This is a genomic window from Alishewanella longhuensis, assembly GCF_014653435.1.
Taxonomy (GTDB): domain Bacteria; phylum Pseudomonadota; class Gammaproteobacteria; order Enterobacterales; family Alteromonadaceae; genus Alishewanella; species Alishewanella longhuensis.
On sequence record NZ_BNAO01000002.1, the window covers coordinates 5166 to 62836 of the forward strand.

45 protein-coding genes and 1 pseudogene (1 of these 46 only partly in view) are annotated in these 57671 nt (G+C 47.0%); 19 read left to right on the plus strand and 27 right to left on the minus strand.

Annotated features, from left to right (window positions below; genetic code table 11):
* The first annotated feature begins 195 nt into the window (after window positions 1-195).
* Window positions 196-990, plus strand: a complete 795-nt coding sequence (gene nagB, locus IE163_RS04020) for a glucosamine-6-phosphate deaminase (RefSeq protein WP_189430496.1) — start codon at window positions 196-198, stop codon at window positions 988-990.
* Window positions 991-1175: 185 nt separating this feature from the next.
* Here nagB and IE163_RS04025 read toward each other — a convergent pair whose 3' ends face one another.
* Genes IE163_RS04025 through nagK form a run of 3 tightly spaced genes read right to left on the minus strand, consistent with a single transcriptional unit; the run spans window position 1176 to window position 4588 of the window.
* On the minus strand, window positions 1176-2504 hold the full coding sequence (locus IE163_RS04025; protein ID WP_229833464.1) for a sugar MFS transporter: 1329 nt from the start codon (window positions 2502-2504) through the stop codon (window positions 1176-1178).
* A gap of 33 nt (window positions 2505-2537) precedes the next feature.
* The gene (gene nagA / locus IE163_RS04030; RefSeq protein WP_189430498.1) at window positions 2538-3656 is read right to left on the minus strand and encodes an N-acetylglucosamine-6-phosphate deacetylase; all 1119 of its coding nucleotides are present in this window, start codon (window positions 3654-3656) and stop codon (window positions 2538-2540) included.
* Entirely contained in the window at window positions 3656-4588 is a 933-nt protein-coding gene (gene nagK / locus IE163_RS04035; protein WP_189430500.1) for an N-acetylglucosamine kinase, read from the minus strand. Before nagK ends, nagA begins: the two co-directional genes overlap by 1 nt.
* Before the next feature lie 217 nt (window positions 4589-4805).
* Between nagK and IE163_RS04040 the strand changes: the two genes are divergently transcribed.
* Window positions 4806-7397, plus strand: a complete 2592-nt coding sequence (locus IE163_RS04040) for a family 20 glycosylhydrolase (protein WP_189430502.1) — start codon at window positions 4806-4808, stop codon at window positions 7395-7397.
* A gap of 22 nt (window positions 7398-7419) precedes the next feature.
* On the opposite strand, the gene IE163_RS04045 is transcribed toward IE163_RS04040, so the two are convergent.
* Window positions 7420-8439 carry a cupin-like domain-containing protein gene (locus IE163_RS04045; protein WP_189430504.1) on the minus strand — a complete coding sequence of 340 codons (1020 nt, stop codon included), beginning with the start codon at window positions 8437-8439 and terminating at the stop codon, window positions 7420-7422.
* 66 nt (window positions 8440-8505) lie between these two features.
* Window positions 8506-11181, minus strand: a complete 2676-nt coding sequence (locus IE163_RS04050; RefSeq protein WP_189430506.1) for a TonB-dependent receptor — start codon at window positions 11179-11181, stop codon at window positions 8506-8508.
* A 441-nt stretch (window positions 11182-11622) separates the two neighbouring features.
* Between IE163_RS04050 and IE163_RS04055 the strand changes: the two genes are divergently transcribed.
* Window positions 11623-12645 (plus strand): LacI family DNA-binding transcriptional regulator, encoded by a 1023-nt coding sequence (locus IE163_RS04055; RefSeq protein WP_189430508.1) that lies wholly within the window; start codon window positions 11623-11625, stop codon window positions 12643-12645.
* An 8-nt stretch (window positions 12646-12653) separates the two neighbouring features.
* Here the strand turns inward: IE163_RS04055 and IE163_RS04060 are convergent, their stop codons facing one another.
* The 3 genes and pseudogenes from IE163_RS04060 to IE163_RS04070 form a co-directional block, all read right to left on the minus strand.
* The gene (locus IE163_RS04060; RefSeq protein ID WP_189431621.1) at window positions 12654-13955 is read right to left on the minus strand and encodes a ribonuclease J; all 1302 of its coding nucleotides are present in this window, start codon (window positions 13953-13955) and stop codon (window positions 12654-12656) included.
* A 172-nt stretch (window positions 13956-14127) separates the two neighbouring features.
* Window positions 14128-14709 carry a cytochrome b gene (locus tag IE163_RS04065; RefSeq protein WP_229833423.1) on the minus strand — a complete coding sequence of 194 codons (582 nt, stop codon included), beginning with the start codon at window positions 14707-14709 and terminating at the stop codon, window positions 14128-14130.
* A gap of 93 nt (window positions 14710-14802) precedes the next feature.
* Window positions 14803-15615: pseudogene (locus tag IE163_RS04070) on the minus strand (family 43 glycosylhydrolase); the annotation flags it as partial.
* A 340-nt stretch (window positions 15616-15955) separates the two neighbouring features.
* Between IE163_RS04070 and IE163_RS04075 the strand changes: the two are divergent.
* Entirely contained in the window at window positions 15956-17911 is a 1956-nt protein-coding gene (locus tag IE163_RS04075; protein ID WP_189430512.1) for a methyl-accepting chemotaxis protein, read from the plus strand.
* Window positions 17912-17987: 76 nt separating this feature from the next.
* Here IE163_RS04075 and IE163_RS04080 read toward each other — a convergent pair whose 3' ends face one another.
* Entirely contained in the window at window positions 17988-18626 is a 639-nt protein-coding gene (locus IE163_RS04080; RefSeq protein ID WP_189430514.1) for an NAD(P)-dependent oxidoreductase, read from the minus strand.
* 117 nt (window positions 18627-18743) lie between these two features.
* Here IE163_RS04080 and IE163_RS04085 point away from each other — a divergent pair, with 117 nt between their 5' ends.
* Window positions 18744-19658 (plus strand): LysR family transcriptional regulator, encoded by a 915-nt coding sequence (locus IE163_RS04085; protein ID WP_189430515.1) that lies wholly within the window; start codon window positions 18744-18746, stop codon window positions 19656-19658.
* A gap of 224 nt (window positions 19659-19882) precedes the next feature.
* Here IE163_RS04085 and IE163_RS04090 read toward each other — a convergent pair whose 3' ends face one another.
* Together IE163_RS04090 and IE163_RS04095 are read right to left on the minus strand one after the other, a co-directional pair.
* Window positions 19883-20167 carry a type II toxin-antitoxin system RelE family toxin gene (locus tag IE163_RS04090; protein WP_189430517.1) on the minus strand — a complete coding sequence of 95 codons (285 nt, stop codon included), beginning with the start codon at window positions 20165-20167 and terminating at the stop codon, window positions 19883-19885.
* The gene (locus IE163_RS04095; protein WP_189430518.1) at window positions 20157-20408 is read right to left on the minus strand and encodes a type II toxin-antitoxin system Phd/YefM family antitoxin; all 252 of its coding nucleotides are present in this window, start codon (window positions 20406-20408) and stop codon (window positions 20157-20159) included. Before IE163_RS04095 ends, IE163_RS04090 begins: the two co-directional genes overlap by 11 nt.
* 284 nt (window positions 20409-20692) lie before the next feature.
* Between IE163_RS04095 and IE163_RS04100 the strand changes: the two genes are divergently transcribed.
* The 3 genes from IE163_RS04100 (at window position 20693) to IE163_RS04110 (ending at window position 22180) form a co-directional block, all read left to right on the plus strand.
* Entirely contained in the window at window positions 20693-21142 is a 450-nt protein-coding gene (locus IE163_RS04100; RefSeq protein ID WP_189430520.1) for a GNAT family N-acetyltransferase, read from the plus strand.
* Window positions 21143-21315: 173 nt separating this feature from the next.
* Window positions 21316-21732, plus strand: a complete 417-nt coding sequence (locus IE163_RS04105; protein WP_189430522.1) for a VOC family protein — start codon at window positions 21316-21318, stop codon at window positions 21730-21732.
* Between the two features lie 109 nt (window positions 21733-21841).
* Window positions 21842-22180 (plus strand): tRNA-binding protein, encoded by a 339-nt coding sequence (locus tag IE163_RS04110; protein WP_189430524.1) that lies wholly within the window; start codon window positions 21842-21844, stop codon window positions 22178-22180.
* A gap of 24 nt (window positions 22181-22204) precedes the next feature.
* Here the strand turns inward: IE163_RS04110 and IE163_RS04115 are convergent, their stop codons facing one another.
* Complete coding sequence (locus IE163_RS04115; protein WP_189430526.1) at window positions 22205-23119, minus strand: hypothetical protein; 915 nt, start codon at window positions 23117-23119, stop codon at window positions 22205-22207.
* Window positions 23120-23308: 189 nt separating this feature from the next.
* On the opposite strand from IE163_RS04115, the gene dinF reads away from it, so the two are divergent.
* The gene (gene dinF / locus IE163_RS04120) at window positions 23309-24637 is read left to right on the plus strand and encodes an MATE family efflux transporter DinF (protein ID WP_189430528.1); all 1329 of its coding nucleotides are present in this window, start codon (window positions 23309-23311) and stop codon (window positions 24635-24637) included.
* Window positions 24638-24692: 55 nt separating this feature from the next.
* On the opposite strand, the gene IE163_RS04125 is transcribed toward dinF, so the two are convergent.
* From IE163_RS04125 to IE163_RS04150, 6 genes are all read right to left on the minus strand, one after another.
* Window positions 24693-27821, minus strand: coding sequence for an efflux RND transporter permease subunit (locus IE163_RS04125; RefSeq protein WP_189430530.1), 3129 nt, complete (start codon window positions 27819-27821; stop codon window positions 24693-24695).
* A gap of 10 nt (window positions 27822-27831) precedes the next feature.
* On the minus strand, window positions 27832-28845 hold the full coding sequence (locus IE163_RS04130) for an efflux RND transporter periplasmic adaptor subunit (RefSeq protein WP_189430532.1): 1014 nt from the start codon (window positions 28843-28845) through the stop codon (window positions 27832-27834).
* On the minus strand, window positions 28842-30194 hold the full coding sequence (locus tag IE163_RS04135; protein WP_189430534.1) for a TolC family protein: 1353 nt from the start codon (window positions 30192-30194) through the stop codon (window positions 28842-28844). The genes IE163_RS04130 and IE163_RS04135 overlap by 4 nt, the downstream gene beginning before the upstream one ends.
* Window positions 30195-30239: 45 nt before the next feature.
* Complete coding sequence (locus tag IE163_RS04140; protein ID WP_189430536.1) at window positions 30240-30674, minus strand: hypothetical protein; 435 nt, start codon at window positions 30672-30674, stop codon at window positions 30240-30242.
* A gap of 32 nt (window positions 30675-30706) precedes the next feature.
* Window positions 30707-33250 (minus strand): zinc-dependent metalloprotease, encoded by a 2544-nt coding sequence (locus IE163_RS04145; RefSeq protein ID WP_189430538.1) that lies wholly within the window; start codon window positions 33248-33250, stop codon window positions 30707-30709.
* 243 nt (window positions 33251-33493) lie between these two features.
* On the minus strand, window positions 33494-35590 hold the full coding sequence (locus IE163_RS04150) for a bifunctional 2',3'-cyclic-nucleotide 2'-phosphodiesterase/3'-nucleotidase (RefSeq protein WP_189430540.1): 2097 nt from the start codon (window positions 35588-35590) through the stop codon (window positions 33494-33496).
* 318 nt (window positions 35591-35908) lie between these two features.
* Here IE163_RS04150 and IE163_RS04155 point away from each other — a divergent pair, with 318 nt between their 5' ends.
* A complete protein-coding gene (locus tag IE163_RS04155) occupies window positions 35909-36805 on the plus strand; it encodes a LysR family transcriptional regulator (RefSeq protein WP_189430542.1) in 897 nt (298 codons plus the stop codon).
* An 81-nt stretch (window positions 36806-36886) separates the two neighbouring features.
* On the opposite strand, the gene IE163_RS04160 is transcribed toward IE163_RS04155, so the two are convergent.
* The 4 genes from IE163_RS04160 to IE163_RS04175 all read right to left on the minus strand — a co-directional run bounded on the left by IE163_RS04160 (window position 36887) and on the right by IE163_RS04175 (window position 42015).
* Window positions 36887-38827: an alpha/beta hydrolase family protein gene (locus IE163_RS04160; protein ID WP_189430544.1), complete on the minus strand. Its 1941-nt coding sequence runs from the start codon at window positions 38825-38827 to the stop codon at window positions 36887-36889.
* A gap of 169 nt (window positions 38828-38996) precedes the next feature.
* On the minus strand, window positions 38997-39998 hold the full coding sequence (locus tag IE163_RS04165) for a Kelch repeat-containing protein (protein ID WP_189430546.1): 1002 nt from the start codon (window positions 39996-39998) through the stop codon (window positions 38997-38999).
* A 123-nt stretch (window positions 39999-40121) separates the two neighbouring features.
* Window positions 40122-40910, minus strand: coding sequence for a DUF817 domain-containing protein (locus IE163_RS04170; protein ID WP_189430548.1), 789 nt, complete (start codon window positions 40908-40910; stop codon window positions 40122-40124).
* Between the two features lie 55 nt (window positions 40911-40965).
* Entirely contained in the window at window positions 40966-42015 is a 1050-nt protein-coding gene (locus IE163_RS04175; protein WP_189430550.1) for a hypothetical protein, read from the minus strand.
* Between the two features lie 260 nt (window positions 42016-42275).
* Here IE163_RS04175 and IE163_RS04180 point away from each other — a divergent pair, with 260 nt between their 5' ends.
* The 5 genes from IE163_RS04180 to IE163_RS04200 all read left to right on the plus strand — a co-directional run bounded on the left by IE163_RS04180 (window position 42276) and on the right by IE163_RS04200 (window position 49755).
* On the plus strand, window positions 42276-43073 hold the full coding sequence (locus IE163_RS04180) for a class I SAM-dependent DNA methyltransferase (RefSeq protein ID WP_189431625.1): 798 nt from the start codon (window positions 42276-42278) through the stop codon (window positions 43071-43073).
* A 289-nt stretch (window positions 43074-43362) separates the two neighbouring features.
* Window positions 43363-45468, plus strand: coding sequence for a methyl-accepting chemotaxis protein (locus IE163_RS04185; protein WP_189430552.1), 2106 nt, complete (start codon window positions 43363-43365; stop codon window positions 45466-45468).
* A gap of 82 nt (window positions 45469-45550) precedes the next feature.
* The gene (locus IE163_RS04190) at window positions 45551-46039 is read left to right on the plus strand and encodes a fasciclin domain-containing protein (protein ID WP_189430554.1); all 489 of its coding nucleotides are present in this window, start codon (window positions 45551-45553) and stop codon (window positions 46037-46039) included.
* A 390-nt stretch (window positions 46040-46429) separates the two neighbouring features.
* Window positions 46430-48055 carry a methyl-accepting chemotaxis protein gene (locus IE163_RS04195; RefSeq protein WP_189430556.1) on the plus strand — a complete coding sequence of 542 codons (1626 nt, stop codon included), beginning with the start codon at window positions 46430-46432 and terminating at the stop codon, window positions 48053-48055.
* 38 nt (window positions 48056-48093) lie between these two features.
* Window positions 48094-49755: a PAS domain-containing sensor histidine kinase gene (locus tag IE163_RS04200; protein ID WP_189430560.1), complete on the plus strand. Its 1662-nt coding sequence runs from the start codon at window positions 48094-48096 to the stop codon at window positions 49753-49755.
* A gap of 15 nt (window positions 49756-49770) precedes the next feature.
* On the opposite strand, the gene IE163_RS04205 is transcribed toward IE163_RS04200, so the two are convergent.
* Together IE163_RS04205 and IE163_RS04210 are read right to left on the minus strand one after the other, a co-directional pair.
* Window positions 49771-50151, minus strand: coding sequence for a hypothetical protein (locus IE163_RS04205; RefSeq protein ID WP_189430563.1), 381 nt, complete (start codon window positions 50149-50151; stop codon window positions 49771-49773).
* Window positions 50152-50321: 170 nt separating this feature from the next.
* Window positions 50322-50639, minus strand: coding sequence for a DMT family transporter (locus IE163_RS04210; RefSeq protein ID WP_189430566.1), 318 nt, complete (start codon window positions 50637-50639; stop codon window positions 50322-50324).
* Between the two features lie 105 nt (window positions 50640-50744).
* Between IE163_RS04210 and IE163_RS04215 the strand changes: the two genes are divergently transcribed.
* Entirely contained in the window at window positions 50745-51638 is an 894-nt protein-coding gene (locus IE163_RS04215; RefSeq protein ID WP_189430567.1) for a LysR family transcriptional regulator, read from the plus strand.
* Between the two features lie 51 nt (window positions 51639-51689).
* Here IE163_RS04215 and IE163_RS04220 read toward each other — a convergent pair whose 3' ends face one another.
* Window positions 51690-52301, minus strand: coding sequence for a LysE family translocator (locus IE163_RS04220; RefSeq protein ID WP_189430569.1), 612 nt, complete (start codon window positions 52299-52301; stop codon window positions 51690-51692).
* A 162-nt stretch (window positions 52302-52463) separates the two neighbouring features.
* Between IE163_RS04220 and folM the strand changes: the two genes are divergently transcribed.
* Window positions 52464-53219 carry a dihydromonapterin reductase gene (gene folM, locus IE163_RS04225; protein ID WP_189430571.1) on the plus strand — a complete coding sequence of 252 codons (756 nt, stop codon included), beginning with the start codon at window positions 52464-52466 and terminating at the stop codon, window positions 53217-53219.
* A gap of 82 nt (window positions 53220-53301) precedes the next feature.
* On the opposite strand, the gene IE163_RS04230 is transcribed toward folM, so the two are convergent.
* Window positions 53302-54528, minus strand: coding sequence for an MFS transporter (locus IE163_RS04230; RefSeq protein ID WP_189430573.1), 1227 nt, complete (start codon window positions 54526-54528; stop codon window positions 53302-53304).
* Window positions 54529-54722: 194 nt separating this feature from the next.
* On the opposite strand from IE163_RS04230, the gene IE163_RS04235 reads away from it, so the two are divergent.
* Entirely contained in the window at window positions 54723-57029 is a 2307-nt protein-coding gene (locus tag IE163_RS04235) for a glycoside hydrolase family 65 protein (RefSeq protein WP_189430575.1), read from the plus strand.
* Window positions 57026-57670: a beta-phosphoglucomutase gene (gene pgmB / locus IE163_RS04240; protein ID WP_189430577.1), complete on the plus strand. Its 645-nt coding sequence runs from the start codon at window positions 57026-57028 to the stop codon at window positions 57668-57670. The genes IE163_RS04235 and pgmB overlap by 4 nt, the downstream gene beginning before the upstream one ends.
* Here the strand turns inward: pgmB and IE163_RS04245 are convergent.
* Window positions 57667-57671, minus strand: partial view of a LacI family DNA-binding transcriptional regulator gene (locus IE163_RS04245; protein WP_189430579.1) — the 3' end only. Its footprint extends 1054 nt past the window's final position; the window shows 5 of its 1059 coding nt (coding positions 1055-1059); its start codon lies off the right edge, out of view; it ends in the stop codon at window positions 57667-57669. The two genes, pgmB and IE163_RS04245, sit on opposite strands and share 4 nt — an antisense overlap.

Sequence of the window (57671 nt, forward strand, 5' to 3'; positions counted from 1 at the left end):
ATTATTTATACTCAGCATAATGCAGCAGTAACCAGCTTGCCATGCCTTCAGATAAAATTTAATGATTAATAAGACTGTAGGCTGATTGGCCGATATTAAAGCGCTCGAGAACAAGCATGACAGCGTTGTCAATTTAGCTAACTTCTGCTACATTGACACCTTATTTGTTGCCTTAATTTGCCGGAGAGTCCGTACATGCAAGTTGTGATTAAACCCAATGCCGCAGCTGTTGCCGAATATGGTGCTGCTATTTTTATCCGCCAGATCACGCAAAAACCCAACTCTGTACTAGGGTTAGCAACAGGCTCAACTCCCGTAGCGCTGTATCAACAACTTATCAACGCATACCAAAACCGCAAATTAAGCTTTAGCCAGATAAAAACCTTTAACTTAGATGAGTATCTGGGACTCGCAGCAGAACACCCTCAAAGCTACCGCTACTTTATGCAGCAGCAGCTGTTTAATCACCTTGATATTAAACCAGAAAATACTGCAGTACCGGCAGGGTCAGCAGCCGATCCACTAAAAGCATGTCAGGACTATGAACAACAAATTCTGAATGCAGGTGGTATAGATTTACAATTACTCGGCCTGGGCCGTAATGGTCATATAGGTTTTAATGAGCCCTCATCCGGATTACGCTCGCGCACCCGAATTAAAACCCTGACCAAAGAAACCATTGCCGATAACGCCCGTTTCTTTAGCGCTGATGAGTATCAACCCCATCTTTCTATTACTATGGGTATTGGCACTATTCTGGATGCTCGTAAGGTAGTATTACTGGCAACAGGTGAAAGTAAAGCGGCTGCGGTAACAGCTATGATTGAGGGGCCACTAAGCGCCAGCTGCCCCGCCTCTGCTTTGCAACTGCATCAAAACGCAGTAGTGGTGCTAGACGAGGCTGCAGCAAGCCAGCTAGCAAATATCGATTTTTATCGTCATATCGAACAAGAGAATGAACAACTCTTAGCGAGATTGGGGCGCTCTTAACCAACTAACCTACACAAACAGCGTAGGGCCCAGGATACGTAACTCGGTAAGTGGGCTGGTAAAAGGGTGAATACACGTAAGATCAGGAACCCGGTGTATTCACCAAAATCATTAATGCCACTGCCAAACCGCGCAGCGCATCCAGCGCTAGCATGCGGTTGGCGGCCATGCATTAGTGGCCGTAGTTATTTGCGTGACCATGCCGTTAATTTATGGCCTTTAAAGGCATAAAATAAGATAAAGAGGTAACAAGGTAATAAAATCCAGTAAGCACCCTGGCTATTACCAGAGGTTTCTGCCAGATAGCCATACGTCAGCGGTAGCAACGCCCCGCCAGCAATCCCCATAATTAACATTGCTGAACCTGTGGCAGTAAGCTTGCCCAGGCCTGCTAGCGCCAAAGGCCAGACCGCAGGCCAAACCAACGCATTGGCTAAACCGAGTAGTGCCACAAAAAATACCGTATCAGGCACCACAGGTATGCCCATCCAACCAAAGACCCAGAGCGACAACTGCTGGCTGTTAGTAGATGAGAACAGCACGCCAAAACTAAACAATAATCCAAAAATAGCCGAGAGCTTTAAGGCTAAACTTTGCGACAAATAGCGCGGAATAAGCAACACACCGAGGATATAACCCAGCACCATAAAGCTCATGGTATAAGAGGTTAAAATACCAAAGTGGGCTACCCCAAGCTGGCTACCATATAAACCTATGGTATCGCCTGCTATCACTTCCACACCGACATAACAAAACAAAGCCACTACGCCTAACACTAACTGTGGATAGGCAAATGCGGCTTTAATATAGCCTTTACCCTTGGCATCAACGCCCTCTTCCTGCGGCAACTCGGGTAAGGGTGCAAACCAAATAAATACTGCTAATAGCAGAAGTGCACCGGTCATATACACATACGGTAATACCAAGCGGGCAGATAATTCTGCTAGTTGTACTTGCCGTTCTGCAGCGGTAAGTAATGCCAGAGCGTCTGCTGAGAACTGCTCAATATCACTTAGTACCAGCGCCGCAAAGACCACCGGCACAATAATACCAGCCGCTTTATTTACCAGCCCCATGATGCTTATGCGCATCGCAGCGCTTTCATGTGGGCCAATACAAACAATATAGGGGTTAGTAGCCGTTTGCAGGATAGTTAAGCCGGTGCCAAGCGTAAATAATGCTAATAAAAACAGTGGGTACCAGGCACTTTGCGCTGCGGGGATAAATAATAATGCCCCCACGGCCATAATCAGCAAACCGGCTAACATGCCTTTTTTATACCCCAAGACATTAAGCAAAAATGACATGGGTAAGGCCATAACGGTATAGGCAATATAAAAAGCAAAGGTGACCAACAATGCCTGGAACTCATTCAGCTCGCAGACTATCTGCAAAAACGGAATAAGGGCGCCATTTAGCCAGGTCACAAACCCAAAGACAAAGAATAAGGTACCGATAATTAACATCGGCGAGAGTGTCGATTGACGACTTTGCGAAGTGAGTGTTTTTTCCATCATGCTTCCTGTCGAGTGTTGTTTTAGTTATTGTTAGTTTGCGTACTGTACACGGCCGGCTATCCAGCAATTCTGCACCGACCAGTTAGGATCAAGTAGTACCATATCCGCGGCATACCCCGGTAATAAGCGACCACGCTGCGCTGCTATACCCAAAGCCTCTGCCGGATATAACGAAGCCATACGCAGCGCCTCCGCCGGTGCAACATCAAGCCTCTCAATGGCATAGCGCACTGCGCCAGCCATATCCAGTACCGAGCCAGCCAAAGCGCCTGCTTCGTTGGTTAGCTTATTGCCATCCCGAATCACTTTACCGCTAAAAAAAGCAAACTCCGTCTCATCGGTTCCTACTGGTGACATGGCATCCGTAACAATTAATGCTTTCCCTTTGGGTTTGGCTAACAAAGCCAGCTTTGCGGCTATTGGATGCATATGTAAACCATCCAAAATTAAACCGCACCAGCTGTGTGGATCGGTAAGCGCTACGCCCACCATACCCGGCTCTCGGGAAGTCAGTGGCGACATGGCATTGTATAAATGGGTAAAACCGCATGCTCCAGCGGCCAGCGCTTGCTGCACTGTTTGTGCATCGGCGTTGGAATGGCCTAGCCAGACAAAGACGCCAGCCGCCGTTAACTGGGCGATTTGCGCCGGTGTCACATTTTCTGGTGCAACAGTGAGTAATCTGATACCCAAGTCAGTTCTGGTATAAAGTGCTAATTCCGGTTCAGACAAGCGACGAATATGTTGTTCCGGATGCACGCCTCTTTTGGGCACCGACAAATGAGGCCCCTCAAAATGCACCCCTAAAATACCAGGTACCCTTTGCGAAATGGCTGCAGCAATCACATCGGCACTTTGCTGCATCACACGTAAATCGTCGGTGATCAAGGTGGGCAACATGGCGGTACTGCCAAAACGGCTATGTGCCTGCATCATCCGCGTTAAGGTTGCTAGCTCTGGCGCCGTGTTAAAGAGCACACCGCCACCACCATTAACTTGCAGATCGATAAAACCAGGGACCAACATACCGGCTAATACCGCACCGTTGCTCGGCTGAATGTGACTAATCATGCCGTTTTCAACAAACACCTCTACCTGCTCGTGCCAGTTTTCACCATCAAATAATTTTGCTACGGCAAAACGCTGCATCAAAGCACCTCCGTTATTAACGTATCAGCATGGTTTATATTCTGAGTCGCGGCACTGCGCGCAAACCAAATAGCGCCTAACTCAGGTGATTCAATAGCAGGTACCAACAACTTTTGGATATTGCCATCAAGATAAGGCACCAGCTTGGGTGCCAGGCCACCGATAAGGGTAATGGCAGGTGGCGATAGCGCTAATAACCGCTCGGCGATAGCATTGATATGCTCGGCGCCTTCGACAATGATCTGTTGGGCTTGCGCGTCCTGCTGCTCAGCTGCAGCAAATACCAGAGGCGCCAAACGCGCATACTCTGTTGCCGTTGCATGCATAAAATGGCTGGCAATGGCCAGCGAATCGCGTAAACCTAATAATTGCTGCAATAGATCTGTCATTAGCGTGGGCGCTAACAAACCATCTTTGCTTCGTAACACCCGCTGCAATAGTTGCAAACCAAACCAGGCACCGCTGCCACTATCACCATAGGGAAAACCATGGCCGCCTACTTCCAACACCTGTGAGTTTACTGACGCTAAACCACAAGAACCCGTACCACAAATAATGACTGCACCATCTCTACCTTGATGGGCTCCCATGCAGGCCACATGTAAGTCGCTGGTTAAATGCAATTGGGCGAAGGGATGTTGCCACTGACTAAAGCGCTGGTGATATTCAGGAATATTCACGCCAGCTAAGCCTGCACCAACGATAACCTCTGAGATAGCCGAGGCTGGCAAACTAGCTTTGGCAAGCGCCTGATAGGTCGCATCCAGAATAGATTGCGTTGCAACATCCATTCCCCGTAGCGGGTTAGCTGGGCCGCCTAATCCCTCTGCTAATACCGTAAAAGCGGCATCTGTGAGTACCACCTTACATTTGCTGCCACCACCATCAATACCTAAGTAATAAGGTGGGTAAGCTGGCGTTTTATTCGTCATCAGCACTCCTTGACCTGCTGGACTATCTTAATTATCTGCTTATTGATTCCGCTAGCGGCTTTCTGCTGACCTGGTACAAATTAACTTGACATCCAGACAGGGCTTTGCGAAATTGACAGCGTTGTCATTTTTTTCAGCATATCGTAATTACAGTAAATAACAAGAGCCTTGTTTAAAACAACGGCATTTTTTTTAGCAACTGCGGAGATATCTGCAAATGAAAAGATTCTATCTACTGATCTTATTAAGCTTTTTCAGCAGTAGCTGTTTGGCAGAATTTAAAACTCAAGCCCAACTTGCTGAGTTTACCCAAAATACTGAGCTATGGTTTAGTGTTACCGATAATCTGCTTGCTACATCCAGTCGTTTTAAAGGGCAAATTGAGTTAGTAAACAATTCAACACAAGCTCTACCGGCAGGTGCAGCAGATTGGATAATTTACTTCCACTTTATCCGAAAAATCCCAACAACCGAAAGTGCCGGTTTGAAAATTGAACATATTCAAGGCGATCTGTATAAGTTAGCCCCCACTACCATCTTCAATGGCTTACCAGCAGGTAAAGGACTCACTGTATATTTTGAAGCATCACCCTGGATGATAAGTTACAGCGACTTTATGCCTCGCGCCTTTATGGTAGCAGCTGGACTGACGCCTGAGATTTTTTTAAATACCGATACAGAAGATTTTAAACAGTTTGTTCGTCCCTTAACCGAGCCGCGTCAATTACTTAGGAATATTGATGATGGCGACAAAATTGCTACTATGACCAATGAGCAACGTTTTGCCAAACACGCCGACGCAGCGAAGAAATCAAATAACAGCACACAACCAAACTTAGCTGAGGCAGCAGTCCACCGTATTATCCCTCAGGTACAACAGCTGACAATGCTAAGCGGCCACAGTAAGATTGATGCCCATTGGCAAATTATTACAACTAAAGAAACAACTGCAGAGGGCCAGTACTTACAACAACAGTTGCAACAGCTGTACGAGCTGGCGCTGCCACTGCAGGCGGAACTGCCAGCGAATAGCGCCACTGCTACGCTTAGCTTAACAGTCGATGCCAAACTCAAACAGGCGGAACGTTATCAACTTAGCGTTCGTCCAAACGCGATAACTATTATTGGTAATGATGCGGCAGGGGTTTTTTATGGTATTCAAAGTTTGCTGGCACTGGCAGCCCTTCCTGAAAACAAGAGTAGTAATATGCTCACGCTACCTACACTGGAAATTGATGACGCGCCACGCTATCCTTGGCGCGGTATGCACTATGATATGGCGCGAAACTTTCATGGGCTAGAGGTAACAAAACGCCTAATAGCGCAAATGGGTCGCTACAAGCTAAACAAACTACACCTGCATCTAACCGAAGACGAAGGTTGGCGCATCGAAATTCCTGGGTTACCCGAGCTCACAGAGATTGGCGCGATACGTTGTTTTGATCTCACCGAACAGCAGTGTTTATTAACCCAACTGGGCACAGGCCCACATCCATCAGGTTCAGGTAATGGTTTTTATCGCAGAGCTGAATTTATTGAATTGCTAAAATTTGCCAGAACCCATCATATAGAGGTGATTCCGGAAATAGATTTACCAGGACATGCCAGAGCCGCCATCAAAGCTATGGAAGCCCGTTATCAGCACTACAATATGGCCGAGCAGGCTGAAGAGGCTTTACGCTACCGGTTAACAGAAAACGTTGATAACTCAGAGTACCTTAGTGTTCAACGTTATACCGATAATGCGGTGAATGTTTGCCAGGAATCAACCTATGCCTTTATTGACAAGGTTATTGCCGAATTACAACTTATGTATCAAGAAGCCGGATTAACACTAACACTATTTCATATGGGTGGAGATGAGGTTGCCAAAGGAGCCTGGGAACATGCCCCTGCCTGTCAGGACCTCATCAAAACCCATCCGCAAGTAAACAGTATTGCTGATCTTAAACCTTACTTTATTAACCGCGTGGCAGAACTGGCGAACAACCGGGACTTGGCCTTAGCGGCCTGGGAAGATGGTTTGATGGCCGATCCGCAAACGCCCTTTCCACGCCAACAGTTTAACAATAAGCACGTACTGGTTAATGCCTGGGATAATATCTGGGAGTGGGGTTATGGTGATCGGGCCTACGTTTTTGCTAATGCGGGGTACCATGTAGTGCAATCGGCGGGTACTAATTTGTACTTTGATCATCCACAGGAAGCACACCCGGAAGAGCGCGGTTACTATTGGGCTACCCGTTACAATGATACTGAGCGGGTATTTTTCTACCGGCCGGATCATCTCTATCATAATGCTGAATTGAAGCGCGACGGCACACCGATCACCGATTTAGCCGCCCTACTTGGCCGTCCGCTACCGGCGTTGGAGAAGCCTGAAAATATGCTAGGTATTCAAGGTCAGGTATGGAGTGAAACCATCCGCACCGCAGAGCAGTTAGAACAAATGATTTATCCAAGGCTGTTGGCACTGGCCGAGCGTGCCTGGCATAGAGGCAGTTGGGAGCCAGAAAAAGCCAGTGATTCAGCCAGAGCGGATTGGCAAAGCTTTGCTAACCGCCTAAGTGCCGTAGAACTTACGCGCCTACAGCTAAGTGGCAGCATGCATTATTTGCCAGCACCAGGCGCACAGCTGCAACAACAGAGATGGCATATCAATCTTGCATGGCCAAATCTTATTGCAGAATATAGCCAAGACCAGGGCTTGACCTGGCAAATTTACAACCAACCTTTGCGTGCACAAAATAAGGTTATTCTGGTTAGAAGCCGGCTTGGTGAGGTAACCAGCCGGGTAATCATGCTTTAAAAATAAAGGTGTAATGGCAGCTTTATTCAGATAACTGCGAGCTTAACCACTGACGAATTTTAACAAGCTGCTCTTTCTCCAAGGTGCCTGTTTTACGCTGTAAAGCAGGCATTTTTTCCGGAATATGCACCGCTGCATTAGCGGGCTGATCAAAAACAAAATAATTAAACAGTGCCCCCCATGCTGCTCGTTCCGAGGCGGTATATTGTCTTAAACTTAATAAACTGTGTAATACACTATCAAACGGTGCTGGTGCGACTGCCTGTGGCGCTAAACTGCCACCCCACCAAAAGTTGACTAACATATTCATACTGTCAAGTGACGCTACCTGATGCCACCACAAGAGCGGAATATATAACAAGTCTCCGGGTGCAAGCTCTGCTTGCCAGGCTGCCGCCAGCGCATCTTCAAAACGAGGATGGCGCTGCAAATCGGGCTTAGCAAAATTGACTAAACTAATGGGTGTTCCTGTTGGCGCATAATCAACAGGGCCTGGATAGAGATTAGCCACCTGCGCAGGTGGAAACAAGGTAAAACGACGCCGACCTGCAATTACACAAGCCAAATTATGTCCATCATCAAAATGTGCCGGTACCTGAACCTGATTACCAAGCCATAATCGACCAGTACTCGCTGCCGGTAACAAGGCAAGTGGATGCGCAGCAGTAAAACCAGGTAACGCCTGTTCTATTAATGCACTTTGTAAGGCTATACGAACAGCAGTAGGCTGTGCTTTTGTCCGTAATAATTGTTGCGCGACAATAGATACAGGATAACGGCGACGTTCAAAATTAAACCCCACACCTTGTGTTGCATAAAAAATTTGCCCGTCAGTTTCAGGTGCAAGCAGCAATGTATCAAACTCTGTACCGCTATCTAATTGACGCAAATACCGAGACAGATTTTCGTCCCCCTTTTGCGCTTGCTGAAAAAGGGGCCAATGCTGTAAAGCAGCTTTTATCACAACCGGCTCAGCTTTAGGCAGAAGCTCTTGCTGAAAGTACTCAGGGGAAATATGGTTAACTTCGGGAATGCTTCGCATTAGATTTGCTTCCAAAAAAAAAGCTGATACCTCCTTGTATCAGCTTTTTACTCCAGGGTGAATTAATTAAAACGCCATCCGGATCCCAGCAACAAAACGACGACCATTTTCATAAATTGAGAATAAGCGCGCTGGATCGGTGTTGTATTCGGTGACTCGCTCATTGGTTAAGTTAACCGCTTCAAACGACAGGATAATGCTGTCGGTTAGGTTGTAGCTAATGCTGGCATCAACCTGACCGTAGCCATCGTTCCATAACTCATCGCCATTAAAATGTAGCCCTTTGTACCATTCTGTACGATAGTTATACATCAAGCGAACACTAAACAAATCTGTTTCATAATAACCACTTAAGTTATACATATGACGAGAGGTTCCTTCTACCAATCCCGAACCAGGCTTAGTAAGATCGCGTTCTTCATCACGTTTAGCATCAGTATAGGTATAGTTAGCCATTACCCCGAAATCACCAAAGGCCTGCTGATAACTCAGTTCCATCCCCTGAGTACGACCTCCAGGGCCATTGCTTGGTCGGGTAAAGGTCACATCGACCATCTTCTGCTCTTGTTCCCAGTAGCGCTGGTCCACAAAGGTTGAGAAACTGCGATAGCTTTTCACGTCTTTCATAAAGTAAGTCGCAGCGAAAATTGACGATGGATTAAAATACCACTCATAGCTTAAATCGAACTGATCAACAATTTGTGGTTTTAGCATAGGGTTACTTGCGGTGCCGGTAGGCTGAGCCACATTTAGAGAACCATAGCTAATAGCGGTCGAAATATCATTCCAATTTTGACGAGCCATTACCCGGGCGGCACCAAAGCGTAACAAGGAATCATCGGTTAAATCAAAGGCAATATTGAAACTAGGTAATACTTCTTTATAGCTATTTTTAACCTCTACCCAGGCCAGTTCGGCTGGACGCAACCACTCACGATCAATGGTTAAGAAACCCCAACTGTCATCTGAGAATTCGTAACCACCTGATGTCTGGCGGGTATCAACATAGCGTACCCCCAAATTACCGCGGAAACCTTCGCCTTCAAAGTCACCTTGCACATACAAGGCTGTGATATCTTCTTCTACCGCCCAGTTTTCTGCCAGAATTAACGATTTCGCATAATCGGCTTTCACGCCATTCAAGCCAACAAAGGCAATTTCTTCCATCCGATCACGATTATGAATAACTTGCTGCCCTAAATTACCATTCACAGCAGCATTAATATTTTGACTGCCAGTGGTTAAGTTACATTGAGCTAACGTTGGACAAGTATCAAAAATATACTGAAGATATACCGGCCAATCAGGCGCTAAATTTGCGTCTGCAAGCGTATTAGGGCCATGCCAGCTGTATGCAGTTCGCCCTTGAGTTCGCTCTGCCGCGCGCAGTTTTACGCCGGTTTTTATCTGCTTAAATACCCCATAATCAACCGGTAGACTTAAATCCAATTGACCATAATTTTCTTCATCCGTAGTAGGTTTTTCACCACCCCAGATCCAACCAGCTCTAAATTGTGCCGGATCCGCAGCGTTCACCTCAGTGCTGGCGCTTGGTGTACTACCCCGTAAATCGAAGTTATAGCCAGTGGTTGCTACGTATTCCCAAGAGGTTTCTCTTAATGTGCCGCCTTTGGCGCGAGTGGTACCAAACTGGCCATGTAGCTCATAATTATCGGCACGATAGGTAAAATCAAAATCGATACCCTTGGTTTCAGTTGAAGCAACTCGATTAATAAAGTTATAAGCTGCCGTTCCTCCTGCCGCTACAGATCCAGCCACAATACTGTTATCTACTTTGGTGGTATTACCCAGTAATGCTGCATCGTTATTAACAAAAATTAACCAGTTGGCATTTTGGTTATTAGCATCAACTTTTGAGTGCAGTGCATTTACTGTCATCTCAAAGTTGGCAGATGGCGCATACTGAAATGACGCAAATAAGGTCTCACGTTCCCGCTGCTGCTCAAACCGCGGCACACCAATATGGCTTGGTAAACGCGCATCTAAGCCGGGGTTTTTGGGCCAACCCAAAATCTCAAAGCCTTCACGAACTACAGTACGATCTTGCTTAATAGCAGACACGAGAATACCTAACGTATCGTGCTCATTTTTCCATGAATAGAGCCCGGAAAGTTGCGGATCCCACTTACCTGACATCTCAGAATATTGACCTTCCATCGATATATTGACGCTATTTGCATCTAAATCTAAGGGTTTACGAGTTCTCAGAACCACAGTACCACCTATAGAGCCCTCATCTATACTGGCCATCGGAGATTTGTAGACTTCCAAGTCAGACACTAAGGCTGACGGCAACATGGTGTAGTTAAAACTCCGCCCTGGATTATCCAAAATAAACCAGTCTGCTGTTGCTACCGTTTGCCCATTCAGTAAGGTTCTGTTAGTGGCGGAACTAGCACCACGAACCGTAATTTTTTCACCCTCACCAAACTCTCTGCTTACCCCCACGCCGGTGATCCTGGATAGTGACTCAGCAACATTGCGATCGGGAAACTTACCAATATCTTCTGCAGTGACCACGTCCACCACTGCATCTGAGTATCGTTTGGCATTTAAATTCGCTTGTTGCGATGCCCGGATACCACGGATCTGGATAACTTCTACATCCTGTTCTGCATTAACATCTTCAGCAGCAAATGCAACTGATGTGACACCTAGGCCGCTGGTCAATAATGCGGCTTTTACTGCTAAAGCACAAATTCCGATCTTTTGGTTAAGCATGGGGGGTTCTCCCGTTCCTGTTTTGTAGTCTTGTTGTTATGATTATGACAACGCTGTCATAAATTAACCATACACAAAAAAATCTAGCTTTGCAAATAACTTGCGCTGTTTTTTTAAGCAGCTCTTTTAATATGATAGTTCCTGGTTAATTCAACCAGCTAATAAGACAAGGTAGAAATGTTATACAAGTGAGGATTAAGCAATAAAATTCAATGTAATAAGTAATATACAACCTAATGTGAAGATTAAGCATTTTCTTGTATCTGCTAGTTTTTTTCGTTAAAACATCAGATTAACCGCGAAAAAAATATCACACAACACCAAAATTTGCGCTATAACTTAGAAGCTTTTTTGACTAGCGCTGTCATAATGCTATAAAGCAATTGCGGTTACTCAACAAACAACCGCATAATATGCAGCCAACAGTAAGATGAAGCGAAGATGAAAGTCACTATAAACGATGTAGCCAAACTGGCCGGGGTATCGATAAAAACCGTGTCTAGGGTGATGAACAATGAACCATCAGTTCGTCAGGACACCCTTGACAAAGTTATGGCGGCTGTTAAGCAGTTGCAATATCAACCAAATGCTGCGGCTCGCAATTTGGCCAGCAGCAAGTCTTATAGTATTGGCTATGTGTATGACAATCCTAATGCCTACTATATTATTGATATGCAGAATGGCTTACTGGAAGCCTGCCGCAAACATGGCTATGAATTGCTTATTCATCCGACTAACGCCAAATCTAGCGGCATAGTACAGGAAGTGTTAGAGCTGGTTGAACGTTCACGTTTAGCGGGGTTAGTACTGACCCCACCCTTTTCTGAAATGCCGGAAATTGCCACTGCCCTGGACACAAAAGGCATCGATTATGTTCGTATAATCTCTGGCTCCACGCCCTCGGCTAAGCTTAAAAACTGTGTGCTGGTAGACGATTTTACCGCTGCCTTTCGCATCACCAATCATTTACTGGATCAGGGGCATAGTAAATTAGCGTTTTTATGCGGTGATGAAGAACATAGCTCCAGCGGCGAACGCTTAGCAGGTTTCCAGGCAGCGTTAACCAAAAGAGGTATTGCCTTAAACCAGGACTGCATTATCCCGGGTACTTATTCGTTTGAATCGGGTGTACAGGGCGCGCAAAAATTACTGGCCATGGCAGATAAACCCACAGCAATTTTTGCCTGTAATGATGAAATTGCCGCCGGTGCCCTATTTTGTGCCAGGCTGTCGCAAATTACTATTCCTGAACAATTAGCCATTGCCGGCTTTGAAAACAGCCCTTTCTCGCGCCAAACCTGGCCGCCGCTAACCACCGCCAATCAGCCGAATAAAACCATCGCCCGCCAGGCAGCAGAGCTGCTATTTAAAGCCAGTAAGCAAAGCAGCAAACCAAGCAACTTTGAGCAGCCGGTATTTGTGCCTGAATTAGTAGTACGAGAATCCACCCGCAACGATCTTTAGCACCTGCGCTAATTTTCAATAGCAATACGCCCGGCTTTGACAAAGTTCTGCCAGCAGCGGGCTTGCGGCGCTAGAATAAAAAGGTCGCCATTTTGGCCGAGTAATTGCTGTGGTACACCCGCTTGTCGAGCTACCTCGGCATTCGCCCGCATATGCGGCGCTTCCCCATGTACCGGCACAGCGATAGCGGGTTTAACATAACGATAGAGTAAATCCAATTCGCCTTGGTTTGGGTGCCCCGATACATGAATAGGTAATAGGGTATCGGCTGGCTGCAACACCTGTACTTTTTTTGCTTTAAACTTGTCAATTAACCGGCTGATCAGCATCTCGTTGCCAGGGATCATGATGGCACTAAAAATCACTAAATCGTTTTCTTCCAACAGCAACTGCGGATGCCGATCTTCAGCCAGCTTGGTTAAGGCTGCGCGCGGTTCACCCTGACTGCCAGTGGCCACCACGAGTACTTCCTCGGCTGGCAAAAAGCCGATATGGCCCGCTTCAATCAGCGGGATATCTTCTGGCCAGAAACCGCATTGCCGGGCAGCACCTAACATATTCTCCATGGCCCGACCAAACAACGCTAAATAACGGCCACTTTGCTGCGCCACCCGGCCAAGGCTTATTAAACGGCCAATATTGCTGCTAAAGCCGCTTACCACCACCCGCTGTTTAGCCGGCTTTATGACTTCTAACAGCGCTTGATAACAGGCGGTTTCTGATAGCGAAAAACCGCTTTTTAAGGCGTTAGTCGAATCACACACCATGGCGGTAACACCCAGCTTGGCCAGTCGTTTAAATACCTGGGGTTTAAAAGCCCTACCTAAGATCGGTGCTGCATCCATTTTCCAATCGGCAGTATGAAACACCGTACCAGCCTCCGTTGTGATTAACAGGGCTTGTGGCTCTGGGATCGAATGGGTGATACTAAGCCAGTTGATTAAAAAGGGGCCACATTGACAGGTACCACCGGGTGGAATTTCAATAATAGGCATGTCGGTCGACAAACCGCTGCGGGCAATTTTACGCCGCAATATTTCGGCAGCAAAAGGCGTGCAATATACCGGGGCTTGCAAACGAGGCCAAAGGTACACCAAAGCACCGATATGATCTTCATGCGCATGGGTAATTACAATAGCGCACAGGCGCTCGCGTTGCTGGCTAATAAAACTGGGATCAGCTGCCTGCACTTCGGCAGTGAGCGGGTTGTCACTGGTAGCCAGGTTTGTGGGTTGCAGCGGATTATAAAAGGTCACGCCGCAATCGACCATTAACCATTGCCCGGCGTGGCCGTATAAATTTAAATTCATACCAATTTCGCCACAACCGCCTAAAGGCAGAAACCACAAATCTTTTATACCGGGCTGTGTATCGAATACTACTGCCTTACCCAAAATAGCCCCCTTAATAGCAGGCAACGTAATTTCCCTGCTAGATCAAGCCTATTACTATACGGTAAAGCAGTACATACGGCAAAACAGGTTATTTGGGTCTAAGCATTTTTTGCAGGGTGCGATCTTTAAGTTTAAAATGATGATAAAGCGCTGCTGCCGCATGACCTAGAATCAACACCCAAACCAGATAAGCACCGCCCTCTTTATGAATAAAATCCATTGGCGCTTCGAACTGTTCAAAGCTCAGCCCCATAGTATTGGCTACCAGTGTCTGAAACAGCCAGGTGTCTTCAAACTTTGGGATATCGAACAGAAAAAAGTACTCAGTCGCTACCCCGGTACCCAAATAACCCGTCAGCGGCATAATAATGAGCACGGCATATAAAGCCAGATGCCCAAAATGCGCGGCCTTATGCATTAACGCCGAGCCGGGTTCTGGTTGGGGTTGCGGGTTAGTTAAACGCCAGTACACTCTTAAGATCACCAACACGGCAATAGTCACACCAAAAGACAGGTGCAACTGCAGCGCAGTCCAGTTCTCGGGGGTGCGCGCTTCGGTAAACCATTGCCGGTAATACACTACAATATAGGCCAGTAAAAACAGCACAGCGGTTAACCAATGCAGCGTTCTGGCGACGCTGCCGTAATGTGTTGCAGAATTTTTGAGCATCAGATTAAAACCTGTTAAACCAAGTACCAACCTCAAGTTTGCGCGATAACCAGGCACAAATAAAACAAATTTTATTGAAGACTAAGCTTCAAATTATCGAACTTTTGCCCGCAATCTGTCAGGGAAGTCACCCACCCCTTGTTTAGTGCGGATCACCGGTACTATGCTGCCATCGTCGTTAAAATGTAAGTACTCAGCGGCCGTATGGCGCTGGCGTTTGTTGCACCTTGATTCGGGTGTATCCAGCCAGCGATGATAAAACAGCAACCACTGCCCCTGATACTCGACTATCGAGTGATGATTATTACTCTGGTGCTCTTGCGCCATTATCACGCCACGGTAGGCCCAGGGACCTTTGGGCGAAGCCGCGGTATAGTAGGTTAGCACTCTATTACCTTCGGGCATGGTAAAATAGTACAGACCGTTGCGTTTAAATACCCAGGGGCCCTCCATCTTCGGCTCATAGCCGCCCATATCCATTTTCTGAAAATCACCCTTGATACTGCGCATATCGTCGGCCATTTCTGCCACGTAGTAATCAAAATCAATACCGTGGAAATAGAGATAGGCTTTACCATCATCATCAATAAATAAAGCCGGATCATTGGCATAAGGCTCACGCCAGAGCGGCGTACCGATAACATCTTTAAAAGGGCCAATGGGCGATTCGCTCTCGGCAATCCCTATCCCCATCCACTTGGTGCTATTGGCCGGGTTAGCCCGATCTTTGACACCCGTTCCGGCCGGGAACACCAGATAGTATTTACCCTTTTTATAGGCCGCATCCGGTGCCCAGGCATAGTCATCGGCCCAGCTTAAGTCATCTACCGACAACACGGCACCGTGCGCCTGCCAATTAACCAAATCAGCTGTAGAAAATACATGCCAGTCTTTCATATGAAAATCAGCCTGCCACCAATAACCATAAGGCTTTTTTCATTGTTAGTACCTACTTTGTCTTAGCGATAGCGGCCTGCTATCTGCAACGCAGCATGCCAAAGTCACCGCATTTAGTGCGAACATTTCGCTAAAAACTAACAAAAACTTCCACAATTAACACAAAAGCCCCGCTTCCCCGGTACGCCATCAGGCGTAAACATTGCGCATCATTCAATTAGTGTCATCTTTTATTAACACTAATCTGGAAGATTGAATACATTTTGCTGCACTAAGTTTGACCAAATGAAAACCTGATGCTTTATTTACTGACAACATAGGTTAACGCGAATTAACAAGGAAAGTACAAATGGGCTTTAGCAATAAAATTAAAGTTATCAGCTTGATAATAGTATTACTGCCGTTAATTATCGCCACTACCGTCATCACTCTGCTAGCGCGCAGTGAGCTTTTTACTGAAGCAGAAGCCCGACTGATTGCAGTACGAGAAATTAAAGAACGCAATATCGCTGCTATGCTCAACGAATTTTCAGCGGGGTTAGAAGTAGCAATCTCCAGCGTATCTCAACTAACTACCCTGCAGCAAATCGACCAATTAGAACAAAGCTTACCGGGTATTAATCAGCAATTGGGCTTCTACGATATTTTTGTGATCGATAGCAAGGGCGATATCATTTATACCGTTGCCAAAGAAGCTGATTTACATACAAATCTTAATTCTGGTCCCTACCGTGATTCTGGCCTGGGAAAGCTCTATCAAGCTGTTAAAAGCCAACCAGAACGTTTACTAATGGCTGACTTTTCGCCCTATGCACCTTCCAATAATGAAGCAGCGGCTTTTCTGGGTAAGCGAATTAACCTTGGCGGCGACGCCATCGTGGTGGCAGCACAACTCTCGATAGATAAAATTAACAGCGTAATGCAAATTCGCGCGGGGATGGGGCAAAGCGGCGAAACCTACCTGGTCGGCACCGATAACCGTATGCGCTCAGACTCTTTTCTTGATCCGGTTAACCGTAATATTCAGGCCTCTTTTCGCGGCTCTGTAGCTATTAATGGCGTAGACACCGCAGCCGTGCAACAAGCACTCGCTGGGCAATCCGGCGTACTTAGAGTAAACGACTACAATAATAACCCGGTACTGTCTGCCTATGCGCCTATTGATATGTTTGGTGTGCGCTGGGCACTGCTGGCCGAAATTGATATTGCCGAGATCACCGCACCCGCCCAGCGCATGCTCGTTAGCGGTTTAATATTAAGCGCCATTGCCGTGCTGCTTGCGGTATTGGCCGCGCAACTGGTATGCCGTATTGTGATTACTCCGCTAGGTGGTGAGCCAAATGATATGTGCCAACTGACCAGTGTGATTGCTTCGGGCGATTTTACTACCCAGTTACAAGTGCCCGATAAACCGAATCATGTCATGGGTTGGTTGGCCAAAATGCAGCACACCTTAAAAGGCTTAATTGCCCAATTAATGGGCATTAGTAAAGAGCTGGAAATGACCGCCACGCAAAACTCTGCCGCGATAACGCAAGCCGATGGCAGTATTCAACTGCAAGCCAGAGAAACCGATATGCTGGCCACCGCAGTAGAAGAAATGAGCTATGCCGCTGCCGAAATTGGCAAAAACTCAGCCCTTGCGGCCGATGAAGTAAAAGCGAGCCAGCAGGCGGGTGAACATCTGGTTAAAACCCTGGAGGCGACGCAGATAAGTTTGCAACACACTATGCATAGCTTTACTCAAATTCATCAAGAAGTTGCCCATCTGGATCAGGACAGTAAAAAAATCAGTGTGGTGCTGTCCGTGATTAACGCCATTGCCGAGCAAACTAACTTATTGGCGCTCAATGCTGCCATTGAAGCCGCCAGAGCGGGTGAACATGGCCGCGGCTTTGCTGTAGTCGCCGATGAAGTCAGACAATTAGCCTTTAGGGTGCAAGAGGCAATAAAAGACATTTCGAGTGTACTTAATGGCATTACCACGCAATCAGACTCGTTAGCGAAACACAGTGTGATCTGTGCTAACGAGTCAGAAAAGACCCTGACACAGGCACAAAGCATGGCGACCGCCGTAACCGATATCCGCAGTAGACTCGCCACCTTAAAAGACCTGATGATCCAAACTGCCACCGCGGCCGAAGAGCAAACCACCGTATCCGCGACGCTGGCACACAGCATCTCAAGATTAAGTGCCGCGGCAGAAGAAAATAGCACAGCAATTTCGCAAGTTGCTGTGAGTACGCAACAGCTGCTGGGGATGGCACAAACCTTAGGGCATTCTGCCGGGCAGTTTAGAGTCTAAGGAAAAACAAAATTACATAAAAAGGCAAATAACCCAGGTCAGCACTGCTGACCTGGGTTGGCTGATAAGCGCGGCGCTAATAGGCAACAGTAAAACGCCGATTTTGGTGTTTTAGCTGCTCAACTTCGTCCAGTAAGGCTGCTGCATAATCCGCATTGGCAATGCGACTTTTGCCCGTCTCATCTGTTAGCAAATGATCTAAACCTAAACGAAAGCGCCCCGTTTTTGCACCAGCAAAAATCTCGGCTGCCGGCGATAAAAAGCTCCAGTTTAGCGCATGCTGTTGCTGCAGTAAGTGCAAAGCGTCTGCCGCGGCCTCAGCCGTAGCACGGTATTCAGGTGGAAACTGCGGGCTATCGAGCAAACGGCTATTATCAGGTAGTAATAAGCTAGCCGCGCCACCAACAACCAATAAACGCCCAACTTTAGCTGCTGTAGCCGCCGCTAAAACCGATTGAAAGGCATGCAAATAATAGGCTTTAACATCTTGTTGCGCATGCCCACTAAAAGCACTGATCACTACCGCTTTATTTTGTAATAACCGGGTTAGCGTTTTGGTATCATTAATATCCAATCCCACTACTGTTAACCCCGGTTGTGCCGTCAACCGCTCTGGACGACTCACCACCGCAGTCACCTGATATCCGCGGCTTAGTGCTTCGGCAGTAATCGCCGAACCAATAAAACCGGATGCCCCTAAAATAACTAATTCCATACTATTTTCCTCACAAGCTTGCTGTCTGAACAATTAATGTGATGGCATTATGGCTGCTCGATTAATACAGAAAAATAGCCTAATATTAAAATCACTGTTTAAAAAATTAAAACAATCATGCTAAGTCAAACCGATTTAAATAGCCTGCAACTGGTGCAGCGCCTGACGCAGGCCGGCAGCTTTACAGCAGCCGCCGAACAGTTGGGTTGCAGTAAAACTACCATTAGCCTGCAGCTAAAAGCGCTGGAGCAACAACTGGGGGTGGCGCTTTTTCGCCGCACTACACGTCAGCTAAGCCTGACCCGGGCTGGCGAGCAACTACTGCGCGATTGTCTGCCGCTACTGGACGAACTGCAACATGCTTTACAGCAATTGCAAAGCAGCGACAAAATATTACAAGGCAAGTTGGTGTTAAGCGCGCCGGAAGATTACACCAACCGCATATTGGCGCCCGCTGTAGTCGCCTTTATGACGCTGCATCCGGCATTAGAGGTAGAATTTCGCAGCAGCGATCAGGTAAAGGATTTAATCAAAGAGGGTATCGATTTAGCTATCCGCGCCGGTTGGTTAAAAGACTCCAATCAAACCGCGCGCAAGCTTGGCCGCTTTGAACAATGGTTACTCGCCGCTCCGGCTTATCTGGAGAAAGCTGGCACACCGCAGCAGCCACAAGATCTGACAGGCCATGCGTTTATTGCCTTTACGCCGTTAAACCAGCCGCAGCAATGGACTTTTAGCCGCACTCACCCGCATACCGGGGCAAAACAGCAAGTAGAGCAGTATTTGCAAGCACCGCTTAAAACCAGCTCTACTCATACTATTACTGCACTTATGCTGGCCGGCGCTGGCCTTGGCATATTACCCGACTACAGCGCCCGTGAGTTAGTTAGCAGCGGGCAATTAGTGCGGCTACTGCCAGATTGGGAACTGCCGCAAGCCGGTATTTACGCAGTATACCCACCAGGACGCTTTCGCCCGGCTCGGGTAACCGCCTTTGTTGATTTTTTACAGCAGTATCAACTGTTGGTTTAGTGAATTGATTGTGATCTTTAGAACAAAGTACCTTGCTAGAAGTCTGGATTGTGCCAAGATCAGTCATTTATCCTGCGGATGGCTAGTTTGTTAGCATCATTTTTGCTTCAGCGGTTACACCGCTTAGCAAAGCTTTCGCCTTTGGCGAGATACTTTCTTTTGCTTTGCCAAAAGAAAGTATCCAAAGAAAACGCAACCCTTTGTAAGGTATGCTCTACGTGATGTTAAGTTCGCTTTTTGAGAGACGAATAAACCTTGCCCTTTTCCCGCTTGCCTACGGCAAGCACATACACGAACAGCTCATCGTCAACAACTTCATAGGCTAATCGATATCCAGCAGAGCGAAGTTTAATTTTGTACACGGATTCAAAGCCGCTTAACTTATCAGCAGGCACTCTCGGATCATCCAATCGCTCTGCCAGCTTTTTCTTGAATTGGCTTTTGATCGGCGCAGCAAGCTTTTCCCATTCCTTAAGCGCAGCCGGAAGAAATCGCAGCTTATAAGTCATCCAAAGACACCGTTACAGCGTGATCCTTGTCGCCACGACGCTCCTCAACCAGCAGCGCCAATTCATAGTCTTCGAGCATACCCATCATAGCCTCGTAGGTCTCCGCTGGAATCAGGTAGGCTACAGGTTTATTGTGATTTAACACTGCTATAGGTGAACCACTTGCCTGAGAAAGCAAAGCTGAAGGATTTTTCTTTAACTCTGAAATACTTACAGAGAAGTCCGCTAATACCTGACGCATAAAAACCTCTATTTAGCTCTAAATTATGGTCATATATTAGCTCAATTTTCTATTAGGTACTACGAGCTTTTAGGCATAACAGTTATTAGTTGCCTTGAAATTCTGCTTTTCGCTCATAGTGACAGGACAGACGCTAAAAGTCTTCGTGTCATTGACTATCTTTCAATGCTTGTCAGTCAGCAAAAAGCCAATTGTGGTTATCGACCTAAATTTTCCAAAATGGATAAATCCGTGTTTAAATAGCGATAGGTCTGCCGATTAAGCCTTATCCCTGTTGTTGAGCTATGACTATAAAAATTGAAACTGGTACCCCTGCCGATATTGTCGCTATCAGCAAGCAAATTCCGGAGTTTGCGCAGGCAACGACTCTTGAGCGATTGCACAGTAAGTTGGATGGCGTTGTTAGTTTAATCTTAGTAGCAAAGCTTGATGGCGTTATTGTTGGCTATAAAGTCGGCTATCAATTAACAGCAGAGATATTTTATAGTTGGCTAGGTGGTGTCATACCGGAATATAGAAAACAGGGTATTGCAACGCTGCTGCTTAGCTATCAAGAGCAATGGGTTTTAAACGCTGGCTATACACAGATTAAGGTTAAATCCATGAATCGCTTCCCCGGCATGCTAAAGCTCCTTATAGCAAACAGCTATGAAATTGTCGGTTTAGAAGACAGTGTTTCTGGTAGCGAGGGCAAAATTGTATTTTTCAAAACGCTTAGCAGGTGCATTTTTTAAACTTGAGAGAAAGGCCCGCTGATTGGCGAACACGGGCTCCTGTACCTATACAGTGATAACGCCCCTAGCGCTAAAAAAAAAGCGGCCTCTTACCTTCATTACGGTTGCAGTGAACGCGCTGGCGTTACTCTTGGTAACGGAATCTGTCACTTTGTGCGGAAACAGGTAAATAAATGAAACAGAATATTGTTTATATCGCGCTGGTCGTTAAAGACTACGACGAGGCGATAGATTTTTATGTGAATAAGCTACAATTTGACCTGCTCGAAGATAGCGCACAACCAGAACAAGGCAAGCGCTGGGTAGTAATAGCGCCGCCCAATTCCCATGGCGTTGCCCTGCTACTAGCGAAAGCCACCAAGCCAGAGCAAGCTGCTGTTGTTGGTAACCAGACGGGTGGACGGGTATTTTTGTTTCTAAATACCGACGACTTTTGGCGTGACTATGCCCGTATGCAAACGCTTGGGGTTAAGTTTGTGCGCGAGCCGCAACAGCAAGATTATGGCACTGTTGCCGTGTTTGAAGATTTATATGGTAACCGCTGGGATTTGCTGCAGCTTAACCCTGAGCATCCTATGGCCAATAGATAGCAACCGTTAAGATTCTGCAGCTAGCTGCATGCCGAGGTATTGGCGACAAGAAGTCGCGATAGGAACGCTTTACACGCACAAGAATATAGCCTAAGAGGTAACAACTGTTATGCAGCAAATAGAATGGCAAGACTTTACCAAGGTTGAATTACGGGTTGGCCGCATTATTGCCGCAACGCCCTTTGCCAAAGCACGCAAACCGGCTTATCAACTGCAGGTAGATTTTGGCCCGGAACTGGGGATTAAAAAATCCAGTGCTCAGCTTACCGCGCTTTATACGCCAGAAGATCTCGTGAACAAATTAGTGGTTGCGGTCGTTAATTTTCCGCCGAAACAAATTGGCCCCTTTATGTCGGAATGTCTGGTTACTGGCTTTCATAATGCCAATGGTGAAGTATCGTTATGTATACCGGAGCATGAGGTGCCACTAGGTACCCGATTACTTTGAATCCTTAGCAGAAACACTCAGTACTTAAACCGTTATGTTGATATGCCAGGCGGCCTCGTTGCTAGCATTAGTTAGCTCTGCAGCGAGTTTGCCGCTATCAGCAAGCTGCTCACTAATGTTATCCAGCTGCTTATCGGTATCCTTATCGCGGTCTTGCTGACGCAATTGTGCTTTTAAAATATTGAAAAGCAATTGCATATCGCCAATGACCTCCTGTAGCTGCTGCTGATCTTCTCTGCGCTGTTTTTTGGCTTGCGCCTCTTCAGTTTGTTGCTGTAACGCTGCCAGCACTGTCTCTGGCAACCCTTTATCTGAAGACATTGTACTGTCGCTTTGATTTGGGTGCTTGTTATCCGCTGCTGTAGCGGCTAACAGCTTATCACTGCTTACGTCTTCGGCAATTTGCTCAGTGAGCCTTGCGGCATCTTCTGGCGATATCGCCATCGTCTCACCAGGATTTTCCTCTGAAGTAGCGCTAGACATCACATTTGCATCGTTGATGGTTAAAGTAACAGAACTGCTGGGGGAACTGGCCTCCCAGCCTTCTTTCAGATCTTTAGCAACGGATTTTAACTCGCCCGTTAATTGTTGCAGCTCACGCAATAATGCCTTAGGGGCCATGCTACCAAAAAGCGCAACCAAGCGCTTTAGCTGATCAACCCGCTCTTTAATTTCAGCTAATCTTTCACGTGCCTTGGCTTTCTTATCTTCAGCCATTTGGCGCTGCGCATCCGCTAGCGCAGAACTGCCCCCTTGCTTTGCCAAAGCAGCTAAACTCAAGTTAACCTTGGTCGACTCTGTTTTATCTGTTGCGGTAGTGTCTGGTTGAGTGTGAGGTAACACAGCTTCTGCCACTTTGGGCTTATTATCCAAATAGCTCTGAGCTCCCCCCTGAGAGACACGCTTATAAACAGGCTGAGAAGAAATTGAAACCGTCATAAGCCAACCGATCACTTTTCACTGTTACTGCTGTTATCGACCTGGCAGTGAGAAGCTTTAGCAACATTTTTAAATACCACATTCCTGATAACTCGCCCCGCCATATTAACCAGCATGCTGGCAAACTATGTTAGGATCACTTGCAACTGATGATACTTTTCAACTTATTGCTGGTGATCTTTTCTTCTGATGCATTTTTCTCTACTGCGCCATCCCAAACAAAAGCAGCTGTTATTAATTGCTCTGCCAATGATCGCCTCTAATCTGACAATTCCACTGCTGTCATTGGTAGATACCGCCGTGGTCGGGCACTTAGAGCATGCCTGGTATCTGGGCGGAGTGGCCTTGGGCAGCAGTTTAATAAGCCTGTTGTTTTTACTGCTGGGCTTTTTACGGATGAGCACCACGGGCCTCACTGCGCAGGCGTTTGGCGCCAAAAACAACCAAGGTCTGCGTGATAATTTGCTACAAGCAGCGTTACTCGCGCTGGTTTTGGCAGCCATACTGTTACTGCTACATCCGTGGGTAATGTCACTGGTGCAGCAGCTAAGCAGCGCCAGTAGCGAGGTGTTAACTCAGGCGGCGGTGTATTTTCAGGTGCGCATTTGGAGTGCGCCTGCGGCCTTGTTAAATATGGTGCTACTGGGTTGGTTTTTAGGGCTGCAAAATGCTCGCTATCCCATGCTGTTGTTAGTGCTTACTCAAAGCCTGAATATTGTGCTGGATTTACTCTTTGTGTTGGGCTTTGGCTGGAAAGTGGCCGGTGTGGCCGCGGCATCTGTGATAGCCGATTACAGCACCTTGCTACTGGGGCTTTATTTAGTCAAAAGGCTTTGGCAACAACTGCAACTGCCCGCAATAAGCGTGGCGCAACTAAAGCAGCTTAGCGGCTATAAACGCCTGTTTGCGCTTAACCGCGATATTTTTATCCGCAGCCTCTGCCTGCAGCTGGTGTTTGTGTTTATTGCCTTTCGCGGTGCGGGCTTTGGCGATACGGTGGTCGCGGCTAATGCCGTGTTGCTGACCTTTTTAATGTTAGTGTCTTACGCGCTGGATGGCTTTGCTTACGCCGCAGAAGCTACCACTGGCAAAGCGGTGGGCGCTAAAAACAACGCAGAAATGCAGGATCTCTTTGGTATTCTGGCGTGCTGGGGGCTGCTACTTGGCAGTGTATTTTCATTAGGCTATTGGCTGGGCGGCAATAGCCTTATCGCCCTGCTCACCTCGATAACTGCAGTACGCGAGCAAGCGGCCATTTTTTTACCCTGGCTAATTGCCCTACCCTTACTGGCCGTCTGGAGCTACTTGCTCGACGGTATTTATATTGGCGCCACTAAAGCGCGCGCCATGCGCAATGCTATGGTGATGGCGTTTAGCGGCTTTGCCATAAGTTATTGGCTATTTCAACCGCTGGGTAACCATGGGCTCTGGTTAGCGCTCTCAGTGTTTATGTTATTGCGCGGCATCACCTTAGCCATCCCGCTGTATCGTTACGGAGCAGCTTATTTACTTAAATAAAGCGCTATTTAAAACACAGCGCCACTTAAATAAGCGGCGCTGTGGCCAACAATAGCTAGGTTGTGCCCTCTACTGCAGGGCGCTTATCCTTACTGTGCAACCACTGATATAGCACCGGTAGCACTAGTAAGGTTAGCACCGTGGCCGAGATAATACCGCCAATCACCACCGTAGCCAGTGGCCGCTGCACTTCGGCACCGGTGCCGGTATTTAGCGCCATCGGCACAAAGCCTAAGCTGGCGACCAATGCGGTCATCAGCACTGGTCTAAGCCGGGTAATGGCGCCTTCTACTACCGCATAGGCTAAATCGCCGTACGCTTGCCAAAGCTGACGAATAAAAGAGACCAGTACCAGGCCATTGAGTACCGCCACCCCAGAGAGCGCAATAAAGCCCACGCCGGCCGAAATAGACAGCGGCATATCGCGCAGCCATAGTGCCAGTACGCCACCGGTAAGTGCCAGCGGTACCCCGCTAAAGATAATCAAGGCGTCTTTTAGCGAATTAAAGGCCAGCACCAGCAAACCGAGGATCAGTAATAAGGTAATAGGTACCACTATCGACAGCCGTTTACTGGCCGATTGCAGTTGCTCAAAGGTGCCGCCATAATCCAGCCAGTAACCTGCAGGTAAAGTAATATCGGTACTGATCCGCTGTTTTAGCTCGGTAACAAAGCCGCCTAAATCACGCTCCCTAACGTTAACCGATACCACCACCCGCCTTTTACCATTCTCACGGCTAATTTGCGCCGGAGCAGACTGCATCGCTAGGCTGGCGACTTCATGTAGCGGCACATAACCTGTCGCGGTCGGTATAGGTAAATAATTCAGATTGTCGATATCGGTGCGAATCGCTTCGGGTAGCCTGACCACTAACTGAAAGCGCCGATCGCCCTCATAAATTAGCCCTACATCTTCGCCGCCAATGGCCATGGCAATCAGATCCTGAAACGCTGCTAGCGTTAAGCCATAGCGCGCCAAAGCGGTCAGTTTGGGGTTTACTGACAATACCGGCAAACCCGATACCTGCTCTACAGCCACATCTTGGGCACCACTAATGCTGCCAGTCAGCTGCGAGATACTATTGGCAAGGCGCAATAAGGTGTCCAGATCATCACCGAATACTTTGACGCCAACATCGGCCCGGACACCGGAAATCAGCTCGTTAAAACGCATCTGGATCGGCTGGGTAAACTCATAGTTATTGCCCGGTAGTTGCTCCAGCGCCGCTGCCATTTCGGCAACTAACTGCGCTTTGCTTTTCCGCGGATTTGGCCATTCGCTACGCGGTTTTAAGATCACAAAATTATCTGCCACGTTAGGTGGCATGGGATCGGTTGCCACCTCAGGCGTGCCTATTTTTGCAAAAACTTTAGCCACTTCCGGGAACTGCTTGATGCGCTGCTCCAGTATTTCCTGCATTTGCACCGATTGCTCCAGACCAGTACCGGTAATGCGCATAGCATGCAGCGCAATATCACCTTCGTCTAACTGCGGAATAAACTCTGAACCCAGGGTGCTGGCCAGCCATAAGCAAGCGGCTACCAGCGCAGTAGCAGCTAGCAGCACTAATGCCCGCAACTTTAATACGCCCTTTAGTAAGGGCCGATATAGTGACTTGCCCGCGCGCATCACCCGGCCTTCATGTTCGCTGATTTTACCGCCCATAAATACCGCTACAGCCGCGGGTACTAAGGTAACCGACAGCACCATCGCTGCCAGCAACGCCATCACGACGGTCGCGGCCATCGGGTGAAACATTTTGCCCTCGACCCCGGTAAGCGCAAAGATCGGGATATACACCACGGTAATGATCGCCACGCCAAATAGGCTGGGTTTAATCACTTCCATAGTGGCGCTAAATACCACCTCTAACCGCTGACGCAGTGCTAATGAGCCACCTTGTTGTTGCTGTGCCAGACCCAACCGGCGCATGCAGTTTTCAACAATAATTACCGCACCATCAACTATTAGCCCAAAATCCAAGGCGCCTAAACTCATAAGATTGGCAGACACCCCTTGTTGCACCATACCGGTAATGGTGGCCAGCATCGCTAGCGGGATCACCGCAGCGGTAATCAGCGCAGCCCGGATATTACCCAACAACACAAACAGTACTACGATCACCAGCAGTGCGCCTTCCAACAGGTTTTTTTGCACCGTAGCAATGGTTTTATCAACCAGCGTAGTACGATCATAAACCGCTTCGACGATAACACCTTCCGGCAAGGAGGCTTTAATTGCCTCCAGCTTTTGTGCGGCGCCACGGGCAACGGTGCGGGAGTTTTCGCCCATTAGCATCATCACAGTACCCATGACGGTTTCCTCGCCGTCACGGGTTGCAGCCCCGGTGCGCAGCTCCTTGCCAAGCGCCACTTCGGCAATATCTTTCACCCGCACTGGTACAGTGCCGTTTAAAGCTACCACCACCTGTTCAATACTACTGATGCTACCCAACTGGCCTGGCGATCTCACCAGTAATTGCTGGCCGTTACGTTCAATATAGCCGGCGCCACGGTTGCTATTGTTATTGCGCAATGCCTCAGCCAGCTGCGGCATACTCACGCCAAAGGTCAACATTTTTAGCGGATCGGGTAATACATGGTATTGCTTGTCGTAACCGCCAATGGTGTTAACCTCAACGACTCCGGCTACCTGAGCCAGTTGCGGTTTGATGATCCAATCTTGCACTTCACGCAAGAACATCGCATCTAAAGCATTACCGGCAGTATCCGTTGCACCGGGTTTGGCCGACACGGTATAGACAAAGATTTCACCCAGGCCGGTGGCAATAGGCCCCATTTGTGGCTCCAAGCCAGCAGGTAGCGTATTTTTTATGGCATTGAGTCTTTCATTCAGCAGATTGCGGGCAAAATAAATATCGGTGCCGTCTTCAAACACTACTGTGACCTGCGACAAGCCATAGCGAGATAACGAACGGGTATATTTAAGTTTTGGTAAACCATACAACGCCGTTTCTACCGGGAAGGTAATACGTTGCTCTGCCTCCAACGGGGAATAGCCCGGTGCTTCTGTATTGATTTGTACCTGCACATTGGTGATATCAGGTACTGCATCAATGGGCAAACGCTGATAACTCCATAGCCCGGCGGCCACCAACAGCAAAATTAAGCTGAGCAACAGATAGCGTCGGGCGATAGAAAAACGAACTATAGCTTCAATCATCACGCCCTCCTTAGTGTTCATGCGCGGCGGCAGATTTCTCTAACTCCGCCTTAATCAGATAGCTATTGGCTACCACATAACGTTCACCGGCCTTAAGCCCGGCAAGTACTTCGGTAAAACGGCCATCGGTTCGGCCTAACTGCACGGCTCTGGGCCGGTATTGCTCACCGTTTTGCACAAAAACAACCGCTTGCCCTGCAAACTCTTGTAAGGCCAGATTATCGATCACCAGCGCAACCTGCATAATCTCGGCATCGACCAGCGCACTGAGCCTCTCGCCCACAGCAAAGCGACCGCTGCTGTTATCCAGCGTCACTCTGGCATAGACATAGGGTTGACCACTGGCTGGTAAAATATGGGTAATGGTGCTGTCGTAACGGCCACTACGGGCTTCAATATGCACCGGTAGCCCACTTTCAATGTCGTCCAGTACCGCAGGAAACACCTTAAGCTCGGCCCAAAGTTCGCTAGGATCGGTGATGGCAAATAACGACTCGCCAGCAGTATATTCGCCTTGGCTGGCAAATTGCTGAAGCACAATACCCGCTATAGGGGCTTTAAGCGGATAGGTGCGTAGGCTGTCGTTAGATTCAACCAGCGCCAGCACCTCTCCCCGTTTTACCCGCTGGCCAACAGTGACATTAATTTGCGTAATCATGCCGGGGAAACGGGCTCGCACCTGAGCTTGACGATTAGGCGGGGTTACCAGCTCTCCGTACAACGGAATATGCCGCTCTATGGTACCGGCTGCCGCGGCTGCGACCCGAATACCCACTTGCTCGGCCATGGCTGCTGCGATAACAGCAACGTCATCATGCCCTTCGGCTTGCTTGCCAGCTGCATCGTTATGCCCAGCAGTATGTGAGTGTTCGTGCCCATGAGCGTGTGCTTGCGCCTGAGTGTCGCTCGTTATTTTAAGGTGTTTGTCATGCGTATGTTCATGCTTATGGCCTTCGCCAGCAATGGCAGACGTAAAAAGCAGCGCCGGTAGCGTTAATAAAGAAAATAATAAGATGTTTTTCATGGCAAAGATCCTGCTGCAGAAGTTGCTGCTGATGAGAAAGGCTGGGGAAAGCTGTGGTTAGTATTGGCGCTGGCGGCCAGTGGCAGGCCGGTAAGCTGCTCAAGTAATGCCTGATTACTCAGTGCCGTGCTGGCGGCATCCAACAGTTGCAATTGGGCCTCTTGTAGTGCCTGGCGAGCCGACAACCAATCGGTATAGCTGTAGCGGCCACGTAGGTAGGCATCTTCCGTTTGCGTTAGTGCTTGCTGTAACAGCGGCAGGATCTCACGCTGTAGATCCCGCACCGCCATCGTACTATAGCGGTGCATTTGCCAGGCTTGATATAAGCGGGCACGCAGTTGCAGCAACTCATCTTGCTGTGTTATGCGCTGCGCTTCGTTCTCGGCTAAAGCGACCTTTACTGCCACCTGATTACGGCTCTGGCTGAATAACGGCACTGAGACACCGGCAACTACAGCAAAATCGCGATTTTCCTGTGAGCGCATCACCCCAAGTTGCCAGCTAACATCGGCAACCGACTGGCTGTGCAACTGCGCTAACTGTGCCTGTTGTAAGCGCGCTGTCGCGGCAAACACCTCCAGTTGCGGCGTAGTTAGCACGCGCTGGTATAACAGCTGAAAATCAGTGCTGTCGGTTAACTGGAATAAGTCACCACTCACCACACTAAAATCGGCATGCTGTGCGCCCCACAGGCTGGCCAGTGCCAGCTTGCCGCTCGCTAACTCTGCCTGCAGTAACCCCTGCTGCAATTGGGCCTGCCGCACCGCTACTCTGGCCCGTAATAGCTCAGCCTCCGGTGCGCCGCCGCCCTGTACCCGCTGGCCCACCAACTGTAATGCCTGCTCGCTTATCGCAACGGCTTCGCTTGCTAACTGCAATTTTTGTTGCAAGGTGAGTACGCTAATAAAACGCTGCGTTAGTTCGCCGAGTAAATCTAAACTGTTAGCTTGCCGCTGAGCCAGCAGCAAGGCCTGCTCCGCCGAGGCGGTTGCCGTTCGCGTCTGGCGTTTGTTGCCAAGCTCCAGCACCGAAGAAAGTGCGACACTCAGCTCCAGACTTTTTACCCCTGACAGCTCACCAGTACCCAGCAAGTTTTCAGCACCAAGCGCCAGCTCATAACCCGGGTTAAGCGCGGCCACTTGCAACTGTTCTGTCGCGGCTTTTAAGCGCCAATCAAGTACTTGCAATTGCGGGTGCTGCTGTACCAGCCGTTGTGCCGCGCGCTCTAGTGTGAGTGGCGGCAACGATTCTGTCGCATAGCTTTTACTACCAATGATGCTAAACAGCAGCATCACCGGCACGCATACATATAACGCCACAAGGCGCTTGCCAAATAGAATGGAATACATAACAAATCCTGTTTATTGAATAATTAAAAGTAATTAAGCAAAAAATCAGGCGATGGGTGGGCGGTAAATATTGGCTTGTGGGGAAGTCGGCGGCTGGTTTAGATAGCCGGTAAGTTGTAGTTCAGCGCTAATAGTTAGTGCGGTAGTGACATTAAATAAACCCAGATGGCTGGCATGACAATGATTACAATGATCACAGCCATGCTTGGCATGTTCAGCAGCCACAGCGCTATCGGGCTGGCCGGGTGCTAACTGCTGTGATGCATGTTCGGAAGTGAGTACTTGAACAACCAGGCTATAACTATGATGCGGATCTGCGGTATCAGCAGGCACACTGGCCGCAAACGCCTCTACCAAAACGCAGCCAAATTGCACGCACAGTAACCAGGCAATAAGCAGGTTACGTAACAGCATTGTAGACTGGCGGTATAGGCTCATTTCATCATCAGTAATGTTTAATCCGGATAGCAGGATATGCAATTCCCGCTATCCGGTAAAGTTAAAGATCAGGCTTAGGCTTGCAACGCTTTGCTAATCATCAGATCAATCAGCGCTTTTTGGGCTTTAGCCGCATCATCCGCGCCGCGTGGTAACTTGTTACTTTGAATCGTGTTCAATTGTAACAAGGCCGCCGCTTTGGCTAAGTTATCGTACTCACTGGCTTTTTCTAAACCGGCGATGGCAATTAAGCGTTTTACATACTCCACTTGCAGGTTATGGCTTTGTGAGCTGGCTTTGCGGCTATCGACAAAGATGCTATCGGTCAAATCTTTCATAAAGCTGGTCAGGCTATACTGATTACCATAAAGCGCCGAATCAGAAATACGCTGTAATACCGCTTTGTGTAATAGCTGATTCAATACCGATTGCTGCAGGCCTAAAATCATCTCATGCGCTTTTGGATCCAAATTACGGCCATAATGGCTAAAACCACGGCGCTGCGGTAATAACTGGTTATACAGTGGCTGCATGCTCTGCAACACATCGGGCGCAAACACTTTGTCAGTTAACAGCTTCATCGCCGCTTTTTGTTGCGCTAACGGCACCGGCGTTAGTGGTTTGCGATCAGTCGGCGCGCCTACTACAGCACGCTCGACATAAACACCGCCAATTTGCCGTGATACGACATCGGCCTGACCGCGATACTGGCCAAACAGGATATTGGCCGAAGTGAGTAACCGCTGATAAGACTGGCCATCGGTTAAGGCGGTCTTGCTAAGCTGACCAAATAACTGCTCAATTAATTGCAAGCGATCTGCGGCATAAGCCACCGGATCAGATGACATATCGCCAATCATCACCCGCGGATCAATATGCCGGCCCGGGGCACGCATATCATCAGCATCGTTACCAAACGCCAGAGCGGGCTCAACTGAACGCGCTAAAATTTTCTCCAGCCGCGCTTGCTCTGCTGTGGCATCGGCTAATGCCGGGCTGTAACCATACTCAATGGCCCAATCATCATATGGCCCAGGCTTAGTTTGAAAAATATCCCCCTGCGCTTTGCCAATTGGCGCAATATTGGCTGGGGTATAATCCATCACCGAGCCGGTGATAATCCCCTGAGTTTTCTGCTTGTCGTGTACCTCTTGGGCATTCCACAGGTTAGAGGCTTTCATATTGTGGTTTAAACCCAGCGTATGGCCTACTTCGTGTAACACCAGCTCCATTAAGCCCTGGCGTAAAATTTCATTATTATCAATACCCATGCCGGTGCCCAATGCCCCCGCAAAAATCAGGCTTTGCTGTAACTGGTGCCCAGCCGAACACAAAACGCCATTCGCATGTACATGGCCTTGTTGCTCAGTTAACAGGTTAGCAGCGCCTTCAGTATACAGCTGGTCAAAGATCCAACGGTTTTTCATAAAAACGTATTCCAGCATAATGTCGGCACCCAAAATCTCGCCGGTTAGCGGGTTTGCCAACGAGGGGCCATAGCCGCCAAAAGGTGGCGTGGGTGATGAGGTCCAGCGTAATACGTTGTAATTAATGTCACCAGCATCCCAATCAGCATCATCGGGTTGAATGCGCACTTCTAACGCATTTTTAATGCCGGCCTTTTCAAAAGCACTATTCCAGGCCAATACGCCAGCAGCAACGGTATCGCGCCACTCTAGCGGCGTGGTGTTTTCAATCCACCAGACAATGGGTTTTACCGGTTCAGATACGGCTGCCGAAGGATCTTTTTTCTGTAAATCCCAACGGTGGATCACGTCGCGAAACGGAGCCCAATCAGCCGAGGTCATATCATCGACTTGGGTAGTAAAATACCCTACCCGCGCATCATCAAAGCGTGGCTGAAAATTATTCTCTGGTAAGGCAATAAAGGAATGTTGCACCTTAATAGATACCGACCGTGGATCGCTTAGCGCATTGCCGCCACGCACCCCGGGGTTGGCATCGGCAAACACATAGTCTACAACGATATCCAGATTTTCCGGGTAAGGGCGATGCTGCACGATGCGCGATTTCTTGTCATCCAGCTTGCCTAAACTAAAACGTTTTTTGGCATTAGGATCATTCGGATTAGCCCAGGGCGATACCTTGTGCAAATCTTCACTTAAGAACAGTTTGTCGGCTTTGAGCAGCAGTTTATCTTGTTCTTGCTTTTCAATTTTAATACTAGCCAGTACCGCTTCGCTGATATTGGCCTCGGCTGCACGCGACAGTGCGCTGTTTTCATCAAAATAAAAACGCGGCGTTTTGCTGATCACATCAATCCGGTCAAAGTAACGGCGAAATTCAATTAATTTAGTTTCACGATAGGCACCGCGAAAATGCCCCGCTTCCGTTACCCCATCTAAGGTTTGCGCAAAATACAAAAAGGGTTTGTTTAATTGTGCTTCAGTAATCACCAGCAGGTTTTCGCCGGTTTTCTCGTCCAAATAGATAGTAAATAAGCCGCTAATCGCCTTTTTCTCGGCGATCATACTGCTAAAAGTTTGTGGCTTGGCGTCTTTGCTGCTATCAGCTGGCGTTTTTGTTTCTGTTGCATAGAGTGCGCCGGGCGCAGCCAGGGCCAGGGACATAGCCAAGGTCAGAATTGTTTTTTTCATTGTGGGAGTGCTCTTGTTATTATTTAGAAAAGCGAAAGTTGGTGTTATAAAAAAGTAAGAAATTGGCTATTGATGAGCAAAGTGTCAACCGAATTAAGACTGAATAGCAAGCTAATACGACCAACGGCCAAAAAGGGGGTTTTTAGCTAAATCTAATCGCTACGCCACAGCAAAGCGGCTGTTCTCACAACGGCAAGCCGGTGCGGGTAGCTTGCCGTTATTAGAGAGTTAGTTGGGGTTTAGCTATTTAGCTGTCATAGTGCTTTGCTGTAAATCAATACGGTACTCGGCAAAGCCAGTAGGCAGCGCACTTAGCTTAGTCATAGGCCAGAATTGCTGTGTCTTAACAAAGTTTTCGGCGATGGCTGAATCTTGCGTTTGAAAACGGATATCCAGTTGTACTGCACTTTGTAACGGCATAAGCTGCCAATTGTTATCTGCGGCCGGCTCTACTGCCGCCAAATAACGATTACTGGTAGCATCATAGCTCGATTGCTTCGCAATAAAATCGACCAGCGCTTCACGATTGCTGTCTGGTGCTTCTAACACAACCTTAGCACTGCCGGTGCCGGCAAACTGACCAGTAAAAGCACGATAGTTATTGGTTGCTACTAAAAAATGTTTAGCCGCAAAGGCTGCACCGCTAAACACCTTGCCCTCGGCATTGGTATAGCTCAGGTTAACAATGCGCGATGCCTCAGCATTCACCAGCTCGCAGCGCTGATTAAATTTCGCAGGCTGACTAACATCAATCTGATACTGAACGCCATTAATCACATCAAAATTATAGGTTTGATGTTGGGTATTAATCAGTTGCTGCGGCGCGCTGCTGCTAAGGTCAATCTGGTTAAATTGATTGGCGGCACATTCCAGCCAATCTTTAATCTCGGCACCCGAGGCTTTAACCGCGACCAGCGTATTGGGATACAAATACAAATCTGCGGCATTGCGAAAACTTAATTCGCCTTTGGGCACCTGCACATATTGCTCGGCATCACTGGTGTTGCTGCGCCGACCGCCAGCTTTAAAGGGGGCGGCCGCGGATAACAGAGGATACTGTTGCAGTTCCGCGGGTAAAATAGCGGCCACTCTGACGCGCTGAGCATCAGCCACGATTTGCACCGTAGGATCATCCTGCACCTGCGCCAAAAAGCTGTACATATCACTGGCGGCCACACCAATAGGCCGCTGCATAAAGGCAATAGTGCCCTGGTGCCCCTCTGCGATGGCGGCAACAATACCCGCGTGCGGCGCTACCAGGGCTTGATTGTTGCTGTTATCAAATACCGGTAATACCTTAGCCGTGGCGCTTTGCACCTGCCAGCTTGTGCCATGCTGTTTTAACGTAAAATCGACGACGCCTAGATGATCGCCCCAGCGGCCAGGTATTACAGTAGGAATACCATTAATTAAGCCACGGCTGATATCGACATTGGGCAGATCCTGATAACGGGCATCTGGAAATAACGAATGGCTGTGGCCAGAGAGAATCGCATTAATACCAGGTACACGGCTTAAGGCATAGGCCAGATGTTCTGCTTGCGGATCCGGGGTGTCGGTAACCTGTCCCAGACCTGAGTGCGACAGTACAATCACTAAATCAGCGCCTGCGGCTTTCATTTGCGGTACTAGCTGCTGCGCGGTTTCCAAAATACTGGCAACGCTAACCACGCCCTGTAAATGTTGCTTATCCCATTGCAATATTTGTGGCGGCACAAAGCCAATATAGCCAATATTGAGCTGCTGCGTATTGCCTGCACTATCCGTTACTGCGGTTTTTTTAATTAAATAAGGTGGGTAAAGATGATCGCCGCGCTTTACACCGTCGCGGCATTGTTCAGCCTCGCAATACACATTGGCACTGATGTAGGGAAAGTTAGCGCCAGCAACGGTCTGAGATAAAAAGTCTAAACCAAAGTTAAACTCATGGTTGCCCAGGGTCGCTACGTCGTAATTTAGTGTATTCATCGCCTGCATAATGGGGTGCACTTCCCCCGCGGCCAGCCCCTTATGGGCAATATAATCCCCCAGCGGGCTGCCCTGGATCAGATCGCCGTTATCTACTAAGACACTGTTTTGTACTTCAGCCCGTGCTGCTGCTATTAAACTGGCTGTTCGCGCCAGGCCAAGGGTGGCATCGGTGCTGCCGGTGTAATAGTTGTAATCCATAATATTGGCATGCAGATCGGTGGTTTCCAGTACCCGCAGCGTTACCGTAATGTCAGACGTTGTAGGCCTTATGGTAGGTGTATCGTCCGGTTTTGAGCAGGCGGTTAAGCTGGCCGCTAAGGCTAAACATAAGGTCGATAAGCGCAATGGGGAGACTATTCGCGGGTTCATTCTTTGCTCTTCTTTATTAAGGCGACTCGGACGGAATAACCGCGCAGTATAAAGCAAAAAAATGAAAGATAAATGACTGGCCCCTTTCGCCAATAGGTAAGGCGCGAAATCAATCACTCTGACCTCTTGATTTTTTTATGATTAAAAATGGTATATTCTTTTCAATATATGAATTTTAATCATACATTAGGCATTGAACGCAAGGCAGCATTATTGCCGCTACTGACTTCGTAAAAGCAACCTTTATAGCCAAGTGACTGTAAGGTGCGGATTTCAGCTGCAGATAAAGGTCACTTGGGTATATAACGGAGCCTGACTATGCTGGAAAAAGTTCACTTAAGTATTCTGCGGGAAATCTCCCGTCAGGGATCACTAACGGCTGCTGCAGATAGCCTGCATTTAACCCAGTCGGCGTTAAGCCACAGTATCAAAAAGCTGGAGCAACTGGCTAATATTAGTTTATGGGTAAAAGATGGCCGTAATATCAAGCTAACTCAGGCCGGGGAATACTTGCTGGCGCAGGCCAACCGGTTAATACCGCAGTTTGAACGGATGGAAGAAACCTTACGCCAATTTGCTGCAAACGAAAAAGGCGCGCTGCATATTGGTATGGAATGCCATCCGTGCTACCAATGGCTACTTCGAGTAGTCAGCCCTTTTCTAGCCAGCTCGCCCGGGGTAGATATTGATGTAAAGCAGAAATTTCAATTTGGCGGCATGGCCGCGCTATTTAACTACGATATTGATATTTTGATCACCCCCGATCCCATTCAAAAAGACAACATTAACTTTGAAGCGGTGTTTCCCTACGAGCAGGTGTTAATTGTTAGCAAGCTAAACAAACTCAGTAAATTAGCTAGCATTACGCCAGCACAGCTTACCGAGCAAACGCTACTAACCTATCCGGTAGACTTAGCGCGGCTGGATATTTTTCAACAGTTTTTACTGCCGGCACAATGCCTGCCGAAAAAGCATAAAACGCTGGAAGATACCGATATTATTTTGCAAATGGTGGCCGCTAACCGCGGAGTGGCGGCGCTGCCGAAATGGCTAGCGCTGGAATATGCCAAAACCTTACCAATAGTGCCTCTGAGATTGGGCAGCAAGGGGATTCATAAGCATATCTATGTCGGGTATCGTAAGCTGGAGCAGCAAAATAAACATATTGAAAGCTTTATTGCGTTGGCGAAAACGGTAAAAGTTACCCCTGGCTAGAATGTTACGAAATAAACAAGGCACCAAGCGGTGCCTTGTTCGTCGATAGCCGTTAGCCGCGTTAACGTAAGTTAAACCCGGTTATTGTTTTGCATCCTTGCCAATATGCTTATCAAAAAATGCCAACATTTGCGTGTATAAAGCCTCACGATTATCAACATTAAAGAAGCCATGGCCATCTTCTTTTACTAACCACTCATAAGGCTTACCAATGCTATCCAAAGCTTTACGCAGGTTATTAGCATGCACTATCGGCACCCGTACATCTTTTGAGCCATGAACTATAAAGAGTTCAGCTTTAATTTTATCCACATGATGTACCGGTGAAATCGAACGTAAATATTCTTCGCCTTCACCAACATGCGCTTTTAGATATTGACCTATGCTCGGGTTACGGCTGGCATCAGAGCCATCACCACTAAAAAATAATGGCATATCGTATACCCCCACATAACCTACACTGCACTTATAGAGATCAGGTTCTTTAATAACCCCCCATAATGCGGCATAACCGCCATAGCTACCGCCGTAAATACATACCCGATCTTTATTGGTAATGCCCTGCTCAATCGCCCACAGGGTACCATCGGTGACATCATCCTGCATTTTACGGCCCCACTGTAACCGGCCGGCACGATAAAAATCGTCACCATAACCACCCGAGCCCCGGAAGTTTATTTGTAATGTCGCGTAACCCCGGCTAGCGAAAAATTGTGCCTCGTTATCAAAACCCCAGCTATCAAAAACCCCAAAAGGACCACCATGTACGTTTACAATTAGCGGTACACCTTCGGTTTTGCCGGCTGGCATGGTCAGTAAACCGCGAATAATTTTACCGTCTCTGGCCGTAAAGGAAATCTCGCGCATTGGCTGCATTTGTGCTGGTTTTATTTTACCCAGCGCCGATGCCAAATAGCGGGCTTGGCCTTTTTTAACATCAAACAGATAAAAATCACCGGGGTTGCGATCGTTTTTAACGTTAAATAATACCGTGTTACCCTCGCGGTCGAAGGAGGTAAAGCTCAACACCTGATCCGGGAAGGCATTTTGTAACCCAGCGAACAATTTCGTTTCCGGATGCTCAGCGTTGATTAATTCCAAATCGCTGCTGGAAGTCGCAAAGTTAACCGCCAGCACTTCGCCATCACTGCCGCGGATCACCGAGCCCACATCGGAAAAACTATGGCGGGCTAATAGGGTTAACTCAGAGGTGGCAAAATCGTACTGGAATACCCCAGCGACATCGCCCTCGCCTTCAGCAATATCGTGATTCGACGAAAAGTACGCTTTACTGTTGTCAGCGGAAAATCCCAACGGAGAGATACTTGGGTTTTTGCGCTTGGTCGGCACATCCAGCTTTTGCCAGCTATTGTCTTTTTTATAGTGGATTACCGTGCGGTTATCATCAAAAGATTTACCTTCAATCGCTTCAATCCCGACGCGCACATTACCGCTGTTATCCGCAATCAAACCTATAACAGTACCCGCAGGTTGATCATCTAAATAGCGCTCTCTGCCACGATTAACATCCAGCGTAAAAGCCCGCCACCCCGTCTTATCACGCAGATTATAACGGGCAATCAGGATGCGGTCTTTTTGCTGAGGTAACATATGCATAATGCTGTATAAGATACCATCGTTACGTTTGGCAAAAATAAGCGTACGGCGGCTACCATCGATATTAGCGGCGTATAAGTCGGTAGTAATCCCTTGCATACTGACCAAGTTACCGGTAATTTCCGCCACTTCCATTAACACACGCTCATCATTTGCCCAATAAAAATTAAGCACATGCATATTATTGCCAAAACCAAAACTGGAAATAACACTTTGATCGCGTAAGCGCATAACGCCTAATTTTACTTCCGTTTCTTCCTGATAGGTAAAAGCAACATGCTTACCGTCAGGTGATATTTTCATGGCAGAAAACTGTCGATGCTCAAAAAAGTCACGCACCGGAATCTCAGTCGCTAAAAGGCTGCCAGCACAACAGAGCAGTAGCAGCGCAAAAAAAACTCTCATAATTTTACAACCCCTAATAAAAAACACCCAATGCTGTTTTTATACGTTTATAGTATTAGCAATTCTGAATAACTCAGCCTTTCACACTGTGCCAGATTAAAATCGCTTGTAAAGTATCTGTATCTGTAATTGCTGTAAAGTGCATAGAACAATATTAAAAGAAAATATTTTACAAGGGATTTGTAAGTTCTACCGTCACTTTCTCCAAGTGTGCCGAAGTTGCTTTTAAACCGACCTCAACCGCACCGCCAATAACATAAATGGCTTTATTTAGGCTAACTGCACCCAAACCATGTCGTGGCACCGGCATATCGCCGCGCTGTTGCCATTGGTCTGTTTGTGGGTTGTAAAGCCACACCTCACTATAAACACCGCCGCCATCATTAAAATACTCACCACCAAATACCCAAATTTGGTTGTTTAATACCGCCGCGGCCAGACCTCCCTGCGCTTGGGGCATCGCAGCTAAGTTTTGCCAAGTGCCGACTGCTGGATCAAAGCGCTGCAATACTGCGAGATTTCCGCCAGCAACCTGACGGCCTCCCACCAGATAAAACTGCTCGTTAAATACTATCGCTGCGGCACTGTTAAACGCCTGCTCCAACGCCGGCGCCTCTGTGACTTGCAGTGTTAGGGGATCAAAGATCCAATGCCAATTGACATCCTGTTGATCGCGCCACTGTGCGTTGCTTGCGCCGGATGGTGAACGCCCGGAAGCTAGATGCACTTTGTCATGCATCACTGCGGCCGCAGTCTCTGTCAAAGGTTTAGGCAATACTGCAACTTTGCGCCAACTGTTCATGTTTTCATCCAGTAACAGCACATCGGCACTAGCACTCCAGCGCCCGCCATTCGCTTCAATAAAACCACCAAATAAAAATAATTGCTCCTTTACTGAGACCAGATAGCCATGATGCCTTGGTTCAGGCAAGGCCGGCCCAAGCGACCAGCTTTGGGTGGCAGGATCGAAAATCTGCACCACGGCAGTCATTTGCTGTTGTTCCAGCGCAATATCGTCGCTTAGCCCACCGGCAACATAAATGCGCCCCTTATGCACAGTAGGATAAATCTCCTGCACGGCTTGTGGCATGGGTGCCAGTGTTTGCCACTCTAATGCGGCTAAAACAGGACTAAAAATACCCATTACAAATATGAGAAGAAATTTAGGCATAGCTTTGCTCCGTTATCAGGTTCTATCTATTTATAGAGCACAACGCCTACAGATACGAGCACTCGTCATAGACAGTTTATTCCAAGAAAGTTTAGATGATGCTAAGTTGAGATTTAATCAAAATTAATCAACGATTTGACGTGTTTTTGGTTTATTAATTAATGATACCAACACAAAGCTTAATAACATTAATAAAAACCACGCGTTTAGTTTTTGCCATGAGACCAATTGCCAGGCAGTCTGCTGATTCGGGTAAATCCAGATATTGGCGTAAGTCGCGATATTCTCAGCCAACCAGATAAATAGACTAACCAGAAAAAACCCCAGCAGCAGTGGCATCTGGCGGTGTGTTTTAATAATTTGGTAGTAAATTGTCGTCCGGTAAAATAAAAATACAGTCGCCGCTAATAACACCCAGCGAAAGTCCCAGATAAAGTGATGCGTAAAAAAATTTAAATAGATGGCCAGCACTAACGCAATGGTAACTTGCTTTTGCGGATAACCAGAATATTCAAAGTGAAAAATTCGCCAGACGCGCGCAATATAACTTCCTACTGCACTGTACATAAAACCGGTAAATAGCGGTACATTACCAATACCAAAAATAAAGGGCCCAGGATAATGCCAGGATCCTATGGCGTCGGAGGTTTTAAATAACTCCATGATAGTGGCCACCAGGTGGAATACCACTATCACCAAAGATTCGCGCCAGGTTTCTAACTTAGTGGCTAATAACACAATCTGAAACGCAATAGCCGCCAGGAAAATAAAATCATAACGGTGCAGGCTTTCTAAAGGGTACCAATAATGGGTAACAATCATCACGGCCAGTAAATAGCCGCCAAAAATACAGGCATAAGCCTGCTTTAAGCCAAATAACCAAAACTCACGTAGAAAAACCCGAAAACTCATAAAAAACTCAGCGTTAATCGCACTACTATCGCCCTTATCGTCAAAAGAAATAGCTTTATCCAAGCAGTTGCAATCGGCGTACTTCAAGCTGCTGTAGCTCATCGTTATATTGGCCACAATAATCGCTAACACCAGCGCGGTTTAACAGTTTACCGACCGGGTTGTAAAACCAGCTATACCATGGTAACGCAGCAACGTGCATCCCTTCACTACAGTGTAAATACACCCTGGCTAAATCATTCTTAGTGGCTTGTTTTTTAAATAAAGGTTGCAACAATACGGTAAGCAGTTGCTCATACCAGGGCGCGGTCTGAGCTGCCAGCTCCTGTTGCCACATAGACTCAACCAGCTGATTGGCAAAATGCCATTCGCCAGCAAAAACGAAATACATACTTAGCTCCGCTTCACTAAACGGCCTCTGCCACGCAATGGGCGTGAAAGTGAGTTGCTGCTCGGCCGTTAGCGACTGTCGAAGCAGCGTAGCGAAGTCAAAATGCTGCCTTATCGCACGGACACTGATAACTTTACTTATCATTAATCTGTTATTTTTTAAAAGCATACGCCAGAAACGTAGATCGTCATCCAAAATTTTCTGGGCCATAACCAAGTCATTTTGCTGGGCGGCTACCCAGGCTTGTAACAAAAATACGCTTTGAGCATGTAACAATGGCTGATAAGGGGGTAATTCAGTGGCATCAGGTATGATTTCGTGCCAAACGGCTATGGTACGCAGCGACTGATATAAATCGAGTAAGGCGTGCTGCTCTGCTAGTAACACGGGTAATTGTGAACTTTTTTCGGTTAACAGCTCACTGCAATCTTTTGAGCGGCAAGCCTGCACGATAGCAGAGAGTTCTGCTGAGAGCTGATACTCTGGCAAGGTTGCCCGCTCAATATAGTACTGATAGGCATTTTCTGCCGCCTGTAGTTTATTGATCTGTTCAAGATGAGGTTCAGTAACCCGCATCAGGCTTAAAGCGGGTTCTGCCGGTGTTTCATCAGACAAGTTGATAACAAAGAGCGCAGTATAAAAGATCAGCAGCAGCGCAACCAAGGTCGTCAGAGCCCAACAACACAGTTTAATTCCCTTTGCGAATAACGCCATCTAGTTAATCCCTTAAAATATTTAAATTTATCTTACATTACTGAACAACAGCGGGATCTGCAATAGCGCGCTTTGGATACAACGCCCAGCGGCAAAAAGCCCGCTTGAGACACTCGATCCAAACCTCAATAAAAATCACTTAATTACAATAACTTAGATGGAAAAATAAAATATTCATTTTACGTCTCGATAAAGCCTTCGCGCTTTATCGTAATTGCTATAAAATACGCCACCTAATTTTGCCTGTGCCCTTTGCCATGATCGCTACCAATGCTTTATATACTGATTTGTCTGGCTATTACGATCTGATGTGCTGCGATATTAATTACCTGGCGCAGAGCAATACAGTACTGCGATTGCACCGGCTATTTGGTAACGGCGGCAAAACGCATCTGGACCTGGCTTGTGGCACCGGGCCGCATATTCAGCACTTTTTGGCTGCAGGTTATCAGTGTACCGGTTTAGATCTTAACTTGCCCATGCTAGAAATAGCACGGCAGCGCTGCCCAGATGCACATTTTATGTTAGATAATATGTGCCATTTCACCCTGTCGCAGCCTGTGGATCTTATTACCTGTTTTTTATATTCACTTCATTACACTGCACAAATTAATGCGCTGCAACAATGTATTACCCAGGTTTATACCGCGCTTAAGCCAGGTGGTGTTTTTTGTTTTAACGCGGTAGACAAAAATAAAATTTGTAATCTCAGTGCTGTCAGCCACCGCACCCGACATCTGGATAGTTTGTTCGAATTTAGCTCAGCTTGGTTTTACAGCGGACAGGGCGAACAACAGGCTTTGCGACTAAGTATTAATAAAACCGATAGCAACCAAAACCAATACTGGCAAGATGAACACTCCATGGTAGCAATTAGTTTTGACGAATTAGAAGCCTTGCTAAATCCCTATTTCGAAGTCCATAGACTAGCTCATGATTATGAGTGTATTCAGCCTTGGCAGGTCGATACGGGTAATGCTTTGTTTGTCTGTATCAAACGCTCAGAAGCAGACGACCTATTTCCCGATACTCTAATATCAGATTCACTAGGTTACTAATAAATAGAGGTTTTTAATTACTTGTAACTTTTAACGCTTAATCCTGAAAATTAGCAGCCATTGCACGAAATTAACTACTGTGTATCGGCAAATCTGAACATTCTGGTCTACGCTTAGCTCAGAGCGGTTCAGGACTTATCTATGACGATATTACAATCTTGTTGGCAAAAATATCTTTAAGCTCGCTTTTTATTCCAAACCTTTACTAATCTCAATTTGTAAACAAACACCAAGCTATTTCGTTTTCAGACACTCAAGTCAATAAGCAGTAAAACGGGGATAACGCGCTATGTTTCAATTAACCATTCAACAGCGTTTTGCCTTTTGGGCTGGTAGCAGCTTAATTATCACTATTTTGGTGTGTGCCGGTGTCGGTCTGTGGCAATTCTCAAACATTAGCCAACAACTGGCGATACAAAGTCAAAAAACGTTGCAAGCCCAGGCTGATAATTACCTTAAAGCGGTTTCATCTCAAGAATCTCAGACGGTTGCCAGCCGCTTTGAACAGACGATCAGTGCCGCAGCGACAATGACAGATGCAACTAGCCAAATTGTTCAGACAAATATCGACAGCAAACGCAACCTGATTATCGAGTTTCAAAAAGAGGTATTAAAAAATAATCCTAATTTCCTCGGTAACTTTATTGCTTTTGAACCCAATGCGCTTGATGGGCAGGATGCGCTTTTTCGCGGTGAAATCGGGCAGGATGATAATGGGCGCTTTCAACCTTATGTAGCGCGATCTGGTCTGGAAATTGTGCTAGCCTCATTGGAAGGCTTAGAAGATCAAACCAGAGATGAAAACGGCCTGCGCGCAGGTGACTATTACTTATGCCCAAAAGATAATCGCCGACGTTGTGTCGTTGGTCCTTACCTTTATCCGGTAGATGGCCAAGAGGTGCTGCTCGCTACGGTTTCCGCACCTATTATCGTCAATGGCGCATTGATTGGCGCCGCGGGTATTGATATATCAGCTGCGTTTATTCAACGGCTTATTACTGATACGGCAAGCCGTTTATACCAGGGGGCTGGCAGCGCTATTTTACTCAGCTCATCAGGCGTTATTGCCGGGCATAGCAGTAAACCGGAATCGGTCGGTAAAAATATCAATATTTTACCGACAACCGAGCAGCAACAAATCCGCCAGGCAATATCCAGTAGCAGCATTGTTACCAACTACACCAATGAACAATTCGTCATCGCTACCCCTTTTAATATCGATCAAGATCCCCTGCCCTGGGTGCTGTATCTAAGTTTGCCGACGGCTGTAGTATTAGCTGATGTCGCCGCCCAACAACAAACTCTGGACACTGCCAGTCAACAATTTACTACAGCCCTCACCATTATAGGGTTACTACTGGCAGCATTAGGTATTGGTATTGTATGGCTAGTCTCTCGTAATAGTATCGCCCCCTTAAAAGACATGACCAGCATGGTTGCCGCTATAGCTGAAGGGGAAGGCGATCTCACCCAGCGCTTGAGTATTAACCGTAAAGATGAGGTAGGTCAGCTGGCAGGTTATGTCAATAGTTTTATTAGTCGGCTACAAACTATGATTAGCCAGTTAGTGCAAGTCGGAGCTCAGGTCAGAACCTTGTCTGCCGAAGGCACTGCCATCGGTCGGCAAACCGATGAGCAAGTTAAGCAACAACAACAGCTGATAGAGCAGATCGTCACGGCGGTAACGCAAATGTCAGCTACCGCACAAGATGTTGCACGCAGTGCAGCCAATGCAGCTGAAGCAGTACGGCAAGCCGATAATGCCGCCAATAAAGGCAACAGCGTAGTACAACAAACCGTGCAAGCTGTTTCTAATGTAGAGAGAAGCTCCTCGCAGGCGAAAGATGCGATGTTGCAGCTAGAAGCCAATAGCAATGAAATCATTAGTATCCTGGGCGTTATACAGGGTATTGCCGAACAAACTAACTTACTGGCGCTAAACGCTGCGATTGAAGCGGCCCGGGCAGGTGAGCAAGGCCGAGGCTTTGCCGTGGTTGCTGACGAAGTTAGAGCATTAGCTGCGCGCACCCGCACCGCTACCGAAGATATCCGGCTCATGCTAAGTACCTTGCAAGAAGGTAGTCGCAACGCCGCCGGCATGATGCAAACCAGTAGTGAGCGGGTAAATGAAAGCGTGCAGTTAGCTAAACAAGCTGAGGGTGCCCTAGCGGATATTAAAGACGCCATCTCGCAAATTAGCCAAATGAACTTTCAAATTGCTACTGCTACCGAAGAGCAAAGCGCCGTTTGTGAAGATGTAAATAAAAATATTACCCGTATTGCTGCTGCAGTCTCTGATACTGCAGAAGCGGCCCGATCACTAAGACAGCTAGGCCAACAGCAAGATAACGCAGCGGCTACACTACAAAAGCAACTTGGACAATTTAAGGTGTAATAATTTAAATCTGATCCTTTTACCAAGACGGCACGTTTATTAGGCAGACCATTTTGTCTAACATTGTGTAAGAGGATCAGGTATGAAATTAGCACGTTTGATTGGTGTTTCATTATTAGCAAGCTCATTATCATTTGCAGCTTTTGCTCACAACCACAAAAGCAAAGCCGATATCGTTGACACAGCAGTAGCGGCTGGCAGTTTTACCACACTGGTTACCGCAGTTCAGGCAGCAGATTTAGTTGACACCCTGAAAAGCGCTGGCCCATTCACTGTTTTTGCACCTAACGACGCAGCATTTGCCAAAATACCTGCGGCTGATTTAAATGCATTAGTAGCCGATAAAGCGGCATTAACCAATGTTCTAACTTACCATGTGGTTGCCGGTAAAGTGATGGCAGCAGACGTAGTAAAACTTACCTCAGCTACCACAGTACAAGGTCAGGACTTAGCAATTGAAGTTAGAGATGGCAAAGTGTTTGTAAATGGCGCCGAAGTTATTGCTACTGACATTGAAACCAGTAATGGCGTTATTCATGTATTGGATACCGTAGTATTACCTACAAACTAATCCTTGCAGAGGCAAGTAGTATCCCGCTGCTTGCCTTTTTAAAGCAACCATAGCTGTACCTTTTTATACAACCGTAGTCCCCCCCTTTATCGATTATTTACTCCCAGTCGCCTTGGGTAAATTTTTTGTTGATATTGCTATCACGGCCTGACGCTAAAGATAACCACTTGTATAACCATGAGTTTTCTGATTGCTTTATCGGCACCTGCTCAAAATTAAGCATTTTTTTAATAGCAAACCGTAAAAGCTCATCTATGCTTTAATTAGATAGTTTTGAACGTTCGATCTAAAATCAAAATGCGACCACTATTAATAAGTCACTGTTATAAAAGTATAAATCTTAAAAATACTCAACACTATTCCCACCGAAACTTGTATAGGTGAAGATGTATGCTTAATAATATCAGTGTTAGAACAAGATTATTTTTACTCTCGGCTATTCCCGTCATCACGCTGGTGATAACCGTCATTTTTTCATATGCCGAAATGCGCAAACTAAATCAAGGCATAGATAGTTTATATTTCGACCGTGTCGTGGCGCTAAACCAACTTAAACGCGTTTCAGATGCTTATGCAGTCACCTCAGTTGATACTTTCCACAAGCATAAATCGGGCATCATGGATAAATTCAGCGCATTAAATGCGTTGGAACAAGCTTCACAAACAGCACAGGTTAATTGGCAAGCATATTTAGGTACTCAGCTCACCAGCGAAGAACGCTCATTAATACAACAAGTAGAAACCCACTTAACCCCGTTCCTGCGTCAATTTCAATTGTTCCGGAACGGTATCGAAAATGACAGCTTTCATCAGCTATCGGAAAGTGCATTTAACAATCAGCTTTATAGCGCGGCCGATCCGTTAAGTGCAGCGTTAGATAACCTTATCGTGCTACAACTCACTGAGTCAGATAAATTCAGACAAACAGCAGAAGCAAATTTTTCACAATTTACCCGCTTTTTTGCCATTGTTATTATCAGTGTGATTGTCTTACTCATGATAATCGCTAAGTTTATATATTCCTCCATTAATACACCACTGACCTCGTTACGAACTTCAATTGAACAAGTTGGGCAACATTTAGATTTAAGAGTACGGGTGAATTGTATTGGGCGGGACGAATTAGCCGCTACCGGCAACACTTTTAATCATACCTTAGAAAAGCTACAAGGCTTTTTCGCGGAGTTAGGTGGCGCCATTCAACAAATGGCAACTGCTTCAGAGCAGATGCACAGTATTAGTATTCGAGTGAGTAATACTGCAGATGAACAGTCCCATAAAGCCACGTTAATAGCCACAGCGGTAACCGAAATGTCGGCAGCCATTCAAGAGGTTGCAGGCAATGCTTTAGCCACCTCAGAGCAAGCGAATACCACCGATACCTTATCGCAGCAAGGCTATCAAAGTGTACGTGATAATGTGGCGGCTATTAATCAATTATCCAGCGCCTTAGTTAACTCAGCAGAAATTATTAGCAACCTAAATCAGGAAAGTGACAAAATAAGCCAAGTATTGGCAGTGATCCGCAGTATTGCTGAGCAAACCAATTTACTGGCGCTAAATGCGGCTATTGAAGCGGCCAGAGCAGGTGAAGCCGGTCGTGGCTTTGCCGTAGTGGCCGACGAAGTGAGAACCTTAGCCACCAGCACCCAACAAGCCACCGAATCGATTAAAATCATGATAGAAAACCTGCAACGTTCGTCTAAATCGGCTGTATCGTCAATGCAAGCATCTGAACAATACGCACAGCTCAGCGTGGATAAAGCCGGTAATGCTGGCACTATCATTGAGAACATAAAAAACTCTATCTCAACCATAGTAGATATGAATGTGCAAATCTCAACGGCCACCGAGGAGCAAACCATCGTTGCGGATGATATCAGCAGAAATATTAGCGACTTTACAGTAAGTATTGGTGAAGTCAGTCGCAGTGCTAGGGAAAGCTCTACTGCCAGCGAAATGTTGGCGCATTTGGCGGCTAAACTACAAACTCAAGCGCGCGCGTTTAAAGTTTAAAGGCAACTGATACCAGCGTCTTTAGCAGAGGAATACGTATGCTTGACTTTGAAATGATTGCCGACTCTACCTTAGATTTAGAAATTTGGATGGATTTACAAGGTCAAGCACATTGGGTTAACCCGTTGGTAGCGGATTCACTTGGCTATCAGCGCGAGATGTTGTTACACCAGCCAGATTTTCCTCGCAATCTGCTGGTAGCGAGCTTTAAGCAACGCTTCGCAAAAATATTAGAGCAGGTAAAGTCTGGCCAAACAGTTAATGATATCGATATTGAACTACAGCATTGCTCCGGTAAGCATTTGCCCGCAGCGTTATCCGCAAAAGTGATTCTGCAAAACCAGGCCCCAATAGCGATTAGAATGAGCATTCGGCTTATCGCCGAGCCAAGCAGGTTAGACAGTGCTATCAGGCAGGTATTTCATTATCAGGCCAGCGCCGGATTAGAGAGCCCCTTGTTTAATTTATGTCAGGCTCTCTTTTATGTAGCGGAATGTGACAATTTGGCGCTATTCGATAAAGCCGGTAACGAGTATCAGCTGCGTTATGCAACCAAAGCACTGCAAGCCCCATTAACTGCAGAGGAACATCGCGTTTTAAATACCGCCTCGGAACAAATCTTTTATTTGGCTACCAATAATGAGTCCTTTAAAAAACAGCCCATATTAAACTATCAGGCAGATAGCCTGATTGCGGTAGCGCTACCTGATACCGGGCAGCAAATCAGTGCTATTTTGGTTGCGGTATTTGCCAAACCCTTGCCACAGCCGTTATTAACTAAAACCTTATTTCACTTTTTTACACCGCAACTGACCGCAGAGTTAAAACGTCATTATGCCGAACAATACATTCTAAAACTCAATACCGAGCTGGAGTCTATTATTGCGGAGCGTACGCAGGAACTCGAGCAAACGCTGACTCATCTTAAATTAACACAACAACAGTTAGTACATTCGGAGAAAATGGCATCCTTAACCCTGCTTGTATCGGGCGTGGCACACAAGCTCAACACCCCCATCGCCAACGTCTTGATTAGTAGTGATCATCTTCGGGAAGAAATTACCGATATCAAATTACTTTCGGAACAAACTAAACTCAGCAAACAGCGTTTCGAAAACTTTTTAGAAAAGAGTTTAGATGCCTCAAGAATTATTTTGAGCAATATTAACAAGGCATCAAGCCTGGTGAATTCTTTTAAAAACCTGGCTTTTGCTGCGTCTGAAGAGCGAGTTGACACGATAAGTCTGTTTACGCTTTTTAATCGGGTCAGTACCCTACTTGCCGTGGAGTTTGAATCGCTGCCCCACATCAGTTGGCCACAAGAGGCCACGGAAATTGTCGTTACTACCTATCCGCATTTACTTACTCAGGTTTTGCTGCAAATAGTAACTAATGCTATTCATCATGCTTTTGACAACATAGCCCAGCCGCAGATCACCGTGAGTGCCTGCATACAAAATCAACAATGGCTGGAACTCGTTATCGCCGATAATGGTGTGGGTATTGCGCCAGAAAATCTTTCCAAGATCTTTGATCCCTTTTTTGGTAAAAATCTAAATACAGGGACTGGCGGTTTGGGCCTATATTTTTGCTACAATCTGGTAACCGGCCCTTTGAAAGGCCAGATCTGTGCTCGAGCAGAGCTTAATAAAGGTACTGAGATTCTGCTTCGTCTACCAATAACCATCAATTATCAATAACACCCCGTGAGTAAACTACGGTTTAGCATCATCGCAAACTGCATTTAATATCGCTGTTTTTAATACGATTAATAGCAGCATAAACAACCAATAGCCGAATAATACAGCGTCACTTTCTATATAGCGAAAGGGAGTGCCTGTGCTAACTATTGCAGGCATGACTAAGAGCACACTGCCAAGTGCTTTTAGTTGAAAACGCCAGCCAACGAATATTGCTAGCAATAAATAACAAGCCAAACCTGCACCCCAAACTATGCTTAGTAAACTAATAGCACTGAGTTGTAATGGACCAATGGCAAAAGCTAACACCAATAAGGTTGTGACAACTAAAAAAATCCAAAAGCTTGCGCTGATAGCAGCAGTGATCTCTGCTTTGTTCATTGACAGGTTACTCATAAAATTTTAGTAGATTTATCATCGTAGTAGTATTAACTGTAAAGGAATTTAAATACAACCTAGCAGCGCGAACTAAACGATCACAAAGGCTACTGGCCCTTGTGAGTCAATAATCAAAACAGTACATTGCCACGGAGGCCTCGAACAGCAAATTGCATGAAACATCGGTATCAGCTCGCCATTTTTAATACTATCACGCCACCGACAATCAACATCACACCAATGTAACGCAGTAACGATGCAGCATCACCAAAGAAACAGATCCCCACTAAAAAAGTGCCAGCAGCACCAATGCCGGTCCACACAGCATAAGCAGTGCCAAGTGGAATAGTGCGCTGCGCCAAAAACAGTAAGGTGCCACTTACCACCATAAAGCCAACAGCGATCGCGATACCGGTAACTTTATGCTGACCCGACTGCGCTATTTTTAACCCCACCGGCCAACCAATTTCCGTTAAGCCCGCTAATACCAAATATAGCCAACTCATCTTTCACACTCTCCACCCTGATCGGATTTTCTTGCTGCTTGACAGGATGTAGATAATATCAGTTAATCTGATTCATCAAAGCTAGTTACTATCGAATAATTTCATATGTTAAGTTTAGAACAACTGCGAATGTTTGTGATTGCTGCCGATGAGGGGTCTTTCTCGGCCTGCGCCCGTAAAACCGGCAAAGTCCAGTCGGCAGTAAGCCATGGTATCAGTACGTTAGAGCTGGATTTAAACGTTGAGCTGTTTGATCGTTCCTCACGTAGCCCCACGCTAACCCCGGCAGGTGAACGCCTGTTACGCTTGGCACGCGGTTTACTTATCCAAGCAGATGAGTTAGAAAAAACCGCACAATCTATCTATAAACAGCAAGAAACCCGTTTAACCCTTGCCGTTGATGATGGTTTACTGCTGCCGGAAGTCTATGATGTTCTTAAGAAACTACAACAAACCTTTCCTACTGTAGAAATAGAGTTTATCTCACTGCCATCGACTGATATTGCGGTTGATGTTGCTAAGGGACAGATTGATTTGGGGATTATGTTTAGCGAAGTTGAAGCCGCCAAACAAACTGACTTTTGCTATGTTGGTAATATTGATTATGTGGCCGTTTGCCACCCTGCCTATCCGCTAGCTGCCGCCAAAGATATTAGCTTAACCGCGTTGCTTCCCCATCGGCAAATAGCAGTGCGCGGGCGAGAAAAACGTGAATCACAATTATTATTAAGCATCGCAGCCAGCACCTGGTGGTGTTCTAGCTATAGCAAGGTACTCGCCTTAGTGAATCGTCAGGTTGGCTGGGCCTATTTACCCCTTTTTATGGTTGAACCACTGCTAAGCAAGGGGCTACTGTGTGAAATGCAGGTCTCTTTTGATCATGCCACCTGGTCAGTGCCGGTTGACCTAATTTATAGCAAGGGAGCAAGCCATGGCCCGGTGTTTAAGTTTCTCACTGCAGAGCTAAAACAGCTCTATGCAAGCTTGGCCAAGCGCTGACACGTTGCTAATAGAGTGGCAAATAACGCGGGAATTTGCGTAAAACTCAGATTAAAAAAACTCAATAAACTGGCCTGAGACTTCCTCGTACAATAAAAACAATGCCGATCCCACTAATAAAAATGACGCCAGCTTATTAATAGTTAATTTTAGCGCATACATTTTCTGAGTATGCCTAACCCAAACACCCAACCATAAAATAAGCTGATAAATCGGCAAACTCACTAACATAAAGGTTAGTGCCAGTAAAACACAGTAATACGCTGGCTGCAGCTCTGCTTGCGTTGGTATTAGAGTATTGGCGGTAATGGCTACGGCCCAGCCCTTAACATTTAGCCACTGAAATAGCTCGGCTTCATGATATGTCATAGGTTTGTCGTGTTTGATATAACGCGGATCGGTAACGTGCACCACCTGCAATACATACCAAATAAGAAAGATAATCGCCGCAATATGTGCGATCACCACAATATAAGGTAACCAGATCCCCAAATTGGTAATACCCAAGCCTACCAGCAAAATTTTTAACGGATACGCAAAGCAAATACCATAGTAATGCGGCAAGCTGCGTTTTACGCCAAAGTTCATACCCGACAAAAATAACATAACGTTATTAGGGCCAGGGCTTAAACAGGCAGACGCGGAGAAAAATAACGCAAGCAAAAACCAGTCCAGCATAAGAGTAAGTAGAGTGTCCGACTATGTTGTAATCAGCATAACACCAAACCCAATATAAGGTGAAACACCGGCAAGCATCTCTCACGGCTAATCTGTGTTAGCCTAGCCGCCGTATAACACAGACAACTCATTATTAGCGCTAGAATTATGATATCAAAGCAACAACAGAAAGAGGTGATAGTCATCACCGGCGGCGGCCAACGCGTTGGCCGGCATTGCGCCAGCCAACTGTTACAACATGGCTATCAGGTGGTGGTCAGCTATAGAAAACACTCCCCAGGAATTATGGCACTGCAAGCAGCAGGTGCCCATTGTATTCAAGCTGACTTTACAGCGTTAACCGATATTGCCGCTTTTATCGAAGCGTTAGCTGTATACCCAGCCCTTCGTGCTGTTATCCACAACGCCTCCAGCTGGCAAGCAGACTTGCCTTTAGCCACAACAGACACGCTATTATCGCAGCTTGAGCAAGATGCGGCGGTGTTTGATGCCATGCAGCATATTCATGCCAGAGCCCCTTATTTACTTAACCGCGCACTATTACCGCAACTTACAGCCAGTGCTACGGCCGACATTATTCATCTAACCGACTTTGTCGCCAGCGTAGGTAGCAGTAAACATCAGGCCTATGCTGCCTCAAAAGCCGCACTGGAAAATCTGACGTTGTCTTTATCGCGGAAACTCGCACCTAAGGTTAAAGTCAATGCCATCGCGCCAGCGCTACTGATGTTTAACGAAGGTGATGACGCGGCTTATCGTGAAAAAGCGCTGGCTAAATCATTAATGGCGATTGAACCCGGCCCAGACGAGGTGTTGCAAAGTATTTTATATTTACTCAAAAGCCGCTATATCACTGGCCGTATTTTAGCGCTGGATGGTGGTAGGCATTTAAACTTGCCCTAACGTGGCTATTAATATTTGCGGCATCACAGGTAACAATTAAATGATGCCGCAAAGTCAGCGCAACATGAATAAGCTGCGAAAGCTACAGCTCTTTGCTTTGCCTTAACTGATTGAGCAAATAAAGACTAAGCGCCAGCAAACTAAGCGGTAACAAGGTAAAATAAAACGCCGTTTGGCCGCTAAACCTGGCAAAGGTAAAGCCGGTAATAATAGAGCCGGTAGTGCCGCCCAACGCCGAAAACACCACTATTAGCCCGGTCATGGCAGCATGTTTGGTTTTAGGTAAAGCGTTTAAAATCACGGAATTAATCACCGGATAGATTGGCGCCATAAAGAGACCGATCAGTGGAAATAAATAGGCCGCTAAGGGGGCGTTAAGTAGGCTTAATGACTCGGCTAGCTGAATATCCTGCGTTAGCGGTAAGGTTAATACAATCAGCAGTGCCATCCCCGCCAGGCAAATATTTAATAGCAAATACCAACTTATATATTTAAGCACCACCCCCGCCAATAAACGCCCCAGCGCCAAACTGGCGGCAAAAATACTGGTCAGTTGCACACTTAACTGATTTGGCAACCCCAATACCTCGTTATTAAAGGTGGGTAACCAACTGCCAATACCCTGCTCCATCAGTACATATAAAAAGGCCGACAGCACAAACACAAACACCAGCGGGCGATACACGAGTTGCAGCATTTCCAAAAAATCTGAAGCAGCATGTTTGGCTGGCGCCAATGTTAATGCCGGAAAATGGGTGCTGGCAAGCAGCAGTAAATTGAGCCCAGCTAAAGCCGCTAACCACCAATACACCTGTAACCAGCTGTCGGAGGCAGGGTTTATTGGATCCATAAAGTAGGCAAAAAACCAATAACCGCTTAACACCCCCAGCATAAAAAAGCCCTCTATGGTATTAAGCAGTGACGCATGCTCGGCCTGAGTAGTTGTGACCACACCAATACTGGCATAAACCGACACCTTAACTAAGGCAAAACTGGCTCCCACGATTAAAAACAGCAGCTTAGTGGTCCAAAAAGACGGTACTAGCGGCATCGCTAAACAGCCCAATAATAATAAGCTGACGCCAATTAACATGGCATTTTTATAGCCCAACCGCGGCAACCAGGCGGCAATTAAAAAGGAAACAACCGCAATTGGAATATCTTTAAAGCCCTCCAATACACTGGCAGCTTCTTTGGTAATTTGATAGCTATGAATAACTTGCAAGATCACGGTCCCAACGCTGTTAAGCAGGATCGCGAAAACAAAATACGTCAGCATTAAGCTGAGTTTGATACGAAATATGGCCATAGTAGTTTGCTCTTATCGTTGTTGGCGCTTGTTGTTAGTCTTACCACAGCCCTGTCATTACTGCGGTATTTTTCAGCACTTGTTAATGCACTATACACCGGGCAATAATATAATTGCAATCGATTGCAATTAACAAAATAATCATTGTATAGTGTTTAACAGAAACTAAAATCTGCAAACCGACAGGTGAGTCTATGACAGCAACATCTTCTCCAACCCAGCCACATATTCTGGCACTGGCCCCCTGGCAGCTGCCCGATCTGGCGTATCAGCCAGCACACTATATGCTAAAAGAAACCTTGCTTAGTGTTGGCAATGGTTATTTAGGTAGCCGAGGCAGTTTCGAGGAAGGTGCACCGGCTGGCGTTAGCCACTGTGAGGGGACTTACCTCAATGGCGTTTTTAGCAGTGAAGCTATTGTTTATGGCGAAAGCGCCCACGCCTTTGCCGAAAATAATCATAAAATGCTGCAAGTCGCTAATGGCAAAGTGCTGCAGTTACAAGTAGATGGCGAAGATGTCAACATAAGCGGCGCCCTCAATCACCAACGCCAATTGGATATGCAGCACGGCGTATTAGAGCGCAACTGGCTATGGCAAAGCCAAAGTGGTAAACAATTACACCTAGAAACGAAGCGTTTTGTATCGCAGCAACGCCCCAATCTATTGGCCATTGAGCTAACCCTTACGGCGGTCAATTTTAGCGGCCCGGTAACACTATGCAGTGCACTGGATGCTCGTTATCCCGGCTATCATAAAGCCGGCGATCCACGGGTGGGCGAGATGTCCATCGCCAACACCCTAAGCCTGGTGCAGCAACAACTAACTGCCCATGGTGGTCAGATGCTGCACAGTGCCAGAGGCAGCGGTACCCTGGTGGCGGCTTTGTGGCAAGATTTACTTCCTGCGGGTACCAGCTGTCTGACCAGCACCGAGCAACACACTAATTTACTGCAGCAACATTATGAACTGCAACTTACCGAAGGTGAGTCGAAACAAGTGCATAAGTTTATCGTATATTGCCATGCTGCGGCGAATAGCGAACAAGATAGCTTGCTTGACCAAGGCGCAGCGTTGCTAACGCAGGCTTACACCGCAGGTTTTAGCGAGGTACTGCGCGAACATCAACAATGGTGGCAACATTACTGGCAAGGTGCCGATGTCACTATTGCTGGCGATCTGGCAATGCAACAAGGGATCCGCTTTAACCTGTTTAGCCTGGCGCAATCGGCCGGTCGAAATGGCCAAAGTAATATCGCCGCGAAAGGTTTAACCGGCCCAGGTTACGATGGCCATTATTTTTGGGACACCGAAGTGTATGTGATCCCAGTGATGAGCTTATTGCAGCCTGAACTGGCCAAACAATTGCTGGCACATCGCTACAGTCAGTTAGAGGCGGCTCGACAGCGTGCGCGTCAAATGTCGCACCATAAGGGCGCACTCTATCCCTGGCGTACTATTGGCGGTGAAGAATGTTCTGCCTATTTCCCGGCGGGCACGGCGCAATATCATATTAATGCGGCTATTGCCTATGCCATTCGTAGCTACTATCTGGCGACTGGTGATGAGCAATTTATGGCTGACATGGGCGCTGAAATGCTGGTCGAAACCAGCCGATTTTGGCTGGAACTGGGCTTTTTTAACCCACGGCAAAACCATCGTTTTGAGATCCATCAGGTAACAGGGCCTGATGAATACACCGCTATCGTTAATAATAACTACTACACCAACGCTATGGTAAAACTGCAATTAGCATTTTGCTGTAAGCTATTAAAAGCAGCACCCGATCTTGCCACTGCCCTAGGCGTTAGCGCAGAAGAGCTTAGCTTATGGCAACGCGCTGCCGACCAGATGTACTTGCCCTATGATGCAGAGCTGGCAATCCATGCCCAAGACGACAGTTTTCTGCAAAAGCAGCACTGGGATTTTGCCAATACACCGGCCGAGCATTACCCGCTGCTCCTCAATTACCATCCGCTGGTAATTTACCGGCACCAGGTATTAAAACAAGCCGACACCGTGTTGGCCAATGTGCTGTTAGATGAGCAAATAAGCTTGGCACAAAAAGCGCGCGATCTGGCTTACTACGAACCCTTAACCACCCACGATTCCAGTTTATCGGCCTGTATTCATAGCATTGCCTTTGCTGAAACAGGGGATATCAAGCGGGCGCAAGACTTTTTTGGCGATTCCGCCCGCATGGATCTGGATAACCATCATGGCAATACCGAGGTCGGCGTCCATATTGCCTGTATGGCCGGCAGCTGGCTGTGTTTAGTACAGGGTTTTTCCGGAGTACGGGTACGGCCAGCAGGACTATTTTTAGCCCCTAATCTACCCGAGGCACTGGGCGAACTGCGTTTTAGGCTGCACTATCAACAGCGCTTGTTGCAAATTACGGTGCAAGGGCAACAGGCTCGCTGCCAGCTTATTAGTGGCGCCCCCTTAACCCTGTATCTGCATGACCAAGCCATAACCATCAGCCAAGGAGCAACCTTATGATCAAGGCCGTTATTTTTGATTTAGACGGTGTGCTAACGGATACCGCTCACTATCACTTTCAGGCCTGGCAAGCGTTGGCGCATTCTTTGGGTATTGCCTTTAACGAGCAAGATAACGAACAGCTAAAAGGCGTTGATCGGCTTGGTTCTTTGCGGCTTATCTTAGCAAAAGGCCAACTCAGTGTTGATGACGCAACAGAGCAGCAGTTAATGGCACAAAAAAACGCGCATTACTTAAAACTGATTGCCAATATGAGCGAAGCGGATTTGTTTAGCGGAGTGAGGCCCTTATTTACCGCATTAAAACAACGGGGCATTAAATTGGCAGTTGCCTCTGCCAGCAAAAATGCCGACTTTGTGCTGCAACGGCTGGGGATTTATAACGAGTTTGATGCCATCGCGGACGCGGCCTTAGTTAAAGCCAGCAAACCCGATCCGGAGATTTTTCTGCAGGCCGCGGCGCGTTTGGGCGTAGCCCCCGCTCAGTGTTTGGGGATTGAAGACGCAGCGGCTGGCGTAAGCGCCATCAACAGCGCAGGTATGCAAGCGATTGGCATTGGTGATGCGGAGGTGTTACACGAGGCACTAAGGGTTTACCCCAACATCGAGGCGCTTGATATTGCTACGCTACTAACACTTTAAA

Excerpts from the sequence above, each read along its gene's own strand:
- nagB (WP_189430496.1), top strand. The coding sequence starts at position 196 with ATGCAAGTTGTGATTAAACCCAATGCCGCAGCTGTTGCCGAATATGGT.
- IE163_RS04025 (WP_229833464.1), bottom strand. The coding sequence starts at position 2,504 with ATGGAAAAAACACTCACTTCGCAAAGTCGTCAATCGACACTCTCGCCG.
- nagA (WP_189430498.1), bottom strand. The coding sequence starts at position 3,656 with ATGCAGCGTTTTGCCGTAGCAAAATTATTTGATGGTGAAAACTGGCAC.
- nagK (WP_189430500.1), bottom strand. The coding sequence starts at position 4,588 with ATGACGAATAAAACGCCAGCTTACCCACCTTATTACTTAGGTATTGAT.
- IE163_RS04040 (WP_189430502.1), top strand. The coding sequence starts at position 4,806 with ATGAAAAGATTCTATCTACTGATCTTATTAAGCTTTTTCAGCAGTAGC.
- IE163_RS04045 (WP_189430504.1), bottom strand. The coding sequence starts at position 8,439 with ATGCGAAGCATTCCCGAAGTTAACCATATTTCCCCTGAGTACTTTCAG.
- IE163_RS04050 (WP_189430506.1), bottom strand. The coding sequence starts at position 11,181 with ATGCTTAACCAAAAGATCGGAATTTGTGCTTTAGCAGTAAAAGCCGCA.
- IE163_RS04055 (WP_189430508.1), top strand. The coding sequence starts at position 11,623 with ATGAAAGTCACTATAAACGATGTAGCCAAACTGGCCGGGGTATCGATA.
- IE163_RS04060 (WP_189431621.1), bottom strand. The coding sequence starts at position 13,955 with ATGAATTTAAATTTATACGGCCACGCCGGGCAATGGTTAATGGTCGAT.
- IE163_RS04065 (WP_229833423.1), bottom strand. The coding sequence starts at position 14,709 with ATGCTCAAAAATTCTGCAACACATTACGGCAGCGTCGCCAGAACGCTG.
- IE163_RS04075 (WP_189430512.1), top strand. The coding sequence starts at position 15,956 with ATGGGCTTTAGCAATAAAATTAAAGTTATCAGCTTGATAATAGTATTA.
- IE163_RS04080 (WP_189430514.1), bottom strand. The coding sequence starts at position 18,626 with ATGGAATTAGTTATTTTAGGGGCATCCGGTTTTATTGGTTCGGCGATT.
- IE163_RS04085 (WP_189430515.1), top strand. The coding sequence starts at position 18,744 with ATGCTAAGTCAAACCGATTTAAATAGCCTGCAACTGGTGCAGCGCCTG.
- IE163_RS04090 (WP_189430517.1), bottom strand. The coding sequence starts at position 20,167 with ATGACTTATAAGCTGCGATTTCTTCCGGCTGCGCTTAAGGAATGGGAA.
- IE163_RS04095 (WP_189430518.1), bottom strand. The coding sequence starts at position 20,408 with ATGCGTCAGGTATTAGCGGACTTCTCTGTAAGTATTTCAGAGTTAAAG.
- IE163_RS04100 (WP_189430520.1), top strand. The coding sequence starts at position 20,693 with ATGACTATAAAAATTGAAACTGGTACCCCTGCCGATATTGTCGCTATC.
- IE163_RS04105 (WP_189430522.1), top strand. The coding sequence starts at position 21,316 with ATGAAACAGAATATTGTTTATATCGCGCTGGTCGTTAAAGACTACGAC.
- IE163_RS04110 (WP_189430524.1), top strand. The coding sequence starts at position 21,842 with ATGCAGCAAATAGAATGGCAAGACTTTACCAAGGTTGAATTACGGGTT.
- IE163_RS04115 (WP_189430526.1), bottom strand. The coding sequence starts at position 23,119 with ATGACGGTTTCAATTTCTTCTCAGCCTGTTTATAAGCGTGTCTCTCAG.
- dinF (WP_189430528.1), top strand. The coding sequence starts at position 23,309 with ATGCATTTTTCTCTACTGCGCCATCCCAAACAAAAGCAGCTGTTATTA.
- IE163_RS04125 (WP_189430530.1), bottom strand. The coding sequence starts at position 27,821 with ATGATTGAAGCTATAGTTCGTTTTTCTATCGCCCGACGCTATCTGTTG.
- IE163_RS04130 (WP_189430532.1), bottom strand. The coding sequence starts at position 28,845 with ATGAAAAACATCTTATTATTTTCTTTATTAACGCTACCGGCGCTGCTT.
- IE163_RS04135 (WP_189430534.1), bottom strand. The coding sequence starts at position 30,194 with ATGTATTCCATTCTATTTGGCAAGCGCCTTGTGGCGTTATATGTATGC.
- IE163_RS04145 (WP_189430538.1), bottom strand. The coding sequence starts at position 33,250 with ATGAAAAAAACAATTCTGACCTTGGCTATGTCCCTGGCCCTGGCTGCG.
- IE163_RS04150 (WP_189430540.1), bottom strand. The coding sequence starts at position 35,590 with ATGAACCCGCGAATAGTCTCCCCATTGCGCTTATCGACCTTATGTTTA.
- IE163_RS04155 (WP_189430542.1), top strand. The coding sequence starts at position 35,909 with ATGCTGGAAAAAGTTCACTTAAGTATTCTGCGGGAAATCTCCCGTCAG.
- IE163_RS04160 (WP_189430544.1), bottom strand. The coding sequence starts at position 38,827 with ATGAGAGTTTTTTTTGCGCTGCTACTGCTCTGTTGTGCTGGCAGCCTT.
- IE163_RS04165 (WP_189430546.1), bottom strand. The coding sequence starts at position 39,998 with ATGCCTAAATTTCTTCTCATATTTGTAATGGGTATTTTTAGTCCTGTT.
- IE163_RS04170 (WP_189430548.1), bottom strand. The coding sequence starts at position 40,910 with ATGAGTTTTCGGGTTTTTCTACGTGAGTTTTGGTTATTTGGCTTAAAG.
- IE163_RS04175 (WP_189430550.1), bottom strand. The coding sequence starts at position 42,015 with ATGGCGTTATTCGCAAAGGGAATTAAACTGTGTTGTTGGGCTCTGACG.
- IE163_RS04185 (WP_189430552.1), top strand. The coding sequence starts at position 43,363 with ATGTTTCAATTAACCATTCAACAGCGTTTTGCCTTTTGGGCTGGTAGC.
- IE163_RS04190 (WP_189430554.1), top strand. The coding sequence starts at position 45,551 with ATGAAATTAGCACGTTTGATTGGTGTTTCATTATTAGCAAGCTCATTA.
- IE163_RS04195 (WP_189430556.1), top strand. The coding sequence starts at position 46,430 with ATGCTTAATAATATCAGTGTTAGAACAAGATTATTTTTACTCTCGGCT.
- IE163_RS04200 (WP_189430560.1), top strand. The coding sequence starts at position 48,094 with ATGCTTGACTTTGAAATGATTGCCGACTCTACCTTAGATTTAGAAATT.
- IE163_RS04205 (WP_189430563.1), bottom strand. The coding sequence starts at position 50,151 with ATGAGTAACCTGTCAATGAACAAAGCAGAGATCACTGCTGCTATCAGC.
- IE163_RS04210 (WP_189430566.1), bottom strand. The coding sequence starts at position 50,639 with ATGAGTTGGCTATATTTGGTATTAGCGGGCTTAACGGAAATTGGTTGG.
- IE163_RS04215 (WP_189430567.1), top strand. The coding sequence starts at position 50,745 with ATGTTAAGTTTAGAACAACTGCGAATGTTTGTGATTGCTGCCGATGAG.
- folM (WP_189430571.1), top strand. The coding sequence starts at position 52,464 with ATGATATCAAAGCAACAACAGAAAGAGGTGATAGTCATCACCGGCGGC.
- IE163_RS04230 (WP_189430573.1), bottom strand. The coding sequence starts at position 54,528 with ATGGCCATATTTCGTATCAAACTCAGCTTAATGCTGACGTATTTTGTT.
- IE163_RS04235 (WP_189430575.1), top strand. The coding sequence starts at position 54,723 with ATGACAGCAACATCTTCTCCAACCCAGCCACATATTCTGGCACTGGCC.
- pgmB (WP_189430577.1), top strand. The coding sequence starts at position 57,026 with ATGATCAAGGCCGTTATTTTTGATTTAGACGGTGTGCTAACGGATACC.